Here is a 55895-nt window from a genome sequence, read left to right as displayed (position 1 = left end):
ATATTTTGATCATTGATCTGGAAGACGCGATAGCGCCTAAAGACAAAAAAAGTGCTCGTGCTACTGCTTTCATCACACTCAATGCTGCCAAGGAAACGCGGTTCCCTTGCATTATTCGTATCAACGGACTGGATACGTCCGCGGGGCTTTGTGACGTGCTCGAACTGTTGGCAAGTCCGGTTCAGCCTGAATTTCTGCTACTTCCCAAAACCGAATCTGCTGCGCATTTGCAGATAGTGGACCGTCTGCTCAGCGAAAAGGGACTGAGCACCAAGTTGATCGGCTTGATCGAAAGCGCGGTCGGACTCAAGGCGGTATCAGACATCGCTCATGCAACGCCCCGACTCGCCGCACTCATGTTCGGGGCTGCGGATCTGGCGGCGGATCTAGGCTGTGGACCCTTTGCAGCGAATCTCACCTTCGCACGTGTATCGCTTGTGAGCGCGTGCGCGACAGCGGCTATCGCTGCTATCGATTCTCCTTTTTTCGATATTCGCGACTTGGCCGGGCTTGAGCGGGCAGCGCTCCAGGCTGCCGACATGGGGTTTGCCGGTAAAGCGGCGATCCACCCGAGTCAGATTGCTGCCATCAATCAGGCGTTCACACCGACCGCCGATGAGATCGTCGCAGCGCGGGCCATTCTGATTGAAAACTGTCGGGGCGTCGGGCAAGTGAACGGGGTCATGGTCGATGAGGCCGTCGCTCGCCAAGCCCGCCGAGTGCTGGTCCGCGCAGGCCAATCCACTGAGGTATAAGAACTGGGAAACATGCTCTCATGCGCTATCGATCATTTCCGGGCTGACAAAGAATCTCTATCAGGTTGTCTCGCAACGCGTTCTTTTCTCGCGGGTTGCGCTGTACGCACACTCGTAAATCACGCTTGGCCCATCCTTCTACAAGATCGATAACCTGAAGGCGATCCAGGTCTGCTGGTTCCAACGCTGAGCGTGGGGCGATGCCGATACCCGCTCCCGATGAGACCAGGCGAGCAATCGCCCGAAATCCGGAGACCTGGACGCGCACATCTAATCGCCCGCCAAGGGCACTGGCGTGATTCATTAAAAAGGTATGCAGTGCCGCACCCGATTGAAGGCTGATAAATGGGAGCCCCAGGCATTCGGAAAAACTAACCGAATGCAGGTTGTCAAATCGACCGTTCAACGGCGCTAACAGGACTAATTGGTCCTGCCGGTAGGGTAGAAACTCCAGATCTGGATGGTCGGACTCCAGGGCTACTACTCCGATGTCGGCACGGCCTGAGGACACGGCTGAAATAATGTCATGGCTCAATCGCTCCTCAAGAGTGATGCGGACATTGGGGTGCTTGGCGAAAAAGCGCGCCAGGTCATCCGGTAAATATGAGCTGATGGCATTGTTGTTGGCAAAAAAGGTCACGTGGCCGATCAAGCCATTGGCGAACGGTTGCAAGTCAGTAGTCATCTGCTCCAACTGAGCCATGCAGCGTCTTGCATGTTCGACCAGCACATGACCCGCCGGGGTCAAACCCACACCCCTGGCCTGGCGCAGCAGCAAGGGGGTACCGAGGCTGGCTTCAAGCCCTTTTATGCGCAAACTGACTGAGGAGGGAGCGAGATTACAGCGCTCGGCGCCCCGCGACAGATTGCTTTCCTCGGCGACGGCCAAGAAGACCTTCAGGTCGATCAAGTCGTACATCATTGCGTTAGTCTCCGGCGAAATCACGAGGATTTTGTCTAATCTAACCTCTCGTAAGTCCCACAGTGTTTGTATTTTACAAACGTTGTCTTCGTAAAAGCTCGCTGCTCCCCTGACCGTGATTTGCACATACTTGTGTACGCGAACTGTCAATGGGAGAACCTGATGTCCACTACAAAACCTTTAAAAGGCATTACCGTCGTTTCCATCGAACAGGCGTTGGCTGCGCCTTTATGTACCTGTCGTTTGGCGGAAATGGGTGCAAGGGTCATCAAGGTCGAGCGCGCAGAAGGGGACTTTGCCCGGGGCTATGACGACGCCGCCAAAGGTCACTCTTCGTATTTCCTGTGGACCAACCGAGGCAAGGAATCGCTTGTGCTGGATTTCAAGAATGCCGACGACGCGACGCTGCTGAAACGGATCATTGCCAGCGCCGATGTCTTTGTTCAAAACCTGGCGCCCGGTGCCCTTGCTCGCGCAGGATTTGACAGCTCGGAACTCCGCGCACTGAATCCACAATTGATCACCTGCGATATCAGTGGCTACGGTACTGAGGGGCCCGCCAGTGGTTTGAAGGCGTATGACCTGTTGGTGCAATGCGAAAGTGGTCTGGCCGCCATCAGCGGTTCACCTGAAGGATATGGCCGCATCGGCGTGTCGATATGTGATATCGGGGCAGGTTTGAATGCTGCGATTGGCGTGCTTTCGGCGTTGCAGTTACGAGAACGAACCGGGCAGGGCTCCGGGATCTCCGTTTCGTTGTTCGATGGTGCTGCGGACTGGATGACTATTCCCTACCTGCACGAGATTTATGGCAATGGAGCTCCAACACGCCAGGGGCTGCGCCACCCTTCAATTGCTCCATACGGTGCTTATACCACTGGCGATCAGCGAGACATCGTGATCAGTATTCAGAACGAACGCGAATGGCAGCAGTTCTCTAACCTGTTCCTTGAAGGCACTGGCGCATCTACTGATCCTCGTTTTGCATCCAACACAGAACGCGTCCGTAACCGAGACGCGCTGGATGCGCTCATCAGTGCGTCCTTCACCACCCTGAGCGCCGAGCAGGCGATCCACAAACTGGCTCAGGCCAATACCGCTTTTGGCCAGGTGCGCTCCGTAGCCGAGATGGCAGAACATCCAGGCCTTCGTAAATGGCCGATGGCAGTCGAGACCGGTGAAGTCGAGATGATTGCTCCTCCGGTACGCGCTCCTTGGGACGAACAACGATTCGAAAAAGCTCCGCTCCTGGGCGAACACAGTGATCGCTTGCGCGAAGAATTCCAGGCGACAGCAACACAGAATAAACAAGAGGAGGTCCCTGCATGAGCACTATTGATCTTCAACACCTTCGGCAATGGATCGGCAAGACCCATGTCGACCACGATGTCCTGTCTTCACGCCATGCGCGTTTGATGGCTGCAACGCTGGGCATCCCACAAAGCGATTTGGTCTCGGGTTATCCATTGCCGCCATTGTGGCACTGGTTGTATTTTCTTGACGGGCTGCCGCCTGAAGAGTTGGGGCGTGATGGTCACCCGGCGCGAGGAGGCTTCTTGCCTCCCGTGCCGTTGCCGAATCGTATGTGGGCCGGTGGACAGCTTGAATTCAAGAAAGCGTTGCCGTTGGATGGCAGCGTCGAGAAACGCTCCAGTATTGTTTCGATCGAGTACAAACGAGGCCGCAGCGGCGACCTGGTGTTTGTCACCGTATTGCATGAAATATTGCATGCCGGCGAAGTTGCCATTTCCGAACATCACGACATCGTCTACAAGGAGGCAACTCCAGTCGACTCAAACAAACCTTTCGCCGCTATGCCGCAAGCCAATCATTCCTTTGAAATGCTGCCTACCTCGACCACTTTGTTTCGCTATTCAGCACTGACTTTCAATGGTCATCGTATTCACTATGACGCTGATTACTGCCGAGATGTTGAAAATTACACGAGTCAAGTAATACATGGTCCACTGAGCGCGACTCTGCTGGCAGGCTATGCCGAACGTATCGCGGGAAAGCCAGTAAAACTCTTTAATTATCGAGGCGTTCGTCCTGCCTTGCTGGGAGTGACGCTAACATTAAATGCTGTCCATGAAGGTGATGACTTGCTGTTATGGGTCAGTTTGCCTGATGGCGCAGCTTCGATGCAGGCACGCGCCAGTTTTTGAGTCTGCATTGCAGTGAGAAATGCACTATGAAGACACATCAAGGCGTTTACCGTTTCGGTTGAAGTAGCCTTTTTCCTAAATGATTTTATTAATTGATTAGATGATTGAATTGGCAGTCTGTGCGATTGGCGTTTGTCTTCGCGTGGACTGTTCTTAGGCTGGTGGTTTAGCGCATAAACGCGTCAACAGATTGTTTCTGCTCGTGGAGATTGAAATGATAATAATAAGTAATGCTGGTAACGGTGCTGTCAAGCGTCCTCCTATTACAAATAAAGCACGGGTTCGAGCGATACTTGGAGCTTGCTCGGGCAATTTGGTTGAATGGTATGATTTTTTCATCTATGCCTATACTTCTATCTATTTTGCTTCGCTGTTTTTTCCGGCAGGAGATCAAAATAGTCAATTGTTAGCGACAGCGGGGATTTTTGCTGTCGGCTTTTTTATGCGCCCCCTCGGTGGTTGGATATTTGGCTACATTGCCGATACGCGCGGTCGAAAAATATCAATGATCATTTCGATTTTCATGATGTGCGGTGGGTCTTTGATGATCGCGATCATGCCCACTTATGAGACGATTGGTGTCGCGGCACCCATCCTGTTGGTTGTAGCCAGGCTGATGCAGGGACTTTCAGTGGGCGCTGAGTACGGAACAGGTGCCACTTATATCAGTGAAATGTCGACTGTCGGGCGCCGATCATTTTTCGGTTCATTTCAATATTCCACAATTATTGCCGGTCAGCTACTTGCGCTGCTGACGGTTGCTGTTCTTCAGCACGTATTGCTTCCGGAAAATTTGAAAGCCTGGGGTTGGAGAATTCCATTTTTCATCGGAGCAATTAGCGCCATTGTGGTCGTGTTTCTACGTCGGTCCATGACCGAAACGGCTTCAGTAAAAGAAATGAAGAGTAAGGAGGCCGGATCTGTTCGTGCATTGTTAAAGCATAAGCGGGCCGTAATTTTAACTGTGGCTATCACCATGGGATGTTCGCTGTACTACTATACGTTCACATCGTATATGCAGAAATACCTGGTGCTGTCGGTGGGGATGGATGCGGGGACGGTAAGTTTTATCATGACGTCTGCCTTAGTGTGCTTCATGATTTGCCAGCCATTTTTCGGCATGCTGGCAGACCGTATTGGCGTGAAAAAAAGCATGATGATATTTGGTGGTTTGGCAACAGTGTTGGTTGTGCCGATTTTAACCACGTTAAAGACGGTGTCGAGCCCTTATGCGGCCTTTGCGCTTATTATGTCAGGGCTCCTTATCGCTGCCTTTTACACGCCCGTAACTGGCGTACTTAAAGCGGATCTTTATCCGGCCTCGGTCAGGGCATTGGGCGTTGGACTGCCTTATGCGATCGGCAATGCATTGTGTGGCGGCACCGCGGAGTACGTCGCATTGATGCTTAAGTCGATGGGTATTGAAAGTTACTTTTTCTATTATGTGGCTGTGTTGGTATGTGTGACGTTTATTGCTTCGGTATTAATGCCTGATTTGCGTAAGCACGGGTATCTGGATGGCACTGGAACTGTCGAGGACAATTTCGCGCGGTCGCCTGGGTACGGTCGTAGTGCGCACTCGTAAATTAGACGTGAGGTAACTATTGCGCTTTTGCCACTGTCGCATGTGCCACGCACACATGAGGCAGTGGTTTTTTTGATGATTTGGCCACCCGTAACCCAAGTGCGCGGACAGGGACATTTACGCCGCTGTTAGCCGTGCACGCTGCTCAGATACTCAAACAACTTGGCCGCTTCCGGGGCCAGTTGCGCCTGACTCACAACCCCCACGAACAAGGTGCGATGAGCCCAGTCATCACTCAAGTCGACCGCAATCAAGCGGGTACCGAGCAATTCGGCACGTACAGATGGCAACGGCAAGATCCCGATACCCAAGCCTGCTTCGATCATGCGACAGATGCCGTCGAAACTGCTGACCTGGATCCTGACCTTGAGGATCTTGCCCGCACTCACGGCGGCATCGGTGATTCTACGCAGTAACGAGCTGCCTTGGTTGAGCGCTACATAATCGAAGCCAAGCGTATCGGCAAAGGACACGCAGCTCTCATTGGCCAGTTCATGGCCGATGGGCAGCAATAGCACGAGTCGGTCATCACGGTAAGGCAGTTTGTACAAGCCCTCAGCCGGCACGTTATCGGCAAAAATGCCGATATCGGCACGCCCGTTCTCCACGGCTTGAATAATGGGTTCGCTGAGTGCTTCTTCCAGCCCGATACGCACGTTCGGGTTTGCACGCAGGAATGACGCGAGGTCATCCGGCAGGAACTGGACGACGGCGGAAGTGTTGGCGAACAACCGCACATGCCCGCGCACACCGACCGCGTAATCACTGGCGTCGCAGGCCATACGGTTCACGCCTTCCAGAATCGTTCTGGCATGTTCAACGATCCCTTGTCCCGCCGCGGTCAGTTCGAGCCCCCTTGGCAGGCGCACGAACAGCGGACACTGCGTCGTTCGTTCCAGCTCGGCCAGACGTTTGCTGGCCGCCGAGACCGTCATATTGGCCTTTTCGGCAGCACGGGTCAGGTTTCGGGATTCGGCGGCGAAGATCAGCAGGCGTAAGGACAGCAGATCGAAATGCAGGGGATTAATCATCAAGGGGATCCAAGGTTTTCCAATCTGGAAAGAGTAGTGGCGAAATATGAAATTTTCATCTGCCCGGTTTGTGTCGATTATCCATGCCACAAGTACTCAACAAGAACGGGAAACGTCATGAGGTTACCTCTGCAAGGTGTCAAGGTCGTCGAGCTCGGTCAACTCATTGCCGGGCCATTCGCGGCGAAAATGCTCGGTGAATTTGGCGCCGACGTGATCAAGATCGAGCCTCCGGTTACCGGTGACCCATTGCGCAAATGGCGCTTGCTGCACGACGGTACTTCCGTCTGGTGGGCTGCGCAATCGCGCAACAAACGCTCGCTGACCCTCGATTTACGTCAGAGTGAAGCCCAGCAGGTCATGCGCCAGTTGTTGGCCGAGGCGGATGTGCTGATAGAGAATTTTCGCCCAGGGACCCTGGAAAACTGGGGGTTGGGCTGGGACACACTGCACGCCCTGAATCCGAAACTCATCATGCTCCGGGTCTCCGGTTACGGCCAGACCGGGCCTTACCGCGACCGTCCCGGATTCGGTGTGATCGGCGAAGCGATGGGCGGGCTGCGGCATCTTTCCGGTGAGCCCGGGCGCACACCCGTCAGAGTCGGCGTTTCCATTGGCGACTCGTTGTCGGCCTTGCACGGGGTGATCGGGATTCTGCTTGCCCTGCGTCATCGCGAGCAGAACGGCGGTGACGGCCAGCAGATCGACGTGGCGCTGTACGAATCGGTGTTCAACATGATGGAAAGCCTGTTGCCCGAATACTCGGTGTTCAACGTCGTTCGTGAGCCCGCCGGCAGCAGTTTGCCGGGTATCGCTCCGACGAATGCCTATCGCTGCCGCGACGGCGGTTTTGCCTTGATCGCCGGCAATGGTGACAGCATCTATCAGCGCCTGATGGAAGTGATTGGTCGCCGTGATCTGGGGGTCGATCCCGAGCTCGCGCAGAACCACGGTCGAGTGTTGCAGGTTGAGCGCATCGACGCCGCGATCTCCGAATGGACCGCGCGGCTCACCCTCGACGAAGTTCTGTCGATCCTGACCGAGGCGCGCATCCCGGCCGGCAAGATTTACAACGCTGCCGACATTGCCCAAGACCCGCATTACCGGGCGCGCGACATGTTGCTCGACAGCCAGCTGGATGACGGCACGCCGGTGACGTTGCCCGGCATCGTCCCCAAGCTTGGCACCACACCTGGCAGCGTGACTCGTTCGGCGCCGACCCTTGGGCAGCATACCGCCGAGATTTTGGGTGAGCTTGGCATCGACGCCGCGCAGCAAGCCGACTGGCGCCAACGCGGCATCATTTGAATCAGAGGAATGAACATGCAACGTCTTTTCTTGCAGGAAGTCGCCACCCGTGACGGCTTCCAGAATGAAGCGCGTTTTATCGAAACTGTCGACAAGATCGCCATGATCGACGCCCTCAGCCAGTGTGGTTTCGCCAAGATCGAGGTCACCTCGTTCACATCACCCAAGGCCATTACCGCGCTGCGGGACGCCGAGGCGGTGATGCAGGGTATACGCCGTAATCCGACGGTGGAGTACACCGTGCTGGTGCCTAACGTGCGGGGCGCCGAACGAGCCCTTGCGTGCAACATTGATGAAGCCAACCTGGTGATGTCGGTCAGCGAACCGCACAACCGTTCCAATTTGCGCATGACCCGCGAGCAGTCGTTTGCCCAGCTCAGCGAAGTAGTCAGCGTCATCGGCAAGGGCCCGGTGGCGATCAATGTGTCGTTGTCGACGGTGTTCGGCTGCCCGATGCAGGGCGATGTACCGGTGAGGGAGGTGTTGCACTGGGTCGAGCGGTTTGCCGACCTGGGGGCTCGCGGCGTGACCCTGTGTGACACCACTGGCATGGCGTACCCGAGTCAGGTCGAGGCGCTGTCCCGGGCAGTACGTGAGCGTTTTCCGGCGCTGCAACTGACCCTGCATTTCCACAATACCCGCGGCATGGCCCTGGCCAATGCGCTGGCGGCCATCGAGGCCGGGGTCGATCGTTTCGATTCGTCTCTTGGCGGCCTGGGCGGTTGCCCTTATGCGCCGGGGGCCAGCGGCAATGTGTGCACCGAAGACCTGTTGCACATGCTGCAGTTGATGGGCTTCAACACCGGGGTTGATCTGGATCGGGTGCTGACGGTCGCCGCGCAGTTGCCGGGCCTGATCGGCCACGAGATTCCCAGCCAGATCCTCAAGGCCGGTAAACGCCTGGACCTGCATCCGATACCCGCCCATGTCGCGAGCCTGGAAAAACAGGTGCCGTCGGCCCGCTCCCAGGAGCTGCGCCCATGATCGATCATCTCGACCATCTGGTGCTGACCACCATCGACCCCGTGGCTGCCGAGGATTTTTACGTGCGGGTCATGGGCATGCAGGTGCAAACCTTCGCCGGTGGGCGCAAGGCGTTCGCTTTTGGTCAGCAGAAAATCAACCTGCACGTGCGTGGCCACGAGTTCGAGCCCAAGGCGCACTTGCCGGTTCCGGGAGCGCTGGACCTGTGTTTTATCGCCTCGATCCCCTTGGACCAGGTGATTGCCCACCTGGCCCGTGTCGACTGGCCAATCATCGAAGGCCCGGTGTTGCGCACCGGTGCCAACGGGCCGATCCGTTCGGTGTATGTGCGTGATCCGGACCTGAACCTGATCGAGATTTCCGAACCCGTCCAACCGGAGCGTGCAGCATGAAAGTAGTGTTTCTCGACAGCGACAGCCTGCCCGTTAGCATTGCCCGGCCGACCTGGGTTAAGGACTGGCAGGACCGCCCCGACACGATGCCGGACCAAGTGGTGGACGCGGCTCGGGATGCCGAAGCCGTGATCACCAACAAGGTGCGCATCGGCCGGGCTGAACTTGAGCAACTGCCGAACCTGCGATTCATTTGCGTCGCGGCCACCGGTTATGACTGCATCGACCTGGCGGCCAGCCGCGATTTTGCCGTGACGGTGTGTAATGTCCCGGCCTACTCGGCGCAAAGCGTCGCCGAGTCGGTGATCGCGTCAATCTTCGCCCTGCGTCGACAGTTGTTCGTCTATCAGGCCGCCGCGCTGCGGGACTGGCCGGACTCGCGACATTTTTGCGTGCATCGCGCACCGATTCAGGATGTTCAGGGCAGCGTGCTGGGCATCGTCGGCCGGGGCGGCATCGGCCTGGCCACGGCGCGTCTGGCGAGCGCCCTGGGCATGCAGTTGCTCTTTGCCGAACACCGTGACGTGGTCCCGGTGCGCAAGGGCTATCAGGCTTTTGAAACGGTGTTGGCGCAAAGCGACGTGATTTCTCTGCACTGTCCATTGACCGCGCATACCCGACACCTGATCGGGGCTCCGGAACTGGCACTGATGAAACCCGGTGCCTTGCTGATCAATACCGCTCGCGGACCATTGGTGGATGAGGCGGCGGTGCTCGATGCACTGGACAGTGGTCGCCTCGGTGGCGCGGCCCTTGATGTGCTGTGCCAGGAACCCCCTCCGGCCGACCACCCATTGCTCAATAGCCGCCATGCCAACCTGATCGTCACTCCCCATGTGGCCTGGGCCAGCCAGAGCAGCCTGCAACGGCTGGCCGACGGCATCCTTGGAAACCTGCAGGGCTACCACTCGGGGAACCTGATCAACCTCGTGTCGTAAGTGCTTCACCACTCAACAAGAAGGTCCACACATGAAAACAATAACAATTACACCGGTCCGTCAGCTTGTCTCGTTGTTCATTGCCGCACTGTCTCTGGGCGCATTGCTGCAGGTAACGCCTGCCGTAGCGGCGGCCATCGTGCCGCCAGGTGCCCCGGTGACAGGGATGATCGATCACGTCGACCACATCGTCCTGACCGCCACCGACCCGCAAGCGACCATTCATTTCTACACAGAGGTGATGGGCATGCGCCTGGAAAAATTCGGTGAGGGCCGGGTGGCCTTCACGTTCGGCAACCAGAAAATCAATATGCATGTGCGCGGTCATGAAATCGAACCCAAGGCCCACCTGCCGGTGCCGGGTTCCCTTGATCTGTGTTTCATTGCCAGCGTGCCACTGGATCAGGTCATCACCCATCTGAAAACAGTGAACTGGCCACTGGTCGACGGACCGGTGACCCGCACCGGTGCCAGGGGACCGATTCGCTCGGTGTACCTGCGTGATCCCGATCTCAACCTGATCGAGATTTCCGAGTACATCCAGAAGTAATCATCCCCCCGAAACACTCTTTCCCTGGCGATCGGTCGCGCATCGGTATGGCGATCAGTTGCCCGAGGAAATGCATCACGCCTGCGAGGAAGCCATCATGACAACAACAATTACACCCTCGATTGCCGAAAAACCACCGAGCCATTCACGACTGCGCCGCGTGTTCCGCCATCTGTATGTGCAGGTGCTGCTGGCGATTGTGCTGGGCATCATCTTCGGCCATTTCTACCCCAGCCTCGGCGAAGAAATGAAGCCTTTGGGCGACACGTTCATCAAGCTGATCAAGATGCTGATTGCGCCGATTATCTTCTGCACCGTGGTCAGCGGCATTGCCAGCATGCAGAGTCTGAAGCGCATCGGCCGGGTCGGCTTCAAGTCGTTGCTGTACTTCGAAGTGCTGACCACCCTGGCGTTGGTGGTCGGGCTGATCGGGGTCAACCTGATGCAACCCGGCTCAGGTATGCACATCAACCCGGCGACCCTCGACGTCCATGCCGTCGACAGCTACAGCAAGCTGGCCCATGAGCAGAGTGTGGTGGGGTTCCTCACCCATATCGTGCCCAGTACTGTGTTGGGTGCTTTTGCCGAGGGCGATATCCTCCAGGTGCTGTTCATTTCCATCCTGTTTGCCTTCGCCTTGCAGATGCTCGGTGCCGCCGGCAAGCCGCTGCTGAACCTGATCGACCTGGTGGCCCAGGCGTTTTTCCGGATGGTTAAGATCGTAATGTACGTCTCGCCGTTGGGGGCCTTTGGCGGCATGGCCTTTACTATTGGCAAGTACGGCGTGGGTTCCCTGGGGGCGTATGGCAACTTGCTGATCTGCTACTACGTGACCGCGCTGTTTTTCGTGTTTGTGATTCTCAATCTGGTCGCACGCTTGGCGGGTTTCAGTCTGTGGCAGTTTCTCAAGTACATCCGCGATGAGCTGTTTCTGGTGCTGGGTACCTCGTCTTCGGAGTCGGCATTGCCTCGGTTGATGGGCAAGCTTGAGCGCTTGGGGTGCGAGAAGTCGGTGGTGGGGCTGGTGGTGCCTTCGGGTTACTGTTTCAACCTCGATGGCAGTTGCATCAACATGACGGTACTTGCGATTTTCATTGCCCAAGCGCTGGATATCCCGCTTGACCTGTGGCACCAGATCACCTTGTTGCTGATTCTATTGCTGACCTCCAAAGGCGCGGCCAGTGTCACCGGCGGTGCGTTCATTACCCTTGCTGCGACCCTCGGCAGCCTGGATGTGATCCCGGCGGCGGGGCTGGTGTTGGTACTTGGGGTGTACCGTTTCATTTCCGAGGGCGGGGCGTTGATCAACGTCATCGGCAATGGTGTCGCCACGCTGTTCATTGCCAAGTGGGAAGGGGCGCTGGACGAAGAGAAGCTGGCGGCCGAATTGCACAAGGGTTGTGCCCGTGAGCTAGAGGCACAGCCCTGAAGGAGTTGTCGCAAGACAGCCCCAAGACCGCTCAGTCCACGAAAGCTGAGCGGTTTTGGGTTTCTAAAACAGGTTGTTTTGAAAGACGGTACCGGTTTGCCGTTGACCTGATAAAGGACGGTCGCACGCTCATCCGTCCAGACCTCTGGTCTGGATTGAGGGATCAAGAGGTAGCTACTGAATCAGAGCTGCACTACTCGGTTTGATCAGCTTTTTTGGGCGCACTGTTAGTGATGTTTAAATATCTATTTAGCTCATGCTCACCACTTTTACGTCCACATGCCCATCATCCTGCTTGTTCGGAAAGCACCACTGGGAATCTCCCGTCTAGGTCTTGAGTTCCTGAAAGAAATGCAGGGCGAAGGGGGAGAGGCAGACATGGTGGTCCTGTTTCTTGCCCCAGGTGCCTTTGACGTTTTCGCTGGGGAGGAACCAGGTCTGCTGTACCAAATCGATATTTCGGGCAGAGATTCGACCGGCCAGATTGCCATCCTCCCTGAGGATTCGGCCGGCATCGTTGGCGGTCAGCGACTCGAGTTCTTTGATGGTGATTTTGGCCATGAAACGGAATCCCCCTACTTTTCCCCCCACAAAAACGTCGGCTCTTGATGGACGTTACTGGACTCTCGTAGAGCAGAAAACCGCTGGAGCTCAAGTAAATACTAGCTTTTGAAAATCCACAGTGAAATTTTCGAGGCTTTCAAGAAATATGAAAAAGGAGATGGGGTGCTAGGGGTCGAGTGTTCGAATCACTCCGTCCCGACCATATAATTCAAGGGGTTGCGAGATTTTATCTCGCGACCCCTTTTTATTTTTATTGGTTTTTACCCCGACAAAACGACTGGCTCTGGGTGGAATCTTCAGCAGATATCAAGGCCGGAATGTGTCCTGGGGGAGGGCTATGGTCCCTGCTTTATGAGTGAATTGACGACTGTTTTTGGGATAATCCCTGTCGCATGTTAACGGTGCTATTGGCCGGTTTCTGCCTTACGTTACCGGCCGAAATTAATTCGGCTCCCGCCGTGGATCGACGCGTGGTAAGCGATCGGCGATCGAGGAACTAAACAGTTCTGACTGCCAAAGATTTTTGCCGACGATACAGAATCGTCGTCGCCGTGAACCCACACAGCGCCGCGAACATCAGCCAGTAGGCAGGTGATGCCTTGTCGCCCGTGGCCTGGACAAGCAGCGTCGAGATTGCCGGGGTAAAACCGCCAAACACCGCAGTGGCCAAACTGAAGGCCAGAGAAAACCCGACTACCCGCACGTTTTGTGGCATGACTTCGGTCAATGCCGCGACCATGGCGCCGTTGTAAATGCCAAAGAAGAATGAGAAGTACAGGAGAACAGCGAGCAGTCGTTCGAAACTCGCCGCCTCTGCCAGCCAGTGCATGGCGGGATAGGCGGTGAAGATGCACAGCAACGATATCGCCAGCAAGAGTGGCCGACGGCCAATGCGGTCGGAGAGGGCGCCGCCGATAGGCAGCCAGATAAAGTTGCTGATGCCGACCAGCAGTGTGACCACCAGGCTGTCGGTGGTGCTCAGGTTCAGAACTGTCCTCCCAAACGTCGGTGTGTAGACCGTAATCAGATAGAACGTGGTGGTGGTCATGGACGCCAGCAAGCCGCCCGCCAGTACGGTGCGCCAGTTGTCACGCATCGAGCGAAAAACTTCGCGAGTTGTTGGACGATGGCTGCGAGCAGTGAAGGCAGTGGTTTCTTCCAGTGAGCGGCGAATAATGAAAATGAACGGGATGATCACGCAGCCAATGAAGAACGGAATACGCCAGCCCCAATTGGCGATTTCAGCGGCTTGCATCGTGGCATTGATCGTGTAGCCCAACGCAGCCGCGACGACGATCGCCACCTGTTGGCTGGCCGATTGCCAACTGGTGTAGAAACCGGTGTGACCGGGGGTGGAAATTTCCGCCAGATACACGGAAACACCGCCCATTTCCGCGCCGGCGGAGAAGCCCTGGAGCAGCCTGCCCAACAACACGAGAATCGGTGCCGCCACGCCGATGGCGGCATAGCCCGGCACCAGGGCGATCAATACGGTACCGGCGGCCATGATCGACAGCGTCACGATCAGCCCCTTGCGACGGCCCACCTTGTCGATGTACGCCCCCAGCACAATGGCGCCTAACGGACGCATCAGGAATCCGGAGCCGAATACTGCGAAGGTCATCATCAGCGACGCGAACTCGCTGGTGGCTGGAAAGAAGGTCTGGGAGATGTAGGTCGCGTAGAACCCGAACAGAAAGAAGTCGAACTGCTCGAGAAAGTTACCGCTGGTGACCCGCAAAATGGCGCCTGATTTGGACCCCTTTGCTCGGGTTGTTGCCGTTGTCGTTTTCATCATGGCTACCGTTATGCTCACTATTATTTTTGGAATGAGTGTTTTAATTGTCAGTCGCTGCCGGCGTTGATCGGGTTGGGTTGACGCTTCTCGATGGCGTGTTTGAGCAGCGCTGCGCTGCGGAATATTCCATGGGCAAATTTGCTGTAGGGCATGGTCAAGAAAAACGCCATGACCAGGCCGAGATGGATAGCTAACATCAAGCCCAAGGCGCTGGTTTCACGGAAAGCCAGTAGCGCCAGGCCGCTTGCGCTGACCAGAAACAGCAGCGCGATGAAGCCGCGATCCATGGGTTTTTGGTTCTCATCGCCGTGCGCAGGGTTGCGACGCAGGTTCAGCCAAAGAAGACCCGCGGGGCCGATCAGCAGGCCGATGCCACCGGCAATACCCAACATCACCGGCAAGCTGAAGATCGGATAAGGCGCCGACCACTTCAGCAGATAGTGAAAGAGCGTGGCGACACCGGTGGCGGCGAAGCACAGCATGAAGCCGTAGAAGGTGAGGTGATGGAATCGGCGTCGCCACAAGGTGAATTGATCATCGGCATTGTTGCAGCCCTCGCCATGGCCGCCGTCCAGATATTTGAGCTTCGCGACGTTGGCCGTAGCCTCCAATGCAGCGGACGTTTTCAACGGCAGTGGCGCTGCGACCGGTGAAACGTTGCGCCAGAAGCGCCGTACACCCAGGGTCAAGGCAAGTACCGCAAAGCCGAACACTGAGCCAAACATCAGCGCCAGGGTGTTATGCGGGAAAATCTTGTAGAAGTCGCCCCCGGGAATGGCCGTGAACAGGTTGCCCATGAGCATCAGGGTCAGGCATAAAAACAACGCCAGTCCCCCACCGGAAGCCAGCGCCAGGGTCAGGCCGTTGCGCTGATACAACTTGCCCATGGCTTGCGGCCAGGCGTATTCGGCGTAAGTATCCAGGCGCACTTTGGCCATGGCTTTGGGTATGTTGACGTCGAATTCGTGTGGGGCGGCGTACTGACAGGCGTGCAGGCACGCGCCGCAGTTATGGCACAAGTTCGCCAGGTAATGGATGTCGGCCTGAGTGAATTCCAGGCGCCGGGTCATCGCCGGAAATACCGCGCAAAAGCCTTCGCAATAACGGCAGGCATTGCAGATGGTCATCTGCCGCTGGACTTCACTTTCGTCAAGATTCAACACCGGGATCAACCCGCCCGACGCTTGGGGATCAAACAGTTGCATGTCGAGACTCCGTGTTTGCAGATGAAACGCCAAAGCCCACCGAAGCGGCCGCCTGCACACCGGCGATGCGGCCAAACGCGGTACCGATGGCCATGCCGATGCCGGCGGTGTAGCCCTTGCCCAGAACATTGCCGGCCATCATTTCTCCCGCGACGAACAGGTTGGGGCTCGCGTTGCCGTTGAAATGCACGGCAGCGGTTTCGTCGGTGGCGAGGCCGAGGTAGGTGAACGTGACACCCGGTTTAAGCGGGTAGGCGTAGAAAGGTGGTTTCACCAAAGGCCGCGCCCAATGAGTTTTGGCGGGCATCAGTCCTTGGGTGTGGCAGTCGTCCAACGCCGTGTGATCGAACGTGCCAACGCGGCAGGCACGGTTGTAGTCCTCGACAGTCTTGACGAATTTTTCTTGAGGCAGCTTCAACTGGCGGGCAAGGTCTTGCAGAGTATTGGCGGTGGTGCCGGGAAAGACCGGCGGCATGAAGCGGCCGATGGCTTGTTGATCGATGATCGAATACGCCTGCTGACCGGGTTGTCCGGCCACCAGACGCCCCCAGATCGCATAACGTTTTGGCCAGAAATCCTCACCTTCGTCGTAGAAGCGTTCGCCATCACGATTGACCACCACACCCAGAGATACGCAGTCGATTCGGGTGCAGATGCCGCCGTCGTAGAGCGGCGCGCGGGCATCAATCGCGACCATGTGTGCTTGCGTCGGATCGCCGATCACATCTGCGCCAAGGTCGAGCATGCGCCGTAGCAAAATGCCGGTGTTGAATCGGGTGCCCCGGATCAGGAAATTGTCCGATGGCCATTCACCACGCTCATTCTGGCCCCAGGCTTCGCGCAGCCATTCACGGTTGGATTCGAAGCCGCCGGCCGCCAACACGCAGGCCCGGGCTTCGATGCGTTCTGCGGCGAAACGCAGACCATCGACCTCATGTTCGCCCACGTGGGCGGCGACGAATTTCCCCTCATCCAACTCGATGTCGGTCACTTGCGTGTTGTAGCGAACTTTTACACCCAGGCGTTCGGCGCTGCGGAAATACGCATTGACCAGCGCTTTACCGCCTCCCATGAAAAACGCATTGGTCCGCGCCACGTGCAGCGCGCCGGACAGCGGTGGCTGAAAATGCACGCCGTGTGAACGCATCCAGTCGCGGCAAGATGACGATGCCCGAATGGCGATGCGAGCAAGCTTTTCATCCGTGAGGCCACCGGTGACCTTCAACAGGTCTTGCCAGTATTCTTCTTCCGGATAGGCATCGATCAGCACGTCCTGCGGTTCGTCGTGCATGCACCGCAGATTACGGGTGTGTTGGGAGTTGCCACCGCGCCAGATTTTCGGAGAGGCTTCCAGCAGCATCACGCTGGCGCCCGCTTCTCGCGCCATCAGAGCGGCGCACAAGGCAGCGTTGCCACCCCCTATGATTAAGACATCGATCATTATCGCTCCTCGATTGGCAAGGAAGCGGGAACGAAGTGCTCCTTGCGAGTGGGGAGAACGATAGGGTGGGGAAGGAGTGGCCGAAAGGCTGCTTTTGACGCGGGGTGTTTAGTTTTTCTAAAGGCTTTGTCGTCAGGAGATGTCCGGGGTTGAAGGAGGATTACGCGTCTACCCCTTCTATCCACGTAGCTCCAGGCCACTGTTTGTCGACGACCAACTGTCGCGCCACGTCGACGATGACCAACCGCGTTGCCAGCGCCGCCGGAGAGAGTTCGTCGTCAGCCAGCGTCGCCAGAAGATTACGTCGGCCCACATGGGGATCGGCAATCCTGATCAGTGAAAGTCCGGACCCGTCTTTCAATGCAGCGGCCGCCCCCGGTTGTATCGTCGCCGCATGACCGGCCCGAACGGCGTTCATCAAAACAGCGAGACCGTCGACTTCCATAATGACATTGGGTGTTAGCCCGACCCGCTCGAACGCGCTCATCAATGCCGAGCGCAATCCATGTTGCGCGCTGGGCATCACCAGCGGCAGGCCGCCAAGGTCGGCTAACTGCACGCTGTCACCAGAAGGCGCTTGTGGCAGGCTGGGCGAGGCAATGACAAACAGCTTTTCATCCAGCAGCGGAGTCACGCTCCAGCGTTTACCCCCTTCGAGCTGGAACAGGATGGCCAGGTCAATTTGCCGTGCGTTGAGCTGCGCCGCCAAGTGGCCGGAAAGCATTTCCACCAAATGCAGTTGTATGTCCGGATAACGCGCACGCATTGCGTTGATCAACGGCAACGCGAGCACCGTCGCGGTAGTCGGTGGTAAGCCGACGCTGACATAACCGCTCATTCGCCCGCGATGGGCGGCCATGATTGCGTTTTCCGCCTGGCGTAGCGTCAATTGGGCATGGTGTAAAAACGCAAATCCGGCGCTAGTGGGCGTCACGCCGGTAGAGGTTCGATTCAGGAGGCGGGTGCACAGTTCGCTTTCCAGCTTGGAGATTTGCTGACTGAGGGCTGACACACCAACGTCCAGTTCAAGTGCCGCACGCCCCAGGCTGCCAAGCTCGATGATTTTTACGAAATAGCGCAGTTGTCTCAATTCCAATGTGGCTGCTCCCCGCGAATTTGTTATTCAAATACCTGAACGTTTGCCACGCAAGTTACGAAGCCCGAAGAGGCAGCATTGTCGCAGGTTTGGGTTGACCGTTGAGCGCGTGCGCTTTGTCGAGGACTGGTAGCAGTTGACCCGAAGCTGTCATCGAGACTGTGGCCACTGATCCTGTACTTCATACCAGGGCGCCTTGGACGTCACTTCTACATGTTGCTGCTTGTCGGTAGTAAAGGTCGTGTCTAGCGAACCCAGCGCTATAGATATCCAGTCTGCGTATCCACCCCGGCTTTGCGACCAGAACAGCGACGACCCGCACTGGCCGCAGAACTGACGAAGCACTGATTCGCAAGAGCGGTAAGTCGTGATGCACTCCGCGCCCTGGATGATATGCAGGTCAGTTCGCAGCACGCTGCCATAGCTGGCAAACGCTGCCCCGTGACTTTTACGGCATTGGTTGCAATGGCAATGTGAAACCGCTTTGGGGCGTGATTTTATTTCGTAACTGACGGCGCCGCAGAGGCAGCTGCCTTGGAAAGTGCCGGTCATTTTTTGAGGTGGCCAGGTAACTAAACGGGTCAATTTAAACGTTGGCACGAGGAGTGTCGAATGACTGCTCCTGGCCGATTGTGTTGAAAAAGTCGGCCATGGTTTGCGCATCGGAAAAGTACGCGTCCGAGATTGAAATCTTTACTTTTGGCAGAGGCTTCCGGACTCGGATTTCACGTAGCAGTGTGCAAAAAAGGCGTTTTAACCAGTCAATGACCAGGCTGTTTGGTCGAACCGACTTTTTCAACAGAATCGGCCAGAAGCGGTCAGTAGCTCAAAACACTTAAAAACCACTGGTTGCTAAAGTAATCAGGATCCGAAAATAGCTCACTCGGTCGAAGGTACGGATGCTTTGCTGCCCAAGCGGATTAGTTCATTGGAGAAACACAGGCCGACGATGATCAGTGCCGCTCCCGCGTACAGGCTTTCGCGCGGTACTTCATTGAGCGCCACAAACGCCAGCAGGGCGGCGAACAGCGGCTCGGTCAGTTCCAGCGCCTGCACTTGGGATGGCTTGAGATACTCGATGGCCTTGGTGGTGCAGAAGAAGCCAAGGATTGTCGGCAGCGCGGCCAGCGCTAACAGTGCGGCGATCGCCAGCGGCGACAGCTCGCCGATCACGAAATCATCGGCCGCGGCCGGCATCAGCAGGTACAGGCTGCCAAAGAACAGCAATTGCCGGGTGAAGTGCAGTCCCCCCGACACGCCCATCCGCTTCATGGCAACCGAAAACGCCCCATAGCCGCAGCCGGCCATGGAGGCTAGCGCAGCACCTTGCAGGGTAAAGCCCTGCTGCAGGTCGGCGCCGAAGATCACCGCGATCCCGGCGATAGCCAGTGCGGCGCCCACGGTCGCGTTCGCGGTGATGGCATCCTTGAGAAAAATGCGCCCCAGAATGATCGAGGAAATTGAGGCACTGGCCATCAGCACCACCACCACACCTGCTGCAGCGTAATGTCGATAGGCGGACGTTTCGAAGTGGAACAGCAAAAAGATGCCAAGGAACGCGCAGATAGCCGCCTGAGTCCATTTGGTCGTCGACGCCGGGCGCTTGAGGAAAAGCAGTAAGATCGAGAGAAGCATGCAACCCAGTACGGTCTTGATGACGGCGACACTGCTGGCGGTGAAGCCATTACTCATGAGTACTTTGCTGAGTACACCGATCGTTGCGTTCAGTGCCGCAGCGGAGAGTGCAAACATGACGCCATTGCTGAAAGTAGATTGCATTGATGACGATCCCTGTCGCTGAATTGTCGTTCGATAGAATGCCGCCCTACATCGACGGCGCAAAGTTCGAGGATACGAAGATCCCACCAACCCCAGTATTTATTGTGGGATAAGCTGGATCGCCCAGTAGGATGCTGTCGACCTTCTTGAAGTTCCCGTACGAAATGGCGGAAAAAAGTTGGTGGATCAGGTGGCGTTCACTCCCAAGCATCGCTGTGAAGTAGTGCTCAAGCGGATGATTGAGGCGATTGAGTGTTAGTTAAACATACCCCCAAGCTAGAGGCGATTATGCACCCTGCTCTCCCAGCATAGGATCAACATGACTCGACAAGGGCCGATTTCAAGCACGATGGTTGCACTTCTAAGTTGATGAGTCCGCATTACTTACCTTAGGAAAGTCCATTTAATCGGGGCTAACGACTTTGTCGCCCCCAAGGGAGAAGTCAGAGGGCTTAGCCCTTGGTTATGCAATATGAGTTGACGAACGTTGCAGTGTGCTGCAAAGACTGACGTATATCCGGTTTGGCTATTCCATACCTGTTGGCAAATTGCTCGACCGCCGCTGTATCAAAACGAGTGGTCTGGATAAAGTCCAAGGCTTCGGGTTTTGTATTCAAAATCCGCGCGACGGGAGGAATACTCAGTAGCAACTTCAGCAATCGGAGTGAAATGTAATGCTTGGGAGACTTTAAGCCCAAAGGTTGTGCCACCTGTACCAAGAGTTCTCGCAAATTGGGAGTTTGGTCATCAAGCGCCAGCAGTTCCTGACCCACCATGGCAGGATCAAAAGCACAAACCGCCACCAGTTCAACCAGGTAATCCACGGTGACCAGTGGCAGCCAGTGCTTGGCGGTACCAGGCACTGCAGTCAGCTTTCCCTGCACAAGGTTGCGTATCAGCTCCACTAGCGGCTGACCGTCAACGATATGCCCCGTGCGGCTGTGGCCACAGACCGTCGCGGGGTGGACAACGGTAATCTCCCCACCCTTGGCGGACATGACCTCCAGGGTCGCAAAATGCGCCTCCAGCTTGCTCGCCTCGTAACCACCGACATGCCGGTAGACGGCAGGCCAATTCGTCAGCTCCGGATTACGAGGATCAATCCCGATGCGTTGCAGATGTTCATGATTTTTCAGCATGTAGCCGCCGATCATCACTAACCGGCTTTTTTGCTCAGCCGCCAACAGCGCCACGCGCTTTGCCCCTTCTACGTTCACCGCACGAGATTGCTCCACTGAAAGTCCCCAGGCGAAGTGGGCGCCCAGGTGGAATACGACGCTGGCGTGCCTTAGCACTTCTCGATCAGCAAGACTCAGCCCCAGGTTGTCCCGTTCCAGATCGCCAGCTACGGCAAATACCCGGGTTGCGCACCCGCCCAAATTGTCGATTTGCTCCCGCAGTTCAGCTAGTCGCTCCGGGCGACGCATCAACACCCGAATGGTGTGACCTTTTGCACTCAGGTACGCCACCAAATGTTGACCGATGAAACCGGTACCCCCCGTGACAAAGCACTCCACGCTCATTTCCCTGTTCCTTGTTTAAGGTGAGGAACCAAGCGTAAACTATCAACCCAACTCTATGGTCAAGCGGTGTTTTCATGAAAATCGGCGAACTCGAGGCCCGCAGCGGTGCCAGCCGCCATACGCTACGTTACTACGAGCAAATCGGCCTGATCTCACCGCAGCGGCGAACTAACAACTATCGCGATTACACAGCGCAAACTCTGCAGGATCTGGACTTTATCCAGCGCGCGCAAAGCATGGGGTTTTCCCTGGGGGAAATAGGCGAGATTCTGGATGCGCAGCGGAACAAGCTGATCGATTGTGCTGACGGCGCCAAGCTAATTGAAAAGAAGATGGCAGAAGTCAAACAGAAAATCGCCAACCTCCAAAGTATTTATCGGTATCTGGATGAAGAGCGTGCAAACCTCGAAGCCAGTGCTGCCAAACAACTTGAGCTTCAGCAGTTGAACAACTCTTCCAACTGAACGGTCAGCATCTAGAGAGCGGAAGCTGCAGCCTGCTTCAAGTTTCAAGCCCCCTTATGCATTTTCTAAAGCCTTCTGGCCAGGCCCTGGACAGCAAACGTCCGCCCAACAGACCTTGCGTGGTTAAACGGGCGCCCATCTATGCGGCAGCAACTCGGTAATCTGTATCCATCCGGCGGTGTCCTCTAGCCCGCCCTGAAAAGCTATGGTATCCGTCCTTTGGGCGAGTCGGCGAAACAGAGTGACTTGTCTTCTCACCTGCTACACCGGAGCACGCTAAACCTAGGTCAGATTCAACCCGCCGTCTGAGAGGAGTATCTCGCCGGTTAAGTAGTCCGACTCGACCAGCATTACAACAGCTTTTGCGATGTCGTCTGGGCTAGCGGCCCTGCGCATAGGTGCACGAGTTCGCCACAACTCTTGAGCACCTGTCCACTCTGCGGTCAGAGGCGTGTCGACCAAGCCAGGCGCCACAGCGTTTACGCGAATTTCTGGCCCCAGCGATACCGCGAGCAAGCGGGTCATGTGATTAAGCGCAGCTTTGCTTACCGCATAGGGAATCGATGCACCCTTAGGACGGATACCGGCATGCGAACTGATGTTTACGACGCAACCTGCTCGACGGTCACGGGCGGCATCGCGTAATGCCGACTCGGCCAATGCGACCAGGTGGAACGGCGCCACGACATTAACCTCGTTAAGTTCGTGCCACACCGTCGAGTTGGCCGAGGCAAGGTCGCAGTGCGGAATGACTCTGCTAATACCGGCGTTATTGACCAATACGTCGAGCTGCCCCCACGCGGCGATCGCCTCGTTAATAAGCCTGACCCTGTCAGCTTCGAAAGCAAGATCAGCTTGCACGTAAATAGCCTGCTTCATTTCGGCAACCATAGCGCGTCCCGCATCCGCAGAATTTCGCGAATGGAGCACCACCGCATAGCCTGCACGGCTTAGTACACGTGCAATGGCTGCGCCGATACCGGAAGTGGATCCTGTAACCAACGCGACGCGTAATACGTTATCGATTGTCGGATTGGGTTTCATATGGATATCTCGAATTGGTTGCTAAAAAGCCATCACCGTAGCACCAAGCGGGCAACGTCGGCGTCAGGCGGTCACGATAGGCAGGTATCCATTTTCAAATCAGGTTGGCGCTTATTCTGCGGCGCAAAGCTACGCTTTTCATTGAGACGTCCGGCTGTACGTATTCTTGGACGACTTGGGCTTTAAAAGGTTTGGGGCAAGAAGTTCTCTGACGCATGGAAATCCTGGCGATAATGGCGAAGGTGTCCACGTACTTTTAAGTGAAAAACACCGCCTTTGTCACAGCTATCGGCTAGGTTTATGCGTCCGACACCACGCCTTGCGTGATGAAACCGGTTGCCACTTATGCGGCAACAACTGATCGACTTCACTCGCCCGCTGCGTCGGCAGGCGCGTGAACACGCCCTTTAAATACGCATACGGTTCATGGATGTTAAGCCGTGCCGACTGGTTCATCTGCAACACTCCTTCTGCTTACACAGAATTTAGTTGTGTTGCATCGACCGGTTGAATCCACAGGCCGTTTGCTGCCTTTTGTGGCTAAAGCTTTCGACCACTAGCCGTCACTCATCGGTGGTGACTAACAGCCCCCTCCTCATCTCACGCCACCGCAGCCGCACTCGTTCTGGAGCGCCGGGCAAAAGCCAACACCATCAGCAGCCCCAGACCCGCCATCGCCGCTCCGGCCAAGGAGATCGCGGGATAACCCAACCCAGTATTGATCACCGCTCCGCCCAGCGCCGCACCAATCGCGTTACCAAAATTGAAGGCACCGATGTTCACCACCGAGGCCAGATTGGGCGCGTCCTTGGCAGCTTCCATCACGCGCATCTGTAGCGGCGGCACCAGGGCGAAGCTGGCGATACCCCATATCAGGATGGCGACGGCGGCCGGTAGCGGCCAACGCATCAGTACGGTGAACGCCAGCAAGACGAGAATCAGCACGCTTAACGAAACGACCAGGGTGCGATCGATCGATCGGTCGGCGGCCTTGCCGCCCCACATGTTGCCCAGCGTCAACCCTACACCGAACAGCACCAGCATGGCGGTGATGTAGGCAGTGGAAGCGTGGGTTTCGCTGCTGAGGATCGGCGCGATGTAGGTGAAGACGGTAAACATTGCACCCGAGCCGACTACGGTCAGGGCCAATGCTCCCAGCACCGGGCCTCGGCCCAGTACCCGTATCTCGGCAAGTACACCCACGCCCTGCGGCGCCGGCAGATTGGGCAGGGCGAACCACAACGCGGCCATAGCTACTACGCCAAGACCGGTAATACCCCCGAATGCGGTACGCCAGCCGAACAGTTCGCCAAACCAGGCGGCCAACGGCACACCGCCGATGGTCGCCAGGGTCAGGCCCATGAACATTGCCGCAACCGCCCCGGCACGTTTCTCCGGCGCGACCACGCTAGCGGCGACGATGGAGCCGACGCCAAAGAACGCACCGTGGTTGAGCGAGGTCACCACCCTGGCGAACATGAGGCTGTAGTAATCGGTAGCCAGGGCTGACATCAGGTTACCCAGGGTGAAAATCGCCATGAGTCCGATCAACAGATATCGCCGGGGAATCTTGCCGGTGGTCAGGGTCATCAGCGGCGCGCCGAGCAGTACGCCCAAGGCGTAAGCACTGACCAACAGACCTGCGGCGGGAATGGAAACGCCCAGATCCGCAGCGATTCCCGGCAACATGCCCATGGGGGAAAACTCAGTAACGCCGATGCCAAAGGCACCGATGGCGAGTGCGACAAGTGGTGGATTGATACGCATGGAAGGCTCCTTATCTATGCCGCCAATGCTACGATCCAACCTTTTGAGGCGGTAGATAGCATTTTCGGCAATCACCTTTGCGTAAGGGGCACAAGTGGACTTCAATGGCAGGTCAGGTGAAATGAGCGTGTTCGCCACCGTGGCGCAGGAAGGCAGCCTGTCGGCCGCCGCGCGTGCATTGGGGCTGACACCCTCGGCGGTCAGTCGCATCATCGCACGGGCCGAACAACGTCTTGGCACCCGCCTGCTGTTGCGCACCACACGAGCGATCACCTTCACCGCCGAGGGCGAAGCTTTCCTGCGGGGGGCCCGGCGTATCTTGGCCGACATGGACGAGGTTGAAGAAGCCATTGCCGATCAGGGCGTACCGAAGGGCCGATTGCGGGTTAGCGCCGCCCTTGGCCATGGACGGCTGGCCATCGTTCCTTTGGTGGCAGCATTCAGCGCTCGTTACCCGAACATCGTCGTCGACCTCACGCTCGGCGACGAAGTGGTCGACATTCTCGGTGGCCAGGCGGACGTGGCGGTGCGCTTTGGTCATCTGCCAGACAGCCCGCTGACCGCGCGCAGGATCGGCGACACCGGCCAGGTAGTGGTGGCATCTCCCGAGTATCTGCAGCGGCACGGCACTCCCCAGGAACCGGAAGACTTGCTAAGGCACAACTGCCTACGCTTCAACTTCCGGCGTGCCGAACCGAACTGGCCGTTCATCCGCGACGGAAGAGAGTTCTCCCTGAAGGTCAACGGCAACATCGAATGCAGCAGTGGTGAAGCACTGGCACAACTCGCGAGAGTAGGTGCCGGCATTGCGCGCATTGGCGAATTCAGCGTGAGCGAGGATCTGCAGCGCGGCCAACTGATACCGCTGCTCGAAGCCTGGAATCCCGGCGACCAGGAACCGATTCATGCGGTGTTCGTAGGTGGCTCGGCAATGCCGGCGCGGGTGCGGTTGTTTGTGGACTTCTTGCTGGAACATCATCGGATGTAAGCAGTGGGCGTCACCTGATCCTTGTGCTCGCGATTCTGTTGGCATCAAGCAAGTATTGATCGACCTATCGTTGGGCGCGCTATCTGTGAGTGGTCTGTCTGACTGGAACAATCGGCGCCAAGGTATTGATGCCTCGTCTGCACGTCAGAGATGACCGAGATTGGCCTATCTCTGACGGTCGTATAGATGGCGAGTCATGGCAGCAGCAACTGTTGAGATTAGAAGCCGCCACAGACACCGTGGGCCTTCTGCCGAGAACGTATTTCCAGGGAAATGAACGTTTACCCGATTTGTGTCTATAAGGAAGAAGTCATTCCGGCGTCATCAGCACTGCTAACGTCATGTTGATGAATTCCTCGTTCTTGCTGATCGTTGCCAGCGCGCCGCGCACATTGCCTCCAATCTCACCCGAGCCGCGCTGCTCGACCCACATCGTCAGCTCCATGATGGCGGCTTCGAGAGCCAACTGTTTTTGATTGATCTTGAAGAGTAGGGAAGGGAGTAGGTCTGCGTTCGACATCGTGATTCCTCCGTGAAAGAAGTCAGCGTAGCAGGAGGGCTAACTGAGGGTGGGAGATAGAGTCACGGTGCGCACTCGGCTTTATCAGCTACCTTGAATGCTCAGCATTCACTGGGGTGCATGGAGCGTTTCACTCGGCCCTAACCCTATAGCGTCGGCACTCGTAATCTGCTGCAAGTGAGGGTCTATAAAAACCTAACACCAGCGAAGTGGTAGAAACCAAAGGCGGCAATCACAAAACGCTGAAAGAGTGGAAAGCAGAACACGGCTCCGCGACTGTTGAGTCCTGGCTGACCAAGTGATTTTGGATTGAGTACAAACTAGGGCCCTCGCGGGCCGAAAAAAAGCCCGCGATGGGGAGGGCGGGCTGGGAATCACAAAAGGAGCTAGATCTACCGTACGCCAACGGATGTGAAAGTATTGTAAGACGAGCTAGCTACTCTAGGGCAAATGTATGAAGTCAACTGCGTGGCGCACCATGCTCTACCATCGCTCGCCATTCCTGCACGCTTGGCCTTTCTTGAATCTGGTTATACCAGGCCCAAAGCTGTCTTTCAGGATGAGCTCATTCCGGCGTCATCAGCACCGTAAGCGTCCGCGGAACACACCTTGCCTAGTTAAACGGTCGCCCATTTATGCAGCCGCCAAGAGCGCTTGCCGGAGCGTCGCGACAAGCGGCTTGGGGTCGTCCTTGCGCCAGATGGCATAGACCCTGACCCGTGAAGGAAACCAGGGCAGCTCGCGAAATATGACGCTATCTGCAAGAAAATCCCGAAGACTCGCCTGGACAAAGGTAATGCCCAAACCTGAGGCCACCAGCCGCAAGGCTGCCAGCAGGTCATCCGCCTCTACCTTGATGTCAGGCAAGAAACCGCAAGCGGAACAGTTCTCAAGAAAACGCTGGCGGGCCGCAGGATTTTTTGACCGGGCCAAGGCAACCCAACGCTCCCCGTTCAAGTCTTGAGGAGCAATGCTCGCTTGCGTGGCCATAGCATGTCTTTTTCCCAGAACAAGCAGTAGCGCTTCGCTTGAAACCTCCATGGACTCTATGTCTGCGCTCTCAGGAACTGAATAAACCAGCCCGAAATCGAGCGCTCTACCGAGCAGGGCCTCGGATTGTTCTGAGGAGCCCATGGGGCGGAGTTCGAAGGTAGCAGCCTGATGGCCTGATTGCAGACCCGCAAGGGCACGCGGTAATACATTGGAGTGCATGGCCGCTTCGACATAACCCACGGCAATATGGCCTGTCTCACCAAGAGCGATACTGCGCGCCACTGCTTCGACTTCAGATGCATGGGCGACCAGGCTGCGCGCCTCCTGATGGAAAAGACGTCCTTCGTCAGTCAGGCGCATGCGCTGACGTGCGCGTTCGAACAACCTCAGACCAAGCTGCGCTTCAAGCTGAATGATTTGCCGACTCAAAGGCGACTGCGAGATATGTAGACGGCTGGCGGCTTGACCGACATTTTCAGTTTCAGCGACAGCGATAAACGCAACAAGCAATCGAAGATCTAAGGTCATGTGAATCGGGTCTCAAGTCATGCAGAACGCGTCTTGGACCAGAATAGTATTTTTTGCAATTATCCGTGAACTGTTTAAACGACGAACGCCTTGAAGGGGATATACATATGCAGTTCATCACGCTTTCGCGTCGAGTCTCGGAGCGTTTTTCTGACGCGGATTTTGCGCCTCATCTCGAAGCCGAAGCACAGCGTGCCAGGGCTCTCTATCTGGAGGGATTTATCCGCAACATCTGGCACCGGGGTGACATGGGTGGCGCCTGCCTACTGGTTGAAGCCGAAAACGAGGCTGCCGTTCGGGAAAAGCTGGCAACGCTGCCACTGGTAAATTCCGGGATGCTGGAAGTTACTTCTGTTGTACCGTTGAAACCTTATGGTGGATTTGGCCCAAGAATCCAGTAACCGCTCTTCGTCCGATAATATTTCGTACAGAGCCCAAGGAGGCACTCGATGCAATTCGTCAAACTAGGGTATGCGTCCGGGCCTCCCGTCTTGCGTCACTGAACCGGTTGCCACCTATGCGGCAGCAGCTGCGCAATATCACTTGCCCGTTGCGTCGGTAGGCGCGTGAGCACGTCCTTCAAATAGGCGTACGGATCATGCCCGTTGAGCCGCGCCGACTGGATCAAACTCATGATCGCCGCCGCCCGTTTTCCGCTGCGCAGGGAACCTGCAAAGAGCCAGTTTTTGCGTCCGAGTGCCCACGGCCGAATCTGGTTGTCGGGTAGTCAGACGCGGTCACCCGCGTCCAACCCCCTAAGAACCGTGCATGCGAGTTTCCCAGTGTAGTGGTCTAATTTCCCCGGACACCTCGATAAGTGGAAAATGCATCTATCGAGGAGTTTTTCATGACCGACAAACGCAGGACATTCGACGACAGCTTCAAGCTGCAAGTCGTGAAGATGATCAAGGACCAGGGGCTGACTGTTCCGCAGGTCTGCCGCGATCTGAATATTGGTGAGACAGCCGTCCGGCGCTGGGTGCAGCAGTACGAGGCTGAGCAATTGGGGCAGCCCGGGATTGGAAAACCGCTAACCGCCGAACAGCAGCGTATCCGGCAGCTGGAGCAGGAAAACCGCCAGCTCAAGATGGATAACGATGTATTTTTTCTCACCCGCTCCGCAGCGCTAAATCTTGGAAGAGTTAACCGATGACGAATTAACCCATTTGTCGGCGCAAGACTGATCCACATGTAAATCGGCACAAATCCGGCGCCAACAACTTATCTTCATCAAGTTATCGCACAGCGGGCATTTCGGCTGTCGTTTCGCTCGGTGGAGCACATTGAAGTGCAAGGTGCAAAGCTCACCAATGTGGCCAGCCCCTCTAACTGCATCTCTGGACGAATGGTCAACTCTTCGAGTAGATCCGTCATATCAGTCCGGCCATGCCTTCAATAGTCTGAACCCCAGAATCATAGCGCTTTCACGCGGTTGATCGGCAACGCAACAGCGTTCGCTGCGTTATGTACATCATCCAATCAAAAAAGGAATAGTCGAATGTTCGGGATCTCTGCCCTTGGCTGGGTACACACCCTCGCAAGCTTGCCAGCCATTCCCTTGGCTGCCTACATGTTCATCAGGCACGGGCGCATCGTGCCACGGTCGCGGGCCGGCCTTGGCTATTTCGTCTCGATGTTGATCGGCGGCTTTACTGTGTTTCTGGTGGCCCATCAACCGATCAGCCCTGTGATCGGGGCGGTCACGATCGTGCTGTTGCTCGCCGGTTACGGAGTCGGCTTTGTTGTCTGGCTGGGTCGGGCAAGGGTGTACCTTGAAACCATCTTTCTGAGCTTGACGGCGTTCTTGCTGATGGTCCCGACCGTCTCGGAGACGTTGCGTCGAGTCCCCGATGGCCACCCCATCGTCACTGACCCGAATTCGCCATTGCTCAAAGGTGCGCTCGGTTTTATAGCCCTTGCGCTCGTTGTTGGCGTGGCGGCTCAGGTGTTCGCTCTGCGAAAAGACGGCGCGCGCCTGCGCAAAATCGTCCCACTCAGCGGTTCGTCTGCATCCCGCTAGGCCAAAGCGTCGCGCTTGGCGAAGATGCTTGCCATTTGCGCCGCGTTCTCGGTTCCCCAGGTGCACAGCGGGATGATCGCATCAGCCAGACTACGGCCGAGCGGGGTCAGCGTGTAGTCCACGCGCGGGGGCACTTCCTTGTAGTCGGTCCGTGCAAGCACCTGATCGGCTTCCAGATCCTTCAACTGCTGGATCAGCACCTTGTCGCTGACTCCAGGGATCAAACGCTTGAGCTCGCCATAGCGTTTCGGGCCGCCGCGCAGGAAAAACAGGACCAGCGGTTTCCACTTGCCCGAGATGATGCGTAGCGTGGCGTTGAGCCCGCAACCGGTGTCGCAGATTTCAGATGTCGTCGTCATTTTTTGATACTTACCAAAAGGTGCATACTTGTCCTTAGGTTATCAGCGCTGCATCCTCGTCTCAAGCAAGCAATTTCCTGCTTGGGTACAACGCCAACGAAGGATGCACGTCATGACCAGACTGAATGGAAAGACCGCCGTGATCACCGGCGGCGCTACCGGTATCGGCCTCGCCGCAGCGAAGCGCTTCATCGAGGAAGGCGCCTTCGTCTTCATCTTCGGCCGCCGCCAGGAAGCGCTCGACGCCGCCATGGCCGACCTCGGGCCCAATGCCCGCGCGGTGAAGGGCTCGGTCTCCGATCTGGCCGACCTCGATCGACTCTACGCGGCGGTAAAGGCCGAGCGCGGAACCCTCGACATCGTCTTCGCCAATGCCGGGGCGGGAAGCCCGCTTGCGCTCGGCAAGATCACCGCCGAGCACATTGACGAAACCTTCGACACCAACGTGAAGGGGACGATCTTCACAGTCCAGAAGGCGCTGCCGCTGATGGGGCAGGGCGGTTCGATCATCCTGACCGGATCGAGCGCCGGCACCACGGGCGCCCCGGCATTCAGCGTCTACAGCGCAAGCAAGGCGGCAGTGCGCAACCTCGCGCGGACCTGGGCGGAGGACCTGAAGGGCACCGGTATCCGGGTCAACGTGCTGTCGCCCGGGCCGACGGCGACCGAACTCGCGAAGGCAGCGCTAGGCGAAGAAGGCATGAAGGTCTTCGCTTCGATGAATCCGCTCCAGCGAATGGCCGATCCGGCGGAGATCGGAGCGGCAGCCGCGTTTCTAGCGTCGCAGGACAGCAGCTTCATGACCGCCAGCGAAGTCGCCGTCGACGGCGGTCTGGCGCAAATCTGATTCGCTACGCCCGAGCGGTCACTCCATTTCATATTTGGAGCCCGCAGGGCGTGGCAAACCAAAGGAGATTTTTATGAGCTACGCAATTATCGGCTTCGGCAAACTCGGCCAGGCGCTTGCCAAGGCGTTTGCCCGCAAAGGCATCGAAGTATCCGTTGCAACCACGCGCGACCCGGAAAGTTTTGCCGCCGATGCGGCCGCGATCGGACCCTCGATCATCCCCAAAAAACTGGTGGAAGCGCTCACGGCGGACATCATCTTTTTGGCTGTCCGTTTTGAGTCGCACCGGGAAGTCGCGAAGGCGCTGCCAACCTGGAAGGGCAAGACCCTCATCGATGTGACCAATGCCTACGGCGTGCCCCCTGAGGAACTGGGAGGACAGCCTTCCTCCAAGGTCGTCGCGCAGGCTTTCACGGGTGCAAGACTGGTCAAGGGCTTCAACCATTTGGTCGCTGCCGTCCTTGACCAGGATCCGGCTGTACAGGGTGGCAGGAGAGTCGTGTTCCTGGCGAGCGACGATGATGGCGCCGCAGCGGAGGTGGGTACGCTTGCGGAAAGTCTCGGTTTCTCGCCGATCAAACTTGGCGGGCTTTCGGAAGGTGGACTGCTTGTGCAGGCGCGTGGAAATAGCTGGGGCCAGCTGATCTTTAAGGACTTGGTCAAGTTTGACTGATAGATCGTGATCGTCAATTTTGATGCGATCTCCCTCGTGGAAAAGGGCAGCCACAGTCTGATTGAAGTGAGGGCGACGCCGTGTGCGCCGTGACAGCGCGCGTTTGCCGCCTTGTTCATCCCCCGCTCTCAGGAAAGATGCACCCGCCATTGCGGACCAGCGCCTTCACTTCATCGCTCACCTGCATCGGGTTTTGACTTAATCGAGCCACAAACTCCTCACGGCGCCGCACGTACGACTTCGAATCATGCTTCGCGCTCCAGAGCACAATGTTGATCACAATGGGAATGAGGTCCAGACCCTTCTCGGTCAACGTGTAAAAGTCCTTGCGCCTGTCGTCGGGGCTTGGCGCCTTCGAGAGAACGCCTTGCTTCTCAAGAAAGGCAAGTCGCGAAGCAAGCACATTGGTCGCGATTCCCTCTTCCGATTTCAGGAAATCGCCATACGTCTTCTTTCCCACAAAAACGATGTCGCGAATGATCAAGAGCGACCAGCGGTCGCCGAAAATCTCCACGCCGTAGTTCACCGCGCAATGGGACCGAAAGTCTTCTTTAAGAGTTGTCTTCATGGCTGGATCTTAGCATCGCTTGCATGTCGCAAGTAAAACTCAGTAGATCGCTTGCTTTTTGCAAGTGAAGCGCCCAGCATGGATCGCACGTTGAATGAGTTCGCCGGATCGCACCAGCAGCCTTGGAATGATCTACCCCATACCTGCAAGGATACCGCGCATGAGCACTATCAGCATTATCGGCTCAGGTGACATGGCCGCAGCGATCGGCGGCCTTGCCGCCAAGGCCGGATACACCGTCGAGTTGATGAGTCGTGACGCCGCCAAGGCGCGGGCGCTGGCCGAGCAGATCGGAGCAGGTGCCACGACAGGAACTTACGGCGCCGCCCTGGCTGGGGATATTGTCATCCTGGCGGTTCCCTACTCCGTCGTTCTCGACGTGGTGAAGCAATACGGCGAAGCACTGGCAGGCAAGCTTCTTGTCGACATCACCAACCCCGTCGCCCCCGACTTCACAAGCTTTGTGACCCCTCAGGACAGTTTCGGTGCACAGGAGATCGCCAACGCCGCCCCTACCGACGCCGAAGTCGTCAAGGCGTTCAACACCCACTTCTCCCACGTTCTGGCCGCCGGTCCTGTCGAGGGGCACCCGCTGGACGTGTTCATCGCCGGGGACGGCGCGCAGGCGAAGGTACGCGTCTCGGCGTTCATCAAAAGCCTCGGACTGCGCCCGATGGACACTGGGCCGCTGCTTATGGCTCGAACGCTGGAGCACGTCTGCCTGCTGTCGCTGGGCCTCATGACCCACTCGGTCAAAAACACCCATTTCGCGATCGGCGTCAGCCTTCCTGGCTGAGCGCACGCGCACGTCTCGTATCACACTGCACAGAAGGGCCAATAACATGCTCGTTTTCGTCACTGGCGGCACCGGCCACGTCGGTTCGTACGTCATCCCCGACCTCATCGCAGCCGGCCACGAGGTCGTCGCTCTGGCAAGGTCAGACGCGTCCGCGTCAGCGGCGTCCGCGCTCGGCGCCAAGGTGCGTCGTGGAGATCTTGCCGACCTCGAAGGGCTCAAGGCGGCGGCGGTCGAGTCCGACGGCGTCATCCACCTCGGATACAGGGCCGAACTGCTTCCGTCCGGCGGGATCGCCGCCTTAGTCGAATCGGAACTCGCGACCGTCCTCGCGTTCGGCGAGGCGCTGGCGGGCACGGATAAGCCACTGGTCGTTGCAGGCAGTATCGGCACGCCCATGAACGTGGGCAGAGCGGCGCCTATCGGCGCACCGGTCAGTCTGGGCCGACCGGCGACCGAGGATGATCCCGCTCTACCTGGCGGCCCGATCGATTCAGGCACTCTGTTGGCACGCAATATCGTGGAAACCGCCGTCGTGGGTCTCGCCGAGCGAGGTGTTAGATCGTCGGTCGTGCGGATTCCCACACTCTTACACAGTGCGAGCGGTCGCCTGCAGCTGATCATGCTCGCGAAAACAAAGGGTTTCGCCGGCTATCCGGGAGACGGCAAGAACCGGTGGCCCGCCGTGCACGTCCGCGATCTTGCCTCTCTGTTCCGCCTGGCGCTCGAGAAGGGGGCCGCAGGCAAAACCTGGCACGCGATCGGCGACGAGGGAATCCCGTTCCGCGAGATCGCCGAGGCTATAGCCGCTCGCCTGGGAATACCCGCCGTGAGCATCCCCGCGGACGAACTGATGCTGCCGGGCTACTTTGGGTTCCTGGCGGCAGTGGCCACGCTAGACCTCCCCGCGTCGAACGCCATCACCCGCCAGGCGCTTGGCTGGGATCCCGTTCAGCCCGGTCTGATCGAGGACCTGGACAACGGCCATTACTTTGCGCCGACTGACTTGAGCTGACGACGGGGCGCTGGATCGCAAATGCGTCCGGCACAGTCCCCTTAGCACCTTTTCCCGCACCCTATCACCCACGAGGAGCACGCATATGCACGTTTTTGTTACTGGCGGCACCGGCCATTCCGGTCCGTACATCATCTCCGATCTTATCGCCGCCGGCCATAAGGTCACTGCCCTGGCTCGGTCCGACACGGCCGCGGCGCAGGCTGCTGCGCTCGGCGCCAAGGTACGTCGCGGCAATCTCGAGGATCTCGACGGGCTCAAGGAGGCGGCCGCAGCCGCGGACGGCGTCATTCACCTCGCGCATCGGCAGGACCTGATTCCAACCGGCGGGATCAACGCCGTTGCGGCCGCGGAACTTGAGATCATGCTCGCCTATGGCGAAGCACTGGCCGGAAGCGCAAAGCCGTTGGTCGCATCTGGAAGCGTCGGCTCGCCCGGGTGGGAGGGCTTGGGCCGGCCGGCCACCGAGGAGGATCCGCCCCTTCCCGGCGGCGATCCGTACAAGAATACCCTGCGGGTTCGGAACATCGTGGAAACCACGGTGATCGGTCTCGCCGAAAAGGGCATACGGTCTTCGATCGTGCGGATCCCTGAGATCATGCACAGCTCCACCGATAACGCCGGCTTCCTTCCGCTATTGATCGGGCTGGCCAAGGAAAAGGGTGTCGTCGGCTACCCCGGAGACGGTGCCAACCGCTGGGGGGCCGTGCATGCCCGTGACCTCGCCACCGTGTTTCGCCTGGCGCTGGAGAAAGGCGCCGCGGGCAGAAGCTGGCATGCAATCGCCGACGTGGCTGTCCCGTACCGCCAGATCGCCGAAGCCATTGCCAGCCGGTTGAATCTGCCGGCCGTGTCTATTCCCGCGGACGTGCTGATGCTGCCTGGCTACTTCGGGTTCCTTGCGAATCTGGTCACGCTGGACACCCCGACATCGAACGCCATCACGCGCCGGGTTCTTGGCTGGGAACCGACCCAGCCCGGACTCTTCGCCGATCTTGATAGCGGTCATTACTTCCCGGCCGACTGATGAGATGACGGCACACCGCCGGGTCGCACTGCGCCCGGCGGGTGGCCAAGCCGCGACGGCGTAACCCGTCCAGAAAAGATGGAAAATACCTGATTTCAGAACGGAGACTGCACATGAGCACTATCAGCATCATCGGTTCGGGAGGCATGGCCACGGCGATCGCCGGCCGTATCGCCAAGGCCGGACACACCGTCGAGGTGGTCAGCCGCGATCCCGCCAAGGCGCAGGCGCTTGCCGACAAGCTCGCATCCGGAGCGATCACAGGGACTTACGGCGTCACTCCGGCGGGCGACATCGTCATTCTCGCCGTGCCGTACACCAGTGCGGTGGCGGTACTGGCCGACTTTGGGAAAGCGCTCGACGGTAAGGTGATCATCGATATCACCAACCCGGTCGCTCCCGACCTCTCGGGCCTCGTTACCCCCCACGGCAGTTCCGGCGCGCAGGAGATCGCCAAGGGCGCCCCGGCCAGCGCGCATGTCGTCAAGGCGTTCAATACCCTCTTCGGCCAAGTACTTGCCAAGGATGAACGCCTCGACGCGTTCATCGCGGCGGACGATGCGGACGCCAAGGCGCGCGTCTCGACCTTCCTCGAGAGTCTCGGGCTGCGTCCGTTGGATGTCGGCGGCCTGCAGATGGCCCAGACGCTCGAGTGGCTCGGTCTGATGATGATCGGCCTGGCTAAAAACGGCGCCGGCACCTGGGACATCGCCATGAATGTCGATATCGGCTGAATCACCGACACCACGTCCTCACCAGCAGGCCCACAACGTGTCCGATTAGATCGGACACGATCCTGGGTAAAGGAAATGGAGAGATTTCGATGAGCACACAAGAGAATGTCCAGACTGTGAAGAATTTTTTTGCAGCCATGGGCCGCGGCGATAAGCCAGGTCTGCTGGCGTTGTCTGCCGAAGATATCGAGTGGATCATTCCGGGCGAGGACTGGCCGCTGGCCGGCACGCACCGCGGGCACCAGGGATTGGTGGATTTGCTTCAGAAGGCTTCCGAATCATCCACGCCTCACGGCTGCCAGATCCCGACATCCTGCGCATCCACCGCCTTGGGCAACAGGCCGGCGGCAAAAAATGCATCGGCGATTTTCTGTTGCTCACCCAACTCGTCGCTTTTGACCGGCTGCACCTGATAGCTGCGATGGCTATTGGCGGTCTCGACCGTATCCAGGCCAAGGTTGCCCCACAACGGACTCAACACCTGAGCCGCCTCACGGGGATTGGTTTTTACCCAGCTACCGGTTTTCTCCAGTTGGTCGTAAACCACCTTGAGCACTTGTGGGTGCTCCTCGGCGTAGCGGGTGCTGGTCAGGTAATAGCGCTTGTAGCTGGCCAGGCCTGCGCCGTCAGCCAACGTGCGGGTTGGCAGTTGGCGTTGGGCGCTGGTGAGGAAGGGTTCCCAGGTGACCCAGGCGTCGACCTTGTTGTTCTCGAAGGCGGCGCGGCCATCAGCGGGCGACAGATAGGCCGGTTGAATGTCCGAGAATTTCAGGCCGGCTTTTGTCAGGGCGGCGATCAACAAATAATGGCTGCCGGCGGCTTTGGTGACGGCCACTTTCTTGCCTTTCAAATCCGCCAATTGATGCAGGGACGAGTCCTTGTGCACGACGATTGCCTGGGCCGAAGGCGAGGGCGCTTCCTGGGCAAAGTAGGTCAGTCTGGCCTGCGCGGCCTGGGCGAAGATCGGCACGGTGTCCGCCACGTCGGCGCTGATGTCGACATTGCCGACATTCAGCGCCTCCAGCAGAGGCAGGCCGCTTGGAAACTCATGCCAGCTCACGTCGATGTTCTGTTGCGCGAGGGTTTTATCCAGGGTGCCTTGAGTCTTCAACAGGGTGATGAGGGTTGATGACTTCTGGTAGCCGATCCGCAGCGTTTCCCGCGCCTGGGACGGCAGGGAGAACGTCAAGGCCAGCGCAACGACCAGACCGGCCAGCACGGGACGACGGAATTTTGCTTCAGTGTATGGGGTGGATTTCGACATGGCACGCTCGATATCAGGAAAAGAAAGGTTCGACTGACCTGAATAATATGGTTATAAAAAATACTTTATAAATACTTTTTAAGAATTAGCTTAGTGGGGTTTTCTTCCGTCAGAACGCGTACTGCAAGCGGGTGTAGTAGTACCCACCCGTGAAGCCGAACGGTGAAAAGCTGCCCCAGTTGTCGCCGAACGAAGAGTTGGGTACACCGATATGATCGGGGTATGTGTCGAACAGGTTCTGCGCGCCGAGGGCGACGGTCAGCTGTTTGGTCAGTGCGTACGCGACATCGAGGTCGGTGATCCACTTGGCGGAGTATTCGCGGTCCAGGCTCGGATCGGCGGAGCTGTTGACCTCGGTGTAGGTGCCGAAACGGGTCAGGCGCAGGTTGACGTCGAAGTCGTGGATCGCCCAGTCGGCGGAGAAAATCGCCTTGCTGCTGGGGGAGGTCTTGGTAATCAGCGCACGGGCCTGGCGACCGAGCAGTTGATAGCTGCTGTTCAGGGCCGTGAGTTGCGACGGGGTATCGTTGACGCTGAGGATTTGCGTGTGGTTGTAGTTCAGCGCCGCGGTCCATCTCACCGAGCCGAAGCTGTTCAGGTTCTGCCGGTAATTACCCACCACATCGACCCCTGACGTGCGAGTGCTGGCGCCGTTGGTGAAGAATTGCGCCCCGGCGGTGGCCGGCACGCCGATGCTGTCGAGCAGGGCGGCGACGCCAGGGCCCTGGAAGCGTTCACTGAGTACCAGGCGATCGCGCAGGTTGATCACGTAGCCGTCCACCGTCAGGCTCAGGTTTTCGCTCGGGGTCAGGGCGAAGCCGAGGCTGAAGTTGGTGGAGCGCTCGGGTTTCAATGGTTCTGCGCCCAGCGCCTGGGCACCCGCCGAGTCCACCGGCAGAATCACGTAGTTGTAGGACTGGTAGACGCCATTGATGGTGTCGAACCCGGTCGAGCGGGCGGTGAAGACCTCGTTGGCCAGCGACGGCGCGCGAAAGCCATTGCTGATGGTGCCGCGCACCGAAAACACCGGGTTGAACTCGTAGCGGGTACTGAGCTTGCCGCTGCGCGTACTGCCCACGCCTTCGTTGTAATGCTCATAGCGCGCCGCGACGCCCAGGTACCACTGCTCGACAGGGTAGAAGCCCAGGTCGATGTAGCTGGCGACGTTGTTGCGACTGACCTTTTGCTCATCGTCCGGGGTGATGCCGTTGGTGACCTGCGCGCCGGGATCGGGACGTTGGCCGGCGCGCGGATGGCCGGCCGGGAACACGTAGCCGCCGTCAATGTAAGAGGCTTCGGAGCCCGCCCGGGTCTCGTAGCCATCGCGTCGATGCTCGAACCCGAAGGCGACATCCAGTGGCTTGACCAGGCCGATGTCGTAGCTGTTTTTCAGGTCCAGGTTACTGGTCCACTGATCGGCGATGAAGATGCCGGAGGTGAATTTGTTCGGGGTGTTTTCCCCCAGTGACGGGTTCTGGTTGTCATAGGTGCGCTGCTTGGCGTAGTTGCGTCCGTAAGTGCTGCTCAGGTCCCAGGCCCAACCGCCGATATCGTCACCCCTGGCGCCGAAGGCTGACTGGAAGTCGGTCTCGTTGATCAACCAGTAAGGGCTGTAGCCGTCGGGGAAGCCGTTGGGACCGGTGGTGATGGTGTTGCGGCCGCTGGGCAGACGGAAATTCTGGCCGTCGTTGTTTTCCCGCGTAGCCAGTGTCGAGAACGAGTACAGCGTGACGGCATCGTTCAGGGGCAGGTCGAGGTTGTAGGCAGCATCCGCCAACTGGCTGCGCGGCAAGCCGTAGCCTTTGTAAGTGTGATGGCTGGCCGTGGCCTCGCGCGGGTCGGGCGAACCGTCCGCCAATGGATAGTAATGTGAGCTGTAACCATTGCTGCCGGCCTTGTTGTCACGCTCCTGGTAGCGGGTATCGAGCGAGACATTGAACACGCCGGCGTCCCCGACTTCGAAGCCATAGTTGAGCGCTTCTTGTCCGGTACCGCGTTTACCGTCGTAGTTCTGGCCCAGGATCGTGTCCGAGCTGCCGCCGGTGGTCTGCTTGAGGATGATGTTGATCACCCCGGAGATGGCATCGGAACCGTATTGGGCGGCCGCGCCATCACGCAGCACCTCGATATGATCGATGGCGGCCACCGGAATCAGATCGAGATCGCTGGGTGCCGCACCGCTGTTGATGCCATTGATGTTCAGCGTCGCACTGGTATGCCGGCGCTTGCCGTTGACCAGTACCAGCACGTGGGACGCGGTCAGGCCGCGCAGGGTGGCCGAGCGCACCACGCCGCTGGCATCCCAACCCGCCCGGTCGGGCAGGTTGAACGACGGAATGAATTTACTCAGCGCCTCCAGCAGGCTCGGTTTGCCGACCGAGCGCAGTTGATCGCCGGTCACCACGTCGATCGGTGTCGGGCTGGTGGTGACGGTGCGTTGCTCGGTGCCGCGGTTGCCCGTGACAACCACGGTGTTGAGGGTCGGCGAGCTGGTTTCGGCGGCCTCGATGCTGAACGAGGCGAGGCCGCAGGCAAACGACAGCGGGACTAACAAGGGACGAAAGGAAGGCGCCGTTCGACGCACCGGGCAGTTGAGCATGAAGGTGAAACTCCTGAATGGCGGGTGAATTCCGTGTCACTTCTTGCGAGCGGCGACGGCTTCGATTTCGACCAGGCCGCCGGGCAGCGGCAGGGCCACCACTTGAATGGCGGTACGTGCTGGTTTGTTCGGTTGCGCGGTGCTGCCGAAGAACGGCGTATAGCCTTCTTGCAGTCCGGCAAAATCCAGCTTGCCGCCCTTGGCCGGGTCCCCCACCAGGAACACCCGCAGTTGCACCACATCGCCGAGCCCAAGCCCCTGGGCTTCCAATACGCCCTTGAGTTTGTTGAGAATCGAAGTGGTCTGGGTCGCGGTGTCGCCATAGGCGGCAAAGGAATCCTTGGGCGCTTTCGGGTCGTGCAGGTCGGCCAGCAGGCCACTGACGAACAGCAGGTCGGTTTGTGCCGGCACGGACACCGCCAGCGAAATCGGAAAGTTCGAGTTGGGCAGGGCGATACGTTTGATCTCGTCGGCGTGGCTGCCAAGGGTGGTCGCGGTCATGAGCAGTCCTGTCAGCAAAGTGATGGCTTTCATCGTTCAATCCTTTTATTGAGTGAGTCAGGCGGCAACGCCCGGTTGATTGCGTTCGGCATGTCGGCCGATCAGCGAAACGATGCGCCGCGCCGAGTCGGCGGCGCTGTTCTGCCAGATGCCGACGCCGCCATGGGCCAGGGCATCGCTGGCCAGATAGGTGCGGCCCTGAGGTTCATTAAGAATCTGGTAGGCGCTTTCACCGACCTCGTCGTTGACGATCCACGGGCCTTTGCTGAACGGCACCTTGGCCCAGTTGATGGCCACCGGTTTTTGCAGCTTGGTGCTGTGTCCGGGGTGCAGCAGTTCCACGGCTTGCCGGGAGGAGGCGAATTGTTCGGCGAGGGATTTCTTGCTGAAGGCCTGGGCCGATTCGCTGGTGTTGTAGGCGGCGACCAGAATTCCTTGTGCGCTATTGAGGCGATCGCTGGGGTACCACAAGCCTTTGACTTCATGGTCCAGGTAGGAAAGGCCACCGTAGATGTTGAAGTCAGTTTCCCAGAACCGCGGCGACTGCCAGGCGACCTTGTTCGCCTGATCGCTTTGTGCGGTCTCAATTGCTTGCTTGAACGGTTGGCTGAAGTTGCTCGGCAACTTCGCCAGTAGCGGCAGCGGCACGGTGACGATGGCGTAATCAGCGGTCAGGGTCTGGGTGGTACCGGTCTTGCGGTCGCGGTAGGCGATGCGGCTGCCTTGCTCGGAAGTCTGGATGTCACTGACTTCGGCATTGAAGCGCACCGCATCCTTGAGTTTTTCGTAGAACGCATAGGGAATGCGGTCCATGCCACCGACCGGCTGGAACATGGTCGAGGAAAACTCCGGTATCTCATCGAATACCAACGCGCCCCAGAGCTTGGGATTGAGCAGGGTTTGCAGTTCCAGTGGTGCGCGGGTGATACCGGTTTGATCACCCGCACCGGGCACCCGTGTGTACCCCGAGCGCACCGAACCTTTGTATTGAAGGTCGGCATTCAGGTCGCCATAGACCTTGAGGAAACTCAGCAGCGCCTTGCGGTCGTCGGCGCTCAAGTCCTGGTCCAGAGCCTTGCGGCTGACGGTTCGCGCCAGCAACTCGGACAGTTGCCCACGCGTGTCGTTGACCGCCTGGCGCAACTGGAATGCCGGTTGTTTCGGGTCCGGCAAGGCCAGTGCGTTGCGGCTGCTGTTGACCAGCACTTGCAGCTCTACGCCCAACTCACGGCAGTAGCCGAGGATGGTCTGGTGATGGCTGGGGATGCGCGCAGGGCCTGCGTTGAAGAACTGCCCGTCATCGAAGTCGACTGTCTGGCTGATGCCATCGTCGAAATCGACTTTGGTACCGCGACGCAAGGTCCAGTTGCGCCCGCCCACCCGTTCGCGGGCTTCAAGTATGGTGACGGTAAAACCAGCCTTGCGCAGTTCATAGGCACTGACCAGGCCGGAAATGCCGGCACCGACCACCACCACATGCTTGCCTTTGCCACTGCTGCCCAGTTGCAGCGGATTGAAAGTCGATGCCACGGCCTGAGGCGTCAGCCCCAGCGCACCGAGGGCGCTGACAGCAGCGGAATAGCCACCAACGGCGGCAATGCGGGAAATCAGTTCCCTGCGGGTGAAAGCCATAAAAGTGCTCCTTGGCATGCTTGCCTGTATGGGGGTTAAAGGTCGTAGCGCACGGACAACAAGAGGGTTCGCGGGTCGTTGATCGCGTAGTAGCGGGCGCCACTGGACGGCACGAAGCCGACCGATTGCGGGTACGCGCGATCGAGCAGGTTTTTCACCGACAGCGTGGTAGTCCAGTGGCCGTCGCCGGAGATGTAGCGGGTGTTGGCGTTCCAGAAGGTCTGCTGGGGAATTTCCTGGACGTCGTCGTTCAGCGCGTTGGCGAAGGACTTGGTCTGGAATTGCGCATCGGTGCCGGCCAGCCAGGTGCCAGGCAATCCAGCCGGGATGGTGTAGTTGAGGCCGACGCTGGCGTTCCAGCGCGGTGAAAACACCAGCTGCTTGCCATTGGCGTCGACACCCGCGCCACCGGCGTTTTGGAAGTCGTCGTACTGGCTTTCCAGGTAGCCAACGTTGGCGGTCAGTTGCAGGTCGTTGGTCAGTGCGGTCAGGGTTTCCAGCTCGACGCCGTAGGTGTGCGCCTTGCCGACGTTGGTCCGCAGGCTGACACCCAGCGCCGGGTCATAGGCGTTGGTCTGCAGGTCTTTGTAGTCGTTATAGAACAGCGCGAGGTTGGCACGCAGGCGACGGTCGAAGAAGTCACCCTTGAAGCCGGTTTCCCAGGTGGTCACGTCTTCCGGTGAAAACGCCTGTTCGGCGGCGGCCTTGGTTGGCGCGCGGTTGTCAAAGCCACCGGCCTTGAACCCCTTGGCCACGTAGGCGTACTGGTTCAGGTGCGGGGTCCAGGCGTACTCGAAGCCGAGTTTCGGGCTGGTGGACTGCCACGATTTGCTTGAGTCGGCGCTGAAGTTGGTCCCTGTGATCTGTCGGCTGGTGGTGATGGCGTAGTTGGTGTAATCGAAATTCTTGTGCTCGCGGGTAAACCGCAGTCCGGCGATCAGCGCCAGCTGTGGCGTGATGTTGTAACTGCCCTGGCCATAAAGGGCGTAGCTCTCGGTATTGGTTGTGCTGTACTGGCCCTGGCCGATCACCCGGTTGCGCGCGATGGAAAAGGTCAGGTTGTCGCGCTCGGCGTCGAAACTTTCGTGGTACAGGTACAGGCCGGTGCTGAAGCTGAAATCGTCGTAGTCGCCGTTGAGCTGCAATTCCTGGGTGGCGTAGTCCTGGTTGTAGTTGATCAGGTTGTTCTGAATCAGGGCTGCCTGCCCCGAGTTGTCATAGTCCACCGGTTGGTTGAATGCGGAGTAGGCAGTCACCGATTTGACGTTCAGATGGTCGTCAATCGTGTAGATCGCGCGCAGCACCGAGCTGCCCTGGTCGAGTCGGTTTTTCGGATTGAGGCTGCTGTAGCTCTTGAATTTATCGAAGTGACCGTTGGCATCGAATGGCGTGTAGCTGGTGGTATCGCCACGGTCAAACGTACCGGCCAGGGTCAGTTGTACATCCCAGGGCGAATCGTCGGGGTTGTAGCGCAGCTTGCCGCGATAGGACTGGATGTCGATGTTGTTCACATCGGTGTGGCGTGTCGGGTTGGAGACGGTGCCGTCACGGGTCAGGCGAATTGCCGAGAAGCTGCCGAACAATGCGTTGTCCACCAGCGGACCGCTGATCAGCAGGCGGCCGTTCTGCGCGTTGTAGTCACCGGCGCCGAGTTCGAAGAAACCACGGGTTTCCTGGGTCGGATCGCGGGTGATCACGCGGATCGCACCGGCGCTGCTGTTACGCCCATACAGCGTGCCTTGCGGGCCGCGCAGCACTTCGACGCGTTCGACGTCGTTGAAGTCGAGCATCGAGGAAATGGCCCGTGGGATGTACAGGTCATCGGCGTAGACCGCGACGGCCGACTCCTGGATCGGATCGGTTTCACCGATGCCACGTATCCCGTAGGTCTGCGCGCTGTAGGAGATCGACTGGCGGCTGAGGGTCAGGTTCGGTACCTGCCCGGAGAGGTCGCGAATGCTTTTGATCTGCTTGTCTTCGAGGGCCTTTTCGTCGAATGCGGAAATCGCCAGCGGGGTCTTTTGCAGGTCTTCTGTGTGGTGTTCGGCGGTGACGGTAACGACAGGGAGGGCACCATCCTTGGTGTTTTCTTCGGCGTGAGCCGACAAGCCGAATATCGCCAGCGACACGGCCAGCGTCAGACGGTTTGAACGGAAAGTGTTGTGCATGGTGAGCCCCGGGTGTGTAGATGCTGTGTCGGCGTTGTCGGTTTTTTATGGGCAAAGCGTTGCCGGGGCCGTGGTTTGAAGACCATGGCGGCGGTGGCTTGAGCCGGTTTCTGGTTTGGGTGCAGCGGTTGACCGTGGAGTGGTGTCGGCCGGAAAAGCTTTAGTTCCGTGGGCCTCCACCTGGTCAGGGGTCGGTGATGGTTGTAACAATATTTATATAAGTAGCGGCTGTAAAAGTCCGATTAGTTATAAGTTAATTATAAAAAATAGGCATTAAATAGTTAATAAAAATGCGTAAGTCTGATGTTGTGTGTTGGCCGTAAAAACGAAATCGCGGGCAAGCCACGCTCCCACAGATAATGCAAAACCTGTGGGAGCGTGGCTTGCCCGCGATGACGTCAGTTCGGTAGAAACTCAATACCCGCGTTGCACGTTCGCCTGATTCTCCAACGCCAAACCATTGAGAAAACGTTCGAGATTGGCCAGGAAACTGTCGGCGATTTCATGGCGACTGTTGCTGGAAATCGCTGAGGTATGGGGTGACAAGCGCACCCGCGGATGGGCGTATAGCGGGTGACCGTCCGGCAACGGTTCGGGTTCGGTGACGTCCAGCGACGCCAGGCCGATGCGTCCGGTGTCGAGCGCTTCGAGCAACGCTTGATGGTCGAGCAGGCCACCACGGGCGATGTTGATCAGGTGCAGGCCCGGCTTGGCGCTGGCGAGCACGGCACTGTCAACGATATGCCGGGTGGCGTCGGTCAACGGTGCGGCCAGCACCAGATGATCGGAACGCGCAAACAGCTCATGAATGTCCCGCGCCGCTTCGACGCCTTCAACCTCGAACGGCGTCTGACTCTGACGCAGCGCCAGTACCTTGATGCCCAGGGCGTGGGCCTTGGTCGCCAGGCTGCGGCCAATGGCGCCAAAGCCGAGAATCCCCAGCGTGGTGCCCTTGAGCGGGGTCAGTGCCGTGAAATTCCATTGCGAGTCATGCACCCAAATGTCCGGCAGGTGCTTGGCTGCGGCGAAGATTGCGGCCAGGGCGAACTCGGCGATGTTTTCGGCAGCGCTGCCCCGCGAAGTGCTCACCGGCGGGCCGTTGAACAGCCATTGCGGGTAGAAGTCGATGCCCGACGACACCACTTGAATCCATTGCAGCCCATAGGGCCAGCCCGGTGGCGGTGTGTCCGGGGCCTGATAGCCACGCACATTGATTGGCCGTGCCAGCAGAATGCTGACTTCCGCCGGCAGGTCGCTGGGCACCCCGGCCGGCACGCCGATGACGCGGGCCTCGGGATGGGTTTGACTGAGACGCTGGCGGATCACTTCGTTGAAGTCTTCGTCCAGTTGGCTGGCGATGACAAGCTGGCTCATGGGCGTTCCTTGGACTGGGATGGGGGCTGGCGCCGGGCAAATACGGCTTTGCCGACGCCTTGCAGGATGGCGTCGTTTTGCGGGGTGTGGACGCGGCTGCACAGCACGTCGCGGTAATGCCGTTGCAGCGGATTATTACGTGACAGGCCCGGATTGCCGGACGCCTCGATGGCCAGCTCGACGGCACGAATCGCATTGCCGGTCACCAGGTATTTCAGCTGTGCCGCGTTGCTGGCCGGCGTGTGGCCCTCGGCGGCGGCATCGAGCAAACTGCGGTTGGCGAACAGCAAAGTGTCGATGTGGCCGACGGTTTCCTGAAAGCGCGGCAGGGTCGACAACGCTGCGCCGAGGTTGGACGGCGCTCGGGTTTCCAGCCATTGCACCAGCCAGTCGCGGGCGGCCTGGGCAACGCCGTCGTAGACCGATGACAGCAACACCGACATCCACAGAAAACCATCGCCATCGAGTTCGGCTTGCGGCGCGCTCCAGCGGCTGACGCTGACCGCGTGATCCAGCGGCACCAGCACGTTGTCGAATACCACCTCATGGCTGCAAGTGGCGCGCATGCCCAGATGATCCCAGTCCTCGATGATGCTGATGCCCGGCGTGTCCTTGTGCACCAGCCAGGCACCGACCAGCGGGTCCTCATCACTGCTGCGCGCCCAGACGCTGAACCAGGTCAGGCCATGGCTGCCGGTGGAGTAGGTTTTTCGCCCGCTGATCCGCCAGCCAGCGGAAGTGCGTCTTGCGACGGTCGCCGGCAGACCGCCGCGCGCGGGGGTGCCGAGATCGGGCTCGACCCGCAAGGCGTTGATCAGCGCACCCTTCTGGATGGCGTCATGCGCCACTTGCAGACGCAACGCTTCGGGCCAGTTTCGATTGTCTTGCAGGCGCGAGTGCTGGAGGTACTGCATCACCAGGATCAACGCCGTCGAAGGCTCGCCTTTGGCGATTGCACTGATGGCTTTGCGCGCCTGTGCCAGGTTCGCGCCGCCACCGCCCAGGGCTTTGGGCACGGTCAACGCAACCAGGTCGTGCTCATGCAACAGCTTGAAGTTGTCATGGGGGAAGGCGCCGCTCTCGTCATAAACATGGGCAGTGGCGCTCAGCTGTTCGCTGATGCCCTCAAGCAAGGCCTCGAAATTGGCGACTTCGACCGAGCGCAGCACGGGCGGGTGTTGGGAAGAAAGACTCATGGTGATTTCACTCGATCAAAAAGGGTGAGAGCCGGCTCATAGCGCAAGCAGCTTGAACTGACGGTCCCAAAGTGGGCTGACATCGAGCCGTTCACTCAACACACCCGCGTCGAAAAACAGGTCTGCCACTTCCTGCTGCGAGGCGATGGCCTGATCGTTCACTTCGATGATTCTCGAGGCCTGGCTGCGGTTGTTGTACATGTCGAGGAACACGGTTTTATCGACACCCAACAGCTGCGCCGATTTGGTGGCCCAGGGTTCGGGGTTGTTGTTGATCCACTCCAGGGTGCGCGCTTGTCGCTGCAGGTAGTCCTGAATGGCCTGCTTGCGCAGTGGGTCTTCCAGCGCGGCAGGGCGTGCGGCGATCAGGTAGTTGCCGGACAAATACCCCAGCGCGGTTTTCAGTACGCGGGCGCCACTGCGGAACTTCGCCAATTGGATGAACACGCCGTAGATCACCCAGGCATCGAGCTGTCCGCTCTGAAAAGCGGAAAAACCGTCCTGAGGCGTGAGCGCCACCGCGGTGATGTCCTTCATGGTCAGGCCCTGTTCCTTCAATGCCTTGATCAGGAAGTAGTGCGAGGTGGTGGAGCGCACGTAGCCAACCCGCTTGCCGCGCAACTGCCCGACCGATTCGATGGTCGAGTCCTTGGGAATCAGGAACACCTGGTTGTTCACGTCGCCTTGCAGCACCGCGATCAGTCTCGGTTGACGGTGACTCTGGATCGAGAAGATCGGCGGGATCTCACTCATTGAACCAATGTCCAGGCTGCCCGACGCCAGTGCCTCGACGATCAGGTTGCCACCGGCAAATTCCGCGTAATCGACTTTATACGGGCGCGTGGAGGTGCCGGCGTCATCGGTGAAGTACGAATCCTGGCCGCGATAGGTGGCGACGCCCAGGGTCAAGTCCGAGAGGCTGGTCGTTTGGGCGAACGCTCGAGAGGCCAGTCCCAGTGAGGACAACCCCAACGCACCGAGGGCGATCGAGCTGGCCGTGAGAAAGCCGCGACGATTGAACTGTCCCTGTGTGATCTTTTTCGTCATGGTCAGGCTCTTGTCAGATGGCGAGTTGGACGCAGGCTTGCCCCGGCAACAGGTTGAGGGATTCGCTCATGCCAGTGCCTCACTTTCTTCCCGGGTCTTGAGGGCGTTTTGCGCGTGACGGTTGGCAGGCACTTGCAGACCGAAGTTGTCGCGCAGGGTGCTGCCGCTGTACTCGTCGCGAAACAGGCCGCGCTGTTGCAGGACCGGCACGACCAGTTCGGTGAAGTACTGCAGGCCGTCCGGTAACAACGAGTTGATGATGAAACCGTCTGCCGCCCCTTCCTCGAACCATTTCTGAATCGCGTCGGCAACCTGCTCGGGAGTACCGACGAAGTCGCGCCGTGGCCTTGAGAAGCGCAGGGCGACTTCACGCAAGGTCAGGCCTTCGTCCCGAGCAAGCTGCTTGATCCGGTCCGATCCGCCTTTCTGGCTGTTGGACCCCAGATCGCCCAGCTCGGGGAACGGCGCATCCAGTGGGTACTGACTGAAATCGTGGTCATTGAAGGGCCGGCCGAGGGCGACGATTGCGTCCTCGATCGTCACCAGCTCCACGGCTTGCTGATAGCGGCTTTCCACTTCGGCTTCATCGCGGCCAACGATCGGGCGGATGCCCGGCAGGATCGACAGTTTCTGTGGGTCGCGTCCGAAATCGGCAGCGCGTTTTTTCAGGTCCTGATAGTAGGCGTGCGCATCATCGAAGCCTTCCTGGCTGACGAAAATCGCGTCGGAGTTTTCCGCGGCGAAATTGCGCCCGGCCTCAGAGGTGCCAGCCTGGAAAATCACCGGTTGGCCTTGCCGGGAACGGGAAATGTTGAGCGGGCCTTTTACCGAGAAAAATTCCCCTTTGTGCTCAAGGGCATGCAGCTTGCCGGGGGTAAAGAACTCGCCGCTTTGCTTGTTGTAGGCGAACGCATCGTCTTCCCAGGAGTCCCACAGGCCCTTGACCACATTCACATGCTCTTTGGCGATGCGGTAGCGAACGGCATGAGGCGGGTGTTCGGTCTTGCCGAAGTTATCGGCAGTGCCGCTGAGCCAGGACGTCACCACGTTCCAGCCTGCGCGGCCGCCGCTGATGTGGTCCAGCGAGGCAAATTGGCGGGCGACCTGGAACGGTTCGGTGTAGCTGACGGTGACGGTCGCTACCAGCCCGATGTTGTGCGTGGTGGCCGCCAGGGCCGAGAGAATGGTCAACGGCTCGAAGCGGTTGAGGTAATGCGGGCTGGACTTCTCGTGGATGTGCAGGCTGTCGGCGATGAACACGAAATCGAACTTGGCCGCCTCGGCCAGATGCGTCTGCTGCTTGTAGAAAGCAAAGTTTACGCTGGCATTGGGCTGGGCCTGCGGGTGGCGCCATTCGCCCCATCCGTGACCGACGCCATGGACCATTGCACCGAGTTTCAGTTGGCGTTGTTTGCTCATGGTGTTACTCCTTTATCCGTCGCATCGTTAGCGGGATGCCTGGTTGAGTGGGGCGCGCCTGGCGTTGAAGCTCTTGTCGAAACCTTGGGAAACGTCGATGTGTTTTCCGAGAATTCCTTCTTCCTGGTAGATGTCGGCGGTGGTTTGCAGACCGCCGATGACCTGGTCGTCAATCTGCACCGGTTGCATGTGCGTGCCCTTGGCCACGGCGATGTGCACGTCCAGCGGCAAGCCGGTGACGCGCGCCTGGGCGGCGGCATATTCCTCGGGATGGGCGTTGGTCCAGCGGTAGGCGCGATCGACCCGGGCGACGAAATCGTCCAGTTGCTGGCGTTTGCCGGCGATGGCCTGGCTGGTGGCGGCGAAGTACAAATGATTGGTCAGCAAGGTTTCGCCGCTGACCAGCACCTTGGCCTGGCTTTGGGTGGTGGAAATGGTGGTGTAGGGATCCCACGTCGACCAGGCGTCCGCGCTGCCGTTATCCAGCAGGATTCGCGACTCGCTCGGCAGCAGGTAGATGAACTGCACGTCGTGGGTGCTCAGGCCGGCATTGCGCAAGGCTTTGATCGCCAGGAAGTGGCCGATGGAGCCGCGGGTGGTGACGATTCGCTTGCCCTTGAGATCGCTGGCGTTGTTCAGCGGTGAATCCTTGGGCGCAAGGATGGCCGTGGTGTAGCGGCCCTCGGCGTGCACGATGCTGACAACCTTGATCGGCGCTCCGGCTCCGAGAGTGAACACGTAGGGCGCATCGCCCAAGGCACCGATGTCCACGGCCCCGGCGTTCAATGCTTCACCGAGGGGCGCGGCGGCTGGAAACTCGGAGAACTGGATGTCGTAGGGCACGTTCTTCAGCTCGCCGGAGACTTCCAGCAGCACTTTGACCGTGGATTTCTGATTGGCCACCAGCAATGGCTGAAGGTCGGCGGCGTGGCTGGTCGCACAGAAGGTGAGGGCGCCGGCGATCAACAATCGTTTGAAGGGCAGGGTAAGGCTCATGTGGCGTACTCCAGGTGGATCTTGCTGAATTGGGGTACCTCCGCCTGGAGAAGGGGTCGGTCTGGTGTTAACACTATTCCTATAAAAAATGAGTGTGAAATTCTTTTTGGTTATATGTTAATTATAAAAATAAGTAATTATATTTATATATAATATGTGCAGTATATGTTTTGTGCGGCCGTGATCCCGCAGGCGAGCCTTGAATAAAGAAGGGGAGGTGTGGAGCAGGAGAGCTTCCTGTGCCTTGCACAGGACACAGGAAGCGAGGGGCGCTTCAGATCACGAAAAATCCATGGGTGCCGTCGCGGGCCAACTGGTCGACCAGTCCGAACTCCCAGTCCAGGTAGGCCTGCATCGCTTCGCGCGGGTTGTCGGTGCCTTCATAAGGACGGCGATAGCGGTCGATACGCGGTGAGGCCAGGCGGGTTTCGCCTTCCTCCAGGGGCAGTTGCGCGGCGATCCAGCTGGCCGTGCCACCTTTGAGCAGAAACACCGCTTTGCCCGTCAATGCCTCGACCTCAGCCACCGCCAGGCGAGCCAGCTGACTGCTGCCGCAGGTCAGCACGTAGCGTTCTGCTGGCGGCACCTTGGCCAACGCTTCGCGCAGTTGCCCGCGCAAGGCCCACCACGCACCGGGGATATGGCGTTTGACGTAGTTGGCGCTGCTAGTGAAATCCAGTAAGACAATGTCGCCATGGGTCAGCCATTCGGCCAGGGTCTCGGGGCTGATTTCCTCGGCCTGTGGTGGTGCGGGAACGGGCGCCTGCCATGCTCCTTTTTCGCTGAAGTGCGCAGGTTGCACGTCATCGAGCACATGCACTTGCCAACCCAGTTGTGCAAGCCACGAAGCCGACATGTTGGCCCGCACGCCATCGTCATCGACCAGCACCAGGCGCGCACCGCGTACGCTGGCGAAGTGGTCGGTTTCCTGCACCAACTGGCCGCCGGGTGTCGAGCGGGCGGCGGGCAGGTGGCCGGCTTCGAATTCTTCCGGGGTGCGCACGTCGAACAGGTAGGTGCTGCGGGTCGGCTCCTGTTGCCAGCGTTGCAGGTCCGCCAGGGTGGCGCGGCCTACCCGGGCTTTGTCAGCGACGCGACGGGCATCGCGGGCGGCAATTTGCCGATGCTCTTCGCTGGTCGGCGCGAATTGGCGCGACTGCCCGTGCTGCAGTTTCTGTCCTGCCAGGGTCCAGCCGATGGTGCCGTTGCGCAAGGCCGAAACCGGGTTGGCGATGCCGGAGTTGATCAATGATTGAGTGCCGATAATGCTGCGGGTGCGGCCGGCGCAGTTGACGATGATGCGCGTGGCCGGGTCCGGTGCCAGTTCCCGGGCGCGCAGCACCAGCTCGGCCCCCGGTACGCTGATACCGGTGGGAATGCTCATGGTCTGGTATTCATCGAAACGCCGGGCATCGAGCACCACCACGTCGGCCTCGCTGTCGAGCAGTGCCTGGACTTCTTCCGCCGCCAGGGAGGGCGTGTGCCGCTGGCTTTCCACCAGTTCGCCGAAGGCTTTGCTCGGCACATTGACGTCGATGAACAACTCGCCACCGGCGCGGCGCCAACCGTCCAGTCCACCTTCGAGCAGGCTGACGTTGATGTAGCCCAAGTCTTGCAGACGCTGAGCGGCGATGCTCGCCAGCCCTTCACCATTGTCGTAGACGGTCACCTGGGTATTGCGCCTTGGAATTCGCGAGTACACCTCAAGCTCAAGTTTCGACAATGGAATGTTGGCCGCGAACAGCGGGTGCGATTCGGCGAAGGGCGCTTCTTCGCGCACATCCACCAGCGCCAGTTCTTCTCGGTTCAGCAGGGCCTGGCGTATTTCAGCGTAGGAGCGGGTGAGTGCAGTGCTCATAGGGCTTGGCTCTCTTTGGACAGATCCCAGATATTGGGGAGAAAGGCGTTGGAGTAACCGGAGATGAACAGCTTCTCGCTGCCGTCGGCCTGGTACACCGCGCGACGCACGGCCCCGATGTTGGCACCGTAGACATGGATGCTGATCGAGACCTGGTCATCAAAGGCGTTGCTGACCTGGTGAATGTCCCCGATTTTTGGCGACACCGCTTCAACCTGGCCCGGCCGCAATTGCACACGGCTACCGTCGGTGATCAAGGCGCCGTCGCTGTTGCGCTGGAAACCTTGCGAATACTCCGCGCCGCGCAACATGCCAATCAACCCCCAGACCCGATGGTCATGGATCGGTGTGCTTTGCCCCGGCCCCCAGACAAAACTGACGATACTGAACCGCTGCCGTGAATCGACATGCAGCAGGTATTGCTGATAGCGCTCGGGGTCTGGTCGGGCGAAATCTTCCGGTAGCCAGTCATCATGACTGACCAATTGACCGAGTAGCTTGCCGCCACGATGCAACAGATCACCCTCGCGAGGGTTACTGTCGATCAATTCCGCCAAGGCGCCTATGAATGCTCTGAGTCTCTCCGGGTGTCGGGCCTGGGTCATGGCGATTCCATCGTTCGTTGTGAAAGTTGACCCTTTGATTTAAGCATAATGTTTTATATCAATATGCGATTGTTTAATGATTAGGTTATAGCTGAAAGGAATTTATAACCCTTTCGCATAGCGCCATACGCTATTGATCGATCGCCCGGCGTGGGGGCGGGCTATCCTTCTTTCGACAATGGAACTATGCTTTTCAGACATCTTATTGACTGTTCTCTATGTGCGGGCCAAATGAAAATTGATGATATCGACGCTTTTGTCGAAGTGATTCGTTGCCAGTCCATCAGCCATGCCGCCGAGTCGCTGCAACTGACTCAGCCGGCCATCACGCGGCGCGTGCAGAACTTTGAGCAGGCGTTGGGTGTGGAGTTGTTCGATCGCAACACCAAACCGCTCAAGCCCACGCTGATCGGTACGCGGGTGTATGAACAGTGCCGTTTGATCCTGCGGGAAATGGATGCGCTGCGCGAGCTGGTGGCCACCGACGCACCGCCCACCGGGTTGTTACGCCTGGGCGTTCCGCAAACCATTGGCGATGTGGTGCTGCTCGATGCGCTCAAGCATTTGCGCATCGAATACCCCGAGCTGCGCGCTCAGGTGGCCACGGGCTGGGGCAGTCAATTGGTCGCAAAGATCGAGCGAGGTGAACTGGACGCAGCGGCGGCTCTGTTCCCGGCCGGCAAGATTTTCCCGGACAACATTGTCGGCGAGTCGATTGGCAAGATGGAACTGGTGGTGGTGTGCGCCAAGTCCCAATTGCCCAAGCGTCCGTGCAAGCTCGCCGACGTTTACCAGAATGGCTGGATTCTCAATCCCGATGGCTGCGGTTTCCGTGCCGGTCTGCAACGAACCTTGTCGGACCAGGGGCTGGCCCTGAGTGTCAATCTGGAAACCTTCGGCACCGAACTGCAACTGGGCCTGGTCGCCGACGGCATGGGGCTGGGGTTGGTGCCGCGTCCGTTGCTGGAACGCAGCACGCATTTCGAACAGTTGGCGGTGATGCCGCTCAAGGACTTCAAGCCGGTGATGGACCTGTGGCTGATCTATCCGCATTTCCTTGGCAATCTGCAAGGGCCGGTCGATGCCTTTGGCAAACTGGTCGCCGGATCGCTGCAGAAGATCAAGCGTGCAGCGTGATGATCGGCCCGGAATATAATAAAAAAAAATAATAATTAGCTTAGATTAAAATGTGCTTTTTATTATTTTTTGCCTTCCCATAGGCTGGCTGGAGATCCTTAAGGCCATCCAGGAAGTTTTGCCATGAGTAGCGTCAGTCCGTTATCCAGCGTCTCGAAAAATGTTCGCCAACGGGTCAGTCCCGAAGAGTGGGAAGTGCGAGTAAAACTGGCTGCGGCCTATCGGCTGGCGGCCCTGTTCAAGTGGACCGACCACATCTACACGCATTTTTCCTCGCGGGTGCCGGGGCCGGACGAACATTTCCTGATCAATGCCTTCGGGTTGTTGTTCGACGAAATCAGCGCCTCGAATCTGGTCAAGGTGGACATCGACGGCACCATCGTCGACGACCCCACCGGGCTTGGCATCAACCCTGCCGGTTATGTGATTCACAGTGCGATTCATGCGGCGCGTCCGGACCTGCAAGCAGTCCTGCATACCCATACGCGCGACGGCATTGCGGTATCCGCGCAGCGCGACGGGTTGTTGCCGATCTCCCAGCATTCGATCGGTTTTTCCGGGCGGGTGGCTTATCACGGTTACGAAGGCGTCGCGCTGGATCTGGACGAGCGCGAGCGTCTGGTGGCGGATCTCGGTGATAAAAGTGTGTTGATCCTGCGCAATCACGGCTTGCTCACTGCGGGCATCAGCGTCGAACATGCATTCCAGCAACTGCATGGTCTGGAGCGCGCCTGCAACATTCAGATCGCGGCGCAGGCTGCTGGCAACGCTGAGTTGATCTTCCCGCCAGCCGAAGTGGTGGCCAAGGTCGAGAAACAGGCTGAGGTGTTCAAGAGCGGTGAAGGACCGGGCGTGGCGCGGCACTGGGATGCACTGATCCGTCAGCTGGAGCGTAGCGATACGTCTTACAAGGAATAGCTGAAGGCAAGATCAAAAGATCGCAGCCTGCGGCAGCTCCTATAGGTTTTGAGTACACCCGGGAATTCCCGGGTGTCCACGTCTCTGTAGGAGCTGCCGCAGGCTGCGATCTTTTGTGGTTATGAGGCTTGCCGGAGCAAGCCTGCTTTAGGGTCAGGCGACTTTTTCCGCCGCTTGCCGCTCACGTTCAGCCACCAGTTTGCGGGTCAGCGGGATCAGGCGCTTGCCGTAGTCGATGGCGTCTTCAAGCGGATCGAAGCCACGAATGAGGAACGTGGTGATGCCCAGGTCGTAGTAGTCGAGCAAGGCTTCGGCCACTTGTTCTGGAGTGCCGACCAGTGAGGTCGAGTTGCCTTGTGCACCCAGCAGCCCGGCGATGCCGGTCCACAGTCGCTTGTCCAGGCGTGCGCCTTGGGCGGCAGCGGCGAGCAGTCGGCGAGAGCCCTCGTTGGGTGGTTCGCGGCGCACAAATCCGTTCTGTTCGGCCAGCGCGGTGGCCTGTTGCAGGATGCGCTCGGCGCGTTCCCAGGCCTGGTCCTCGGTGTCTGCCAGAATCGGGCGCAGCGACAAACTGAAGCGAATGCTACGACCGTGTTTGGCGGCCTCGGCGCGCACTTGCTTCACCACGTCGCGCACTTGTTCGTAGGTTTCGCCCCACAGCGCATACACGTCCGCATGCTTGCCCGCGACTTCGATGGCCGCCGTCGATGAACCGCCGAAATACAAGGGAATGTGCGGTTGTTGCGGTGACTTCACGGCTGAGTGCGCCCCCTCGACCTGGTAATACTTGCCCTCATGGTCGAAGGGTTTTTCGCTGGTCCATTCCTGACGCAGCACGTCGAGGTATTCGTCGGTGCGCGCATAGCGCTCGTCCTTGTCGATGTAGCTGCCATCGGCACGCAGTTCCCGATCATCGCCGCCGGTGATGATGTGTACGGCGGTGCGGCCGCCATTGAATACATCGAGGGTGGTGAACTGGCGTGCGGCCAGGGTCGGCGCGGCAAAGCCAGGTCGATGGGCAATCAGGAACTTGAGTTTTTTGGTCACGCTGGCGGCGTGCGAGGCAATCAGCGTGCTGTCCGGGCTGTTGGAGTGGAAGGCTATCAGGGCCCGGTCAAACCCGGCCTCGTCATGGGCGCGTGCCACTGTTTCCACATAGTCGGGCTGCAGGACAGGACCGCTGCGAGGGTGGATTTCCGAAGATTGGTGACCGCCGATGTAGCCGATGAATTCAATCGTCATGGGGAGTTCCTTTTCATTGAATAGGTGTGATTCAAGCCTCCACCTGGCATTGGGGTCGGTCTGTAGGGCCAAAAATAGGCGTAGCGGCTGTGGCTGTGAAATGCCGTTTGGTTCTAAGTTAATTATTAAAA

50 protein-coding genes and 6 pseudogenes (1 of these 56 only partly in view) are annotated in these 55895 nt (G+C 58.5%); 25 read left to right on the top strand and 31 right to left on the bottom strand.

Features of this window, described 5'->3' with window-relative positions; genetic code table 11:
• On the top strand, positions 1-755 hold the 3' portion of the coding sequence (ripC, locus tag AC1D19_RS20795) for an itaconate degradation C-C-lyase RipC (RefSeq protein ID WP_477764399.1). 82 nt of this gene lie to the left of the window's left edge; 755 of the gene's 837 nt are visible here — the last part of the coding sequence; the start codon falls outside the window, past its left edge; the stop codon is at positions 753-755.
• A 25-nt stretch (positions 756-780) separates the two neighbouring features.
• Here the strand turns inward: ripC and AC1D19_RS20790 are convergent, their stop codons facing one another.
• A complete protein-coding gene (locus tag AC1D19_RS20790; protein ID WP_477764398.1) occupies positions 781-1677 on the bottom strand; it encodes a LysR substrate-binding domain-containing protein in 897 nt (298 codons plus the stop codon).
• 162 nt (positions 1678-1839) lie between these two features.
• On the opposite strand from AC1D19_RS20790, the gene AC1D19_RS20785 reads away from it, so the two are divergent.
• The 3 genes from AC1D19_RS20785 to AC1D19_RS20775 all read left to right on the top strand — a co-directional run bounded on the left by AC1D19_RS20785 (position 1840) and on the right by AC1D19_RS20775 (position 5427).
• The gene (locus AC1D19_RS20785; protein WP_477764397.1) at positions 1840-3006 is read left to right on the top strand and encodes a CaiB/BaiF CoA transferase family protein; all 1167 of its coding nucleotides are present in this window, start codon (positions 1840-1842) and stop codon (positions 3004-3006) included.
• On the top strand, positions 3003-3842 hold the full coding sequence (locus AC1D19_RS20780) for an HTD2 family dehydratase (RefSeq protein WP_477764396.1): 840 nt from the start codon (positions 3003-3005) through the stop codon (positions 3840-3842). The genes AC1D19_RS20785 and AC1D19_RS20780 overlap by 4 nt, the downstream gene beginning before the upstream one ends.
• Positions 3843-4056: 214 nt before the next feature.
• A complete protein-coding gene (locus tag AC1D19_RS20775) occupies positions 4057-5427 on the top strand; it encodes an MFS family transporter (protein WP_477764395.1) in 1371 nt (456 codons plus the stop codon).
• Positions 5428-5555: 128 nt separating this feature from the next.
• Here the strand turns inward: AC1D19_RS20775 and AC1D19_RS20770 are convergent, their stop codons facing one another.
• Entirely contained in the window at positions 5556-6458 is a 903-nt protein-coding gene (locus AC1D19_RS20770) for a LysR family transcriptional regulator (RefSeq protein ID WP_477764394.1), read from the bottom strand.
• A gap of 117 nt (positions 6459-6575) precedes the next feature.
• Between AC1D19_RS20770 and AC1D19_RS20765 the strand changes: the two genes are divergently transcribed.
• The 6 genes from AC1D19_RS20765 (at position 6576) to AC1D19_RS20740 (ending at position 12059) form a co-directional block, all read left to right on the top strand.
• The gene (locus AC1D19_RS20765) at positions 6576-7766 is read left to right on the top strand and encodes a CaiB/BaiF CoA transferase family protein (protein WP_477764393.1); all 1191 of its coding nucleotides are present in this window, start codon (positions 6576-6578) and stop codon (positions 7764-7766) included.
• Positions 7767-7781: 15 nt separating this feature from the next.
• On the top strand, positions 7782-8750 hold the full coding sequence (locus AC1D19_RS20760; RefSeq protein ID WP_477764392.1) for a hydroxymethylglutaryl-CoA lyase: 969 nt from the start codon (positions 7782-7784) through the stop codon (positions 8748-8750).
• On the top strand, positions 8747-9142 hold the full coding sequence (locus AC1D19_RS20755) for a VOC family protein (RefSeq protein WP_477764391.1): 396 nt from the start codon (positions 8747-8749) through the stop codon (positions 9140-9142). Before AC1D19_RS20760 ends, AC1D19_RS20755 begins: the two co-directional genes overlap by 4 nt.
• A complete protein-coding gene (locus AC1D19_RS20750) occupies positions 9139-10080 on the top strand; it encodes a D-2-hydroxyacid dehydrogenase (protein WP_477764390.1) in 942 nt (313 codons plus the stop codon). Before AC1D19_RS20755 ends, AC1D19_RS20750 begins: the two co-directional genes overlap by 4 nt.
• Before the next feature lie 166 nt (positions 10081-10246).
• A complete protein-coding gene (locus AC1D19_RS20745) occupies positions 10247-10630 on the top strand; it encodes a VOC family protein (RefSeq protein WP_477764422.1) in 384 nt (127 codons plus the stop codon).
• A 97-nt stretch (positions 10631-10727) separates the two neighbouring features.
• Positions 10728-12059 (top strand): dicarboxylate/amino acid:cation symporter, encoded by a 1332-nt coding sequence (locus tag AC1D19_RS20740; RefSeq protein WP_477764389.1) that lies wholly within the window; start codon positions 10728-10730, stop codon positions 12057-12059.
• 258 nt (positions 12060-12317) lie between these two features.
• Here AC1D19_RS20740 and AC1D19_RS20735 read toward each other — a convergent pair.
• From AC1D19_RS20735 to AC1D19_RS20700, 8 genes and pseudogenes are all read right to left on the bottom strand, one after another.
• Positions 12318-12521 (bottom strand): annotated as a pseudogene (locus tag AC1D19_RS20735) (site-specific integrase); the annotation flags it as partial.
• 598 nt (positions 12522-13119) lie between these two features.
• Positions 13120-14421: a tricarballylate/proton symporter TcuC gene (tcuC, locus tag AC1D19_RS20730; protein WP_477764388.1), complete on the bottom strand. Its 1302-nt coding sequence runs from the start codon at positions 14419-14421 to the stop codon at positions 13120-13122.
• Between the two features lie 47 nt (positions 14422-14468).
• Complete coding sequence (tcuB, locus tag AC1D19_RS20725) at positions 14469-15626, bottom strand: tricarballylate utilization 4Fe-4S protein TcuB (protein WP_477764387.1); 1158 nt, start codon at positions 15624-15626, stop codon at positions 14469-14471.
• The gene (gene tcuA, locus AC1D19_RS20720) at positions 15613-17067 is read right to left on the bottom strand and encodes an FAD-dependent tricarballylate dehydrogenase TcuA (RefSeq protein WP_477764386.1); all 1455 of its coding nucleotides are present in this window, start codon (positions 17065-17067) and stop codon (positions 15613-15615) included. The genes tcuB and tcuA overlap by 14 nt, the downstream gene beginning before the upstream one ends.
• 160 nt (positions 17068-17227) lie before the next feature.
• On the bottom strand, positions 17228-18163 hold the full coding sequence (locus AC1D19_RS20715; RefSeq protein ID WP_121102046.1) for a LysR family transcriptional regulator: 936 nt from the start codon (positions 18161-18163) through the stop codon (positions 17228-17230).
• A gap of 150 nt (positions 18164-18313) precedes the next feature.
• Positions 18314-18715: a GFA family protein gene (locus AC1D19_RS20710; RefSeq protein ID WP_477764421.1), complete on the bottom strand. Its 402-nt coding sequence runs from the start codon at positions 18713-18715 to the stop codon at positions 18314-18316.
• A gap of 327 nt (positions 18716-19042) precedes the next feature.
• Entirely contained in the window at positions 19043-19942 is a 900-nt protein-coding gene (locus tag AC1D19_RS20705; RefSeq protein WP_477764385.1) for a DMT family transporter, read from the bottom strand.
• A gap of 452 nt (positions 19943-20394) precedes the next feature.
• The gene (locus AC1D19_RS20700; RefSeq protein WP_477764384.1) at positions 20395-21465 is read right to left on the bottom strand and encodes an SDR family oxidoreductase; all 1071 of its coding nucleotides are present in this window, start codon (positions 21463-21465) and stop codon (positions 20395-20397) included.
• A gap of 74 nt (positions 21466-21539) precedes the next feature.
• Between AC1D19_RS20700 and AC1D19_RS20695 the strand changes: the two genes are divergently transcribed.
• Positions 21540-21929, top strand: a complete 390-nt coding sequence (locus AC1D19_RS20695; protein WP_110625627.1) for a MerR family transcriptional regulator — start codon at positions 21540-21542, stop codon at positions 21927-21929.
• Between the two features lie 282 nt (positions 21930-22211).
• On the opposite strand, the gene AC1D19_RS20690 is transcribed toward AC1D19_RS20695, so the two are convergent.
• From AC1D19_RS20690 to AC1D19_RS20680, 3 genes and pseudogenes are all read right to left on the bottom strand, one after another.
• Positions 22212-22973 (bottom strand): SDR family NAD(P)-dependent oxidoreductase, encoded by a 762-nt coding sequence (locus AC1D19_RS20690; protein WP_110625626.1) that lies wholly within the window; start codon positions 22971-22973, stop codon positions 22212-22214.
• 285 nt (positions 22974-23258) lie between these two features.
• Positions 23259-23426: pseudogene (locus AC1D19_RS20685) on the bottom strand (transposase domain-containing protein); the annotation flags it as partial.
• Positions 23427-23573: 147 nt separating this feature from the next.
• The gene (locus tag AC1D19_RS20680; protein ID WP_477764383.1) at positions 23574-24740 is read right to left on the bottom strand and encodes an MFS transporter; all 1167 of its coding nucleotides are present in this window, start codon (positions 24738-24740) and stop codon (positions 23574-23576) included.
• Between the two features lie 94 nt (positions 24741-24834).
• On the opposite strand from AC1D19_RS20680, the gene AC1D19_RS20675 reads away from it, so the two are divergent.
• Positions 24835-25728 (top strand): LysR family transcriptional regulator, encoded by an 894-nt coding sequence (locus tag AC1D19_RS20675; protein ID WP_477764382.1) that lies wholly within the window; start codon positions 24835-24837, stop codon positions 25726-25728.
• 310 nt (positions 25729-26038) lie between these two features.
• Here the strand turns inward: AC1D19_RS20675 and AC1D19_RS20670 are convergent, their stop codons facing one another.
• On the bottom strand, positions 26039-26248 hold the full coding sequence (locus AC1D19_RS20670; RefSeq protein ID WP_477760226.1) for a hypothetical protein: 210 nt from the start codon (positions 26246-26248) through the stop codon (positions 26039-26041).
• Between the two features lie 156 nt (positions 26249-26404).
• On the opposite strand from AC1D19_RS20670, the pseudogene AC1D19_RS20665 reads away from it, so the two are divergent.
• Positions 26405-26550, top strand: a pseudogene (locus tag AC1D19_RS20665) (transcriptional regulator); the annotation flags it as partial.
• A gap of 331 nt (positions 26551-26881) precedes the next feature.
• Here AC1D19_RS20665 and AC1D19_RS20660 read toward each other — a convergent pair.
• Positions 26882-27769, bottom strand: a complete 888-nt coding sequence (locus tag AC1D19_RS20660) for a LysR family transcriptional regulator (RefSeq protein WP_477764381.1) — start codon at positions 27767-27769, stop codon at positions 26882-26884.
• 107 nt (positions 27770-27876) lie between these two features.
• On the opposite strand from AC1D19_RS20660, the gene AC1D19_RS20655 reads away from it, so the two are divergent.
• Complete coding sequence (locus AC1D19_RS20655; protein ID WP_477754389.1) at positions 27877-28170, top strand: muconolactone Delta-isomerase family protein; 294 nt, start codon at positions 27877-27879, stop codon at positions 28168-28170.
• Between the two features lie 95 nt (positions 28171-28265).
• Here AC1D19_RS20655 and AC1D19_RS20650 read toward each other — a convergent pair.
• Positions 28266-28490: pseudogene (locus AC1D19_RS20650) on the bottom strand (transposase domain-containing protein); the annotation flags it as partial.
• 126 nt (positions 28491-28616) lie between these two features.
• On the opposite strand from AC1D19_RS20650, the pseudogene AC1D19_RS20645 reads away from it, so the two are divergent.
• The 3 genes and pseudogenes from AC1D19_RS20645 to AC1D19_RS20635 all read left to right on the top strand — a co-directional run.
• Positions 28617-28871, top strand: a pseudogene (locus AC1D19_RS20645) (transposase); the annotation flags it as partial.
• Positions 28872-28988: 117 nt separating this feature from the next.
• Positions 28989-29081, top strand: a pseudogene (locus tag AC1D19_RS20640) (heat-shock protein); the annotation flags it as partial.
• Between the two features lie 186 nt (positions 29082-29267).
• Positions 29268-29789: a hypothetical protein gene (locus AC1D19_RS20635; protein ID WP_477764380.1), complete on the top strand. Its 522-nt coding sequence runs from the start codon at positions 29268-29270 to the stop codon at positions 29787-29789.
• Here the strand turns inward: AC1D19_RS20635 and AC1D19_RS20630 are convergent.
• The gene (locus tag AC1D19_RS20630) at positions 29786-30148 is read right to left on the bottom strand and encodes a winged helix-turn-helix transcriptional regulator (protein ID WP_210639524.1); all 363 of its coding nucleotides are present in this window, start codon (positions 30146-30148) and stop codon (positions 29786-29788) included. The genes AC1D19_RS20635 and AC1D19_RS20630 overlap by 4 nt on opposite strands.
• Positions 30149-30260: 112 nt before the next feature.
• Between AC1D19_RS20630 and AC1D19_RS20625 the strand changes: the two genes are divergently transcribed.
• A complete protein-coding gene (locus tag AC1D19_RS20625) occupies positions 30261-30995 on the top strand; it encodes an SDR family NAD(P)-dependent oxidoreductase (RefSeq protein ID WP_477764379.1) in 735 nt (244 codons plus the stop codon).
• 73 nt (positions 30996-31068) lie between these two features.
• The gene (locus tag AC1D19_RS20620; RefSeq protein WP_477764378.1) at positions 31069-31668 is read left to right on the top strand and encodes an NADPH-dependent F420 reductase; all 600 of its coding nucleotides are present in this window, start codon (positions 31069-31071) and stop codon (positions 31666-31668) included.
• A 115-nt stretch (positions 31669-31783) separates the two neighbouring features.
• On the opposite strand, the gene AC1D19_RS20615 is transcribed toward AC1D19_RS20620, so the two are convergent.
• Positions 31784-32236: a winged helix-turn-helix transcriptional regulator gene (locus tag AC1D19_RS20615; RefSeq protein WP_477754385.1), complete on the bottom strand. Its 453-nt coding sequence runs from the start codon at positions 32234-32236 to the stop codon at positions 31784-31786.
• 160 nt (positions 32237-32396) lie between these two features.
• On the opposite strand from AC1D19_RS20615, the gene AC1D19_RS20610 reads away from it, so the two are divergent.
• The 4 genes from AC1D19_RS20610 to AC1D19_RS20595 all read left to right on the top strand — a co-directional run bounded on the left by AC1D19_RS20610 (position 32397) and on the right by AC1D19_RS20595 (position 35808).
• The gene (locus tag AC1D19_RS20610; RefSeq protein ID WP_477764377.1) at positions 32397-33032 is read left to right on the top strand and encodes an NADPH-dependent F420 reductase; all 636 of its coding nucleotides are present in this window, start codon (positions 32397-32399) and stop codon (positions 33030-33032) included.
• 46 nt (positions 33033-33078) lie between these two features.
• Positions 33079-34047 (top strand): SDR family oxidoreductase, encoded by a 969-nt coding sequence (locus tag AC1D19_RS20605; RefSeq protein WP_477764376.1) that lies wholly within the window; start codon positions 33079-33081, stop codon positions 34045-34047.
• A gap of 85 nt (positions 34048-34132) precedes the next feature.
• On the top strand, positions 34133-35074 hold the full coding sequence (locus tag AC1D19_RS20600) for an SDR family oxidoreductase (protein ID WP_477764375.1): 942 nt from the start codon (positions 34133-34135) through the stop codon (positions 35072-35074).
• A 113-nt stretch (positions 35075-35187) separates the two neighbouring features.
• A complete protein-coding gene (locus AC1D19_RS20595; protein ID WP_477764374.1) occupies positions 35188-35808 on the top strand; it encodes an NADPH-dependent F420 reductase in 621 nt (206 codons plus the stop codon).
• A 289-nt stretch (positions 35809-36097) separates the two neighbouring features.
• Here AC1D19_RS20595 and AC1D19_RS20590 read toward each other — a convergent pair whose 3' ends face one another.
• The 12 genes from AC1D19_RS20590 to AC1D19_RS20535 form a co-directional block, all read right to left on the bottom strand.
• Positions 36098-37072: an aliphatic sulfonate ABC transporter substrate-binding protein gene (locus AC1D19_RS20590; protein ID WP_477754380.1), complete on the bottom strand. Its 975-nt coding sequence runs from the start codon at positions 37070-37072 to the stop codon at positions 36098-36100.
• A gap of 109 nt (positions 37073-37181) precedes the next feature.
• A complete protein-coding gene (locus AC1D19_RS20585) occupies positions 37182-39671 on the bottom strand; it encodes a TonB-dependent receptor plug domain-containing protein (protein WP_477764373.1) in 2490 nt (829 codons plus the stop codon).
• 36 nt (positions 39672-39707) lie between these two features.
• A complete protein-coding gene (locus AC1D19_RS20580; protein ID WP_477764372.1) occupies positions 39708-40205 on the bottom strand; it encodes a RidA family protein in 498 nt (165 codons plus the stop codon).
• 24 nt (positions 40206-40229) lie between these two features.
• Positions 40230-41804, bottom strand: a complete 1575-nt coding sequence (locus AC1D19_RS20575) for a flavin monoamine oxidase family protein (protein ID WP_477764371.1) — start codon at positions 41802-41804, stop codon at positions 40230-40232.
• Between the two features lie 35 nt (positions 41805-41839).
• The gene (locus AC1D19_RS20570) at positions 41840-43972 is read right to left on the bottom strand and encodes a TonB-dependent receptor (RefSeq protein WP_477764370.1); all 2133 of its coding nucleotides are present in this window, start codon (positions 43970-43972) and stop codon (positions 41840-41842) included.
• Positions 43973-44386: 414 nt separating this feature from the next.
• Positions 44387-45346, bottom strand: coding sequence for a D-isomer specific 2-hydroxyacid dehydrogenase family protein (locus AC1D19_RS20565; RefSeq protein ID WP_477764369.1), 960 nt, complete (start codon positions 45344-45346; stop codon positions 44387-44389).
• Complete coding sequence (locus AC1D19_RS20560) at positions 45343-46542, bottom strand: acyl-CoA dehydrogenase family protein (RefSeq protein WP_477764368.1); 1200 nt, start codon at positions 46540-46542, stop codon at positions 45343-45345. Before AC1D19_RS20560 ends, AC1D19_RS20565 begins: the two co-directional genes overlap by 4 nt.
• Positions 46543-46578: 36 nt before the next feature.
• Entirely contained in the window at positions 46579-47589 is a 1011-nt protein-coding gene (locus AC1D19_RS20555) for an ABC transporter substrate-binding protein (protein WP_477754373.1), read from the bottom strand.
• 66 nt (positions 47590-47655) lie between these two features.
• Positions 47656-49008 carry an LLM class flavin-dependent oxidoreductase gene (locus tag AC1D19_RS20550; protein WP_477764367.1) on the bottom strand — a complete coding sequence of 451 codons (1353 nt, stop codon included), beginning with the start codon at positions 49006-49008 and terminating at the stop codon, positions 47656-47658.
• A gap of 27 nt (positions 49009-49035) precedes the next feature.
• Positions 49036-50004, bottom strand: a complete 969-nt coding sequence (locus AC1D19_RS20545; protein WP_477764366.1) for an ABC transporter substrate-binding protein — start codon at positions 50002-50004, stop codon at positions 49036-49038.
• Positions 50005-50278: 274 nt separating this feature from the next.
• Entirely contained in the window at positions 50279-51862 is a 1584-nt protein-coding gene (locus tag AC1D19_RS20540; RefSeq protein WP_477764365.1) for a rhodanese homology domain-containing protein, read from the bottom strand.
• The gene (locus AC1D19_RS20535; RefSeq protein ID WP_477764364.1) at positions 51859-52467 is read right to left on the bottom strand and encodes a cysteine dioxygenase family protein; all 609 of its coding nucleotides are present in this window, start codon (positions 52465-52467) and stop codon (positions 51859-51861) included. Before AC1D19_RS20535 ends, AC1D19_RS20540 begins: the two co-directional genes overlap by 4 nt.
• Before the next feature lie 231 nt (positions 52468-52698).
• Between AC1D19_RS20535 and AC1D19_RS20530 the strand changes: the two genes are divergently transcribed.
• Together AC1D19_RS20530 and AC1D19_RS20525 are read left to right on the top strand one after the other, a co-directional pair.
• Positions 52699-53604, top strand: a complete 906-nt coding sequence (locus AC1D19_RS20530; protein ID WP_477756364.1) for a LysR family transcriptional regulator — start codon at positions 52699-52701, stop codon at positions 53602-53604.
• Between the two features lie 123 nt (positions 53605-53727).
• Positions 53728-54522 carry a class II aldolase/adducin family protein gene (locus AC1D19_RS20525; protein WP_477764363.1) on the top strand — a complete coding sequence of 265 codons (795 nt, stop codon included), beginning with the start codon at positions 53728-53730 and terminating at the stop codon, positions 54520-54522.
• 153 nt (positions 54523-54675) lie between these two features.
• Here AC1D19_RS20525 and AC1D19_RS20520 read toward each other — a convergent pair whose 3' ends face one another.
• The gene (locus AC1D19_RS20520) at positions 54676-55764 is read right to left on the bottom strand and encodes an LLM class flavin-dependent oxidoreductase (RefSeq protein ID WP_477764362.1); all 1089 of its coding nucleotides are present in this window, start codon (positions 55762-55764) and stop codon (positions 54676-54678) included.
• Between the last annotated feature and the right edge of the window lie 131 nt (positions 55765-55895).

This window comes from Pseudomonas sp. P1_C12, from assembly GCF_056406435.1.
Note: the sequence above shows the minus strand (reverse complement) of the source record. Positions and strands in the feature narration are given on the sequence as shown.

Excerpts from the sequence above, each read along its gene's own strand:
- AC1D19_RS20790 (WP_477764398.1), bottom strand. The coding sequence starts at position 1,677 with ATGATGTACGACTTGATCGACCTGAAGGTCTTCTTGGCCGTCGCCGAG.
- AC1D19_RS20785 (WP_477764397.1), top strand. The coding sequence starts at position 1,840 with ATGTCCACTACAAAACCTTTAAAAGGCATTACCGTCGTTTCCATCGAA.
- AC1D19_RS20780 (WP_477764396.1), top strand. The coding sequence starts at position 3,003 with ATGAGCACTATTGATCTTCAACACCTTCGGCAATGGATCGGCAAGACC.
- AC1D19_RS20775 (WP_477764395.1), top strand. The coding sequence starts at position 4,057 with ATGATAATAATAAGTAATGCTGGTAACGGTGCTGTCAAGCGTCCTCCT.
- AC1D19_RS20770 (WP_477764394.1), bottom strand. The coding sequence starts at position 6,458 with ATGATTAATCCCCTGCATTTCGATCTGCTGTCCTTACGCCTGCTGATC.
- AC1D19_RS20765 (WP_477764393.1), top strand. The coding sequence starts at position 6,576 with ATGAGGTTACCTCTGCAAGGTGTCAAGGTCGTCGAGCTCGGTCAACTC.
- AC1D19_RS20760 (WP_477764392.1), top strand. The coding sequence starts at position 7,782 with ATGCAACGTCTTTTCTTGCAGGAAGTCGCCACCCGTGACGGCTTCCAG.
- AC1D19_RS20755 (WP_477764391.1), top strand. The coding sequence starts at position 8,747 with ATGATCGATCATCTCGACCATCTGGTGCTGACCACCATCGACCCCGTG.
- AC1D19_RS20750 (WP_477764390.1), top strand. The coding sequence starts at position 9,139 with ATGAAAGTAGTGTTTCTCGACAGCGACAGCCTGCCCGTTAGCATTGCC.
- AC1D19_RS20745 (WP_477764422.1), top strand. The coding sequence starts at position 10,247 with ATGATCGATCACGTCGACCACATCGTCCTGACCGCCACCGACCCGCAA.
- AC1D19_RS20740 (WP_477764389.1), top strand. The coding sequence starts at position 10,728 with ATGACAACAACAATTACACCCTCGATTGCCGAAAAACCACCGAGCCAT.
- tcuC (WP_477764388.1), bottom strand. The coding sequence starts at position 14,421 with ATGATGAAAACGACAACGGCAACAACCCGAGCAAAGGGGTCCAAATCA.
- tcuB (WP_477764387.1), bottom strand. The coding sequence starts at position 15,626 with ATGCAACTGTTTGATCCCCAAGCGTCGGGCGGGTTGATCCCGGTGTTG.
- tcuA (WP_477764386.1), bottom strand. The coding sequence starts at position 17,067 with ATGATCGATGTCTTAATCATAGGGGGTGGCAACGCTGCCTTGTGCGCC.
- AC1D19_RS20710 (WP_477764421.1), bottom strand. The coding sequence starts at position 18,715 with ATGACCGGCACTTTCCAAGGCAGCTGCCTCTGCGGCGCCGTCAGTTAC.
- AC1D19_RS20705 (WP_477764385.1), bottom strand. The coding sequence starts at position 19,942 with ATGCAATCTACTTTCAGCAATGGCGTCATGTTTGCACTCTCCGCTGCG.
- AC1D19_RS20700 (WP_477764384.1), bottom strand. The coding sequence starts at position 21,465 with ATGAGCGTGGAGTGCTTTGTCACGGGGGGTACCGGTTTCATCGGTCAA.
- AC1D19_RS20695 (WP_110625627.1), top strand. The coding sequence starts at position 21,540 with ATGAAAATCGGCGAACTCGAGGCCCGCAGCGGTGCCAGCCGCCATACG.
- AC1D19_RS20690 (WP_110625626.1), bottom strand. The coding sequence starts at position 22,973 with ATGAAACCCAATCCGACAATCGATAACGTATTACGCGTCGCGTTGGTT.
- AC1D19_RS20680 (WP_477764383.1), bottom strand. The coding sequence starts at position 24,740 with ATGCGTATCAATCCACCACTTGTCGCACTCGCCATCGGTGCCTTTGGC.
- AC1D19_RS20670 (WP_477760226.1), bottom strand. The coding sequence starts at position 26,248 with ATGTCGAACGCAGACCTACTCCCTTCCCTACTCTTCAAGATCAATCAA.
- AC1D19_RS20660 (WP_477764381.1), bottom strand. The coding sequence starts at position 27,769 with ATGACCTTAGATCTTCGATTGCTTGTTGCGTTTATCGCTGTCGCTGAA.
- AC1D19_RS20655 (WP_477754389.1), top strand. The coding sequence starts at position 27,877 with ATGCAGTTCATCACGCTTTCGCGTCGAGTCTCGGAGCGTTTTTCTGAC.
- AC1D19_RS20635 (WP_477764380.1), top strand. The coding sequence starts at position 29,268 with ATGTTCGGGATCTCTGCCCTTGGCTGGGTACACACCCTCGCAAGCTTG.
- AC1D19_RS20630 (WP_210639524.1), bottom strand. The coding sequence starts at position 30,148 with ATGACGACGACATCTGAAATCTGCGACACCGGTTGCGGGCTCAACGCC.
- AC1D19_RS20625 (WP_477764379.1), top strand. The coding sequence starts at position 30,261 with ATGACCAGACTGAATGGAAAGACCGCCGTGATCACCGGCGGCGCTACC.
- AC1D19_RS20620 (WP_477764378.1), top strand. The coding sequence starts at position 31,069 with ATGAGCTACGCAATTATCGGCTTCGGCAAACTCGGCCAGGCGCTTGCC.
- AC1D19_RS20615 (WP_477754385.1), bottom strand. The coding sequence starts at position 32,236 with ATGAAGACAACTCTTAAAGAAGACTTTCGGTCCCATTGCGCGGTGAAC.
- AC1D19_RS20610 (WP_477764377.1), top strand. The coding sequence starts at position 32,397 with ATGAGCACTATCAGCATTATCGGCTCAGGTGACATGGCCGCAGCGATC.
- AC1D19_RS20605 (WP_477764376.1), top strand. The coding sequence starts at position 33,079 with ATGCTCGTTTTCGTCACTGGCGGCACCGGCCACGTCGGTTCGTACGTC.
- AC1D19_RS20600 (WP_477764375.1), top strand. The coding sequence starts at position 34,133 with ATGCACGTTTTTGTTACTGGCGGCACCGGCCATTCCGGTCCGTACATC.
- AC1D19_RS20595 (WP_477764374.1), top strand. The coding sequence starts at position 35,188 with ATGAGCACTATCAGCATCATCGGTTCGGGAGGCATGGCCACGGCGATC.
- AC1D19_RS20590 (WP_477754380.1), bottom strand. The coding sequence starts at position 37,072 with ATGTCGAAATCCACCCCATACACTGAAGCAAAATTCCGTCGTCCCGTG.
- AC1D19_RS20585 (WP_477764373.1), bottom strand. The coding sequence starts at position 39,671 with ATGCTCAACTGCCCGGTGCGTCGAACGGCGCCTTCCTTTCGTCCCTTG.
- AC1D19_RS20580 (WP_477764372.1), bottom strand. The coding sequence starts at position 40,205 with ATGAAAGCCATCACTTTGCTGACAGGACTGCTCATGACCGCGACCACC.
- AC1D19_RS20575 (WP_477764371.1), bottom strand. The coding sequence starts at position 41,804 with ATGGCTTTCACCCGCAGGGAACTGATTTCCCGCATTGCCGCCGTTGGT.
- AC1D19_RS20570 (WP_477764370.1), bottom strand. The coding sequence starts at position 43,972 with ATGCACAACACTTTCCGTTCAAACCGTCTGACGCTGGCCGTGTCGCTG.
- AC1D19_RS20565 (WP_477764369.1), bottom strand. The coding sequence starts at position 45,346 with ATGAGCCAGCTTGTCATCGCCAGCCAACTGGACGAAGACTTCAACGAA.
- AC1D19_RS20560 (WP_477764368.1), bottom strand. The coding sequence starts at position 46,542 with ATGAGTCTTTCTTCCCAACACCCGCCCGTGCTGCGCTCGGTCGAAGTC.
- AC1D19_RS20555 (WP_477754373.1), bottom strand. The coding sequence starts at position 47,589 with ATGACGAAAAAGATCACACAGGGACAGTTCAATCGTCGCGGCTTTCTC.
- AC1D19_RS20550 (WP_477764367.1), bottom strand. The coding sequence starts at position 49,008 with ATGAGCAAACAACGCCAACTGAAACTCGGTGCAATGGTCCATGGCGTC.
- AC1D19_RS20545 (WP_477764366.1), bottom strand. The coding sequence starts at position 50,004 with ATGAGCCTTACCCTGCCCTTCAAACGATTGTTGATCGCCGGCGCCCTC.
- AC1D19_RS20540 (WP_477764365.1), bottom strand. The coding sequence starts at position 51,862 with ATGAGCACTGCACTCACCCGCTCCTACGCTGAAATACGCCAGGCCCTG.
- AC1D19_RS20535 (WP_477764364.1), bottom strand. The coding sequence starts at position 52,467 with ATGACCCAGGCCCGACACCCGGAGAGACTCAGAGCATTCATAGGCGCC.
- AC1D19_RS20530 (WP_477756364.1), top strand. The coding sequence starts at position 52,699 with ATGAAAATTGATGATATCGACGCTTTTGTCGAAGTGATTCGTTGCCAG.
- AC1D19_RS20525 (WP_477764363.1), top strand. The coding sequence starts at position 53,728 with ATGAGTAGCGTCAGTCCGTTATCCAGCGTCTCGAAAAATGTTCGCCAA.
- AC1D19_RS20520 (WP_477764362.1), bottom strand. The coding sequence starts at position 55,764 with ATGACGATTGAATTCATCGGCTACATCGGCGGTCACCAATCTTCGGAA.